Raw genomic sequence first — 56766 nt, 5'->3', positions numbered from 1 at the left:
CGGCCCATGCGGCGGCGGTGGCGAGGGCAGTGAGGGCGTCGCCGATGCCACGGACCGTGAGGGCCTTGCGTGTGGCGGCCAGCTGCTCGTCTTCGAGACGGCCGGAGATGATCCGGTACTGGCTGGTGAGGAAGTCGGCCATGGTGCCGGCACGGACCTCGTCGGCGGTGGCCTGCTCGGTGGTGTAGGAGCGGAAGACGTTGCGCAGGCGGGAGTCGCCGAGGTTGCGGTGGTGCGCATCGTGCTCGATCCGGGCCGCCCGGACGGCACCCCAGGCGCACGGGGCAGCCGCGAGCAGGAGTAGGCCCAGGACGGCTGGGTGCAGGACGGCGACGACAGCAGCGGCGGCGACGATCTGGGCGGCCGCGGAAGTGAGGAGCTGGGTGTCGAGGATGAGGTCGCGGGTCTTATCGGCACCATCGGCGGCGGCCTGGCGGGCGTTCTCGAAGTCGGGGTCCTCGTACGCGGCGAGCTCGGCCGCTGTGGAGGCCGCGATGACGCGGAGGTCTGCTTCCCTTACGACCTTCGGGGCCAGGCGGGCGGCAGCGGCCCGCGCGGCGGCGTCGAAAAGGTAGCGCCCGCTGAGGGCGATGCAGAGGACGGCCAGAGCTCCGGCGCGGCCCTGGAGCCCGCCCAGAACGTCGCCGGTGAATAGACCGGCGAGCACACGCGTGGTGGCGGCGAGCGCGATGGCAGTGAGCAGAGCGGCGGCCCCCTGGCAGGCGGCCAGGGCCAGGACGGCTCGATGGTCGGTGGCCCAGCCCAGCCGAATCGCTTCGCCGAGGGTCCTCGGCAGACGACGGGTGACGCCCCAGGTCGACATGGTCGCGTTGGCGTCCTGGTACCGGTCGGAAGCCATACGCATGACGGGGGGCTGGCCGACGGCGCAGGTCGGCACGATGCTTGCGGTATAACTCACTGGCCTAGGAACGCGCGCATCGATGCTATGCCGCAACGTGATTGTCGGCGGCGCTCGCACATCGCGGCCGGTCAGACAATAGGGACGTCAACTTCGCGTTGCACGATTCACCCGACCGTGGAACCGTGGCCCGGGAGGCAGAGGCATGCTTTCCCGGACCACAACCGTTGGGAGCGCGCCATGCCGACTCCGCGATCCAACCTCCCGAAGAACGACGGCGGCCGTGTACAAGGCCTCCTACAGCTGATCGAGGACGGCATTCACCTCGTCGTCGCGGCGGTCCTCGTGCTGCTCGCGGGGATCCTCACTGTCGGAGTCGTCCAGGACGTCATCAAGTCGATCCAGGGGCCGTACCGTGAGGAGACGGTGGTTCTCTCCGCCTTGGACAGCAGCCTGGTGCTGTTCATCGTGGCCGAGCTGCTCCACACCGTCCGCCTCACCATCAGGAACCGGACCCTCAACGCGGAGCCGTTCCTCGTCGTCGGCCTGATTGCCGGCGTCCGCAAGGTGCTCATCGTGACAGCCGAGGCGGAGAAGTCCTTCCGGTGGCACGTCGAAGGGATCGAACTGCTCATCCTGGCGGGGCTGATCCTCGTCATGGCGACAGCGGTGTATGTGTGGCGGCGCTCGACCAGGCCGGGAGACTACTTCACGCCCCAGGAGGCGCGACACTGACCGCCGCAGGAGCCGTCACCCACCCCGGTGGGCGAGTCCTGACCCGTCACCTTCCGCCGCCGCGGCCGCCCGCACCCTTTGCTCCTCGCGAGCGGAGCCGACGTCCCGTTCCAGGGGTGTACGGCTCACGGCCGTCGCGAGGTCCTCCAAGGCCTGCTTCTGTAGTTCCGCCTCGCGCCGCAGCGCCGGGCTCCCGTCCCCGGCGGCGGAGCCCTCCCACGCGCGGAACGCCTCCTCCACGCGCTCCCACTCCGGATTCCTGTGCTCACGCACGTCGACTGCCGCCTGCGCGGTGTCCGCCTCCAGCGCCTCGGCGAACCGCTTCGCCTCTGGTGCGAGACGGCTGCCGGCCCGCGGGACGTGGCTCTCCATGAGCATCGCCGCCCGGCCGAACCTCTTGAGCGCCTCCTGCGCCTCCTGCGCCTCGCGCGACGTCAGACCCCGGGGGCGGACGGGTTCTTGCCTCGCCTGGTCGTATGTCTCCTGCCAGGCGGCACGTGCCTCCCTGCTCGCCAGTAGCGCCCTGCGCATGTCGGCGTGATGCTCGCGGGTCGGTTCGGTGTAGCTGCGGAGCACCGCGGCCGTGTACCGGCCGTCGGCGGCGAGCCAGTCCGCAAGCCGGCCCGTTAGCCGAGGCGTCTCCCATGCAGGGAAGACCACGTACGCCAGCATCGCTAGGGCCCCGCCAAGCAGGGTGAGCACCACCCGCTCCGGGGCCGTCTGCTCCCATGCCTGACCGCCCATGCCGAGCAGGAAGACGACGTACGCGGCCGTGAAGCACTGGGAGTAGGCATAGCCGGTACGGATCAGGGTGTACGACAGGCCCGCCGAGAACACCGCCAGCACGCCGAACACATGGGCGTCCGGGCCCAGGGCCCGCACCACCCCGGTGGCGAGCCCGACCCCCGCCAGGGTCCCGGCGAGGCGGGCCACCGCGCGCGCGTACGTCCGATGGAAGTCCGGCCGCATCACCATCACCGAGGCGATGGGCGCCCAGTAGCCATGACCCACTGGTAGCCGGGCGGCGATCAGGTAGCCGAGCGTGGCCACCGCCGACAGGCGGACGGCGTGCCGGAACACGGGCGAGTCTCGGCGGAGCTCCCGGCGGACAGCCCGGACTACGACCGGGACCAGCCGGACCAATGTCGGGCGCACCAGGAACTGTGCGCCCGCAGGGCCGGGTGGCGTGGGCGTCTTCCCGCACGCGTCGCCGATCCCGGCGATCTCCAACGCCTCGCCGAGCAGTTCCACGAGCCGCTCGGCGGCCTGCCGCGCGGGGCCCTCCAGCACCTCGTTCTCCTCGTCGACGCGCAGGACGTCTGTGCTTCCGGATGGCACCTCGGCGGGAGTGCCGCGGCGGATCGAACGGGCGGCCGCATCCAGGACCTCTGCGGCCGCGTCGAGCAACTCACGCGCGCGGTCCCGCCCGGGTCCCTCCACCGGGGCGCCGACGTCCGGGTCGGCGAGTGCGGCGACGACCGGCAGAATGCGCTCGGCAAGTCCCCGGGGTCCGTGGAGAACGGAGGGGCGGGTGCGGGCTTGTGATGGCGTCACCGCGGCCGCGTCCCGGGCCGTCATCAACGGCTCCGCGTCGAACGGGGCGGTCGGGTCGTGCCGCAGCCGGCGTGCGTAGTCCGCCACGGCGGCAAGGGCGTCGGCAAGTGCGTCACGATGCGCCCCCCAACGGCGGATCGGGAACAGCAGGATCAGCACAGCCTGCACCACGCCCCCAAGCGCGATGACCCCGGCGTGCTCCAGAGCTCGCCCTACGCTCGTGGGCAGGGTGATGGTCACCAGCATGCTGCCGACCATCGTCGCTGCGACGATCCCGGCGGTCGATCCGACGGCCCACGCCATCCCCGCGACAAAGGCCCATGTAGCCAGCAGCGGGAGGAACGTCACGAGGCGCCCCGCCGCCAGATAGCCTACGAAGGTGCTGAGCGCCAGACCGGCGCCCGCGCCGAGCGCGATCACCTTGCGTGGACGCCAGGTGCGCTGGAAAGTGGTTGCGCCCGCAGAATAGGCACCGAGGGCGGCGGACGCGGCGTACGCCGGGGAGGCCAGCCACAGCGCCGGCCCGATGATGATCGCCACCCCAACAGCTGTACGCAACGCGAGCAGGGGCTCCAGTCGCGCCTCCTCAATGGTGAGCCCGGATCGCACGACTTCCCGGAGGGCCCGCAGCCACGTCACGGGCATGACCCTAGCCGGACCCCCTACCGGGTCGCGCCAGCCGCGCCGCCGCCTCCTGCCCCCGCATCCCTCTCCGCTTGTGTCCGTTCCCGGGTCCGTTCGGATCCAGGACCACCTCGGGCCAGATTCGATCAGGCCGTTGAGCGTGACGCTGGAGTCCTCGTATCCCTCGGCTCGTGTGCCCGATAGCCGACGCATTCGCAGCCTCTGTCGGCCCGTCTCCCGGAAGTTGTGCGACGGAGCCCGTGCCTCCGGCACGGATCTGCGGGCCGTTCAGGCGGGACAGTGGTGCCGCCGCCGGCCCGCTGCAGGGGAGCCCCCCGGCAGGACCGACGGCGCACGCCGTCCGACTCTCACTCTCGGCCCGCGCAGCGATACGGCCACACAACCGATCGACCGGCGATATCTTCGGGCCCGGACGATCACCAACCACCGACGCATCTCCGACTCAGGCCACCAGCTAGTCGCCTTGGAGCAGGTGGCGACGTTCCCTTTCGCGCACGGAGTAGGTGGCTGCGCGGATCGCCTCATCGCTCTCCAAGCCTGATCCCAGCGCGCCGCCCACCGTGGCGACCGAAGCGACGAACCAGGACAACGTCAAGTACTCCGTGGCGTGCAGCGGGGTTTGTGTCATGGAAGCGAACACCCGGTCGTTGAGGATGAACAGCGCCCACACCAAGTTGATGACCATCAAGCCCACGTAGCAGGCGAGCGCCCCGATACCCACAGTCAGGACCGTCGAAGTGTTGTAGAGCCGCGCCCTCTGCCTCGCCTCCGGCGAGGCCTCTGCTGATCGATGCCATAGCTCCCCGTCTACGATCAGCCAGCCGATCATGAGTCCGACGGACCCGACCATGGCGATCACGAGGCGTGGCACGCTCAGGGCTCCAGCGAGGCTCCAGGTGGTGGAGTCCAGGGTGGCAATGGCCCCTGTGGCAAGTGCGGCCGCCAGGGCTTTCGACAAGCCCGGTACCAACCGCCAAGGCCGGTTGGCGCGGACCATACCGACGAGCACCCGCAGGTAGCCGCGCGGCCCGCTGACGACGTATCGAAGATCGGCAGTCTCCTCCTCACCGACCGGGCCCGGATGGATAGGCGTGAGGCGAGCGGCAAAAGGCCCCAGAAGCGGCAGACTCTGTGGAAGCCGCTCAGTCCCAGTGCCTTGCGGACCCGCCAAGCCAAGCACGGCTTCTTCCACGGCCCGCAGAGCCCTCGTCTGCAGCCGCAAGCCCCCCAGGGAAGGAAGAGACAGCAGCGCCAAGCCGTGTTCGTGACTCAGATCCACCACGATCTTGCGTCCGCGTGAGTGCAGCGGAAGGTCGGTGAGAGCCACGACGATGTCCCAGTTCTCCCTACTTCCACGGTCCATGATCCGGCGCATCAAGGTGGGCGGGTCCTCGGTCCCTGAGGTGAATGGCTCACTGACCACCTTGACGTCGAACCGTCGGCCCTGGCCCGCCTTTCCGGCGAGCCGATCAGGAAGTATCCGGGCCATACGCTGCGCGATGTCCGTGGGCGAGTCCGGATCCGCCAGGAGAGCCACGACCGTAACGCCCTGCGCCGACACCCGCACGACCGGACCATCCTCCTCGGCTGCCCCTCCGCGATTGCAAGGGTTCACAGGATGCCCCGGGGTGAAATCGAAGCCGCGATGACACGCTGTTCTTGCGGGTCACGTTCATGGGCTGCTCGTCGACCATGAACGGGCGGGCCGTCCGAGCGAGAAGATCGCTCGGTGGCGCTCCGGAGTCGTTGCGCCCGGCGGGCACCTGCCCGATGTCGGCTGGTGCCTCTCCCCCGCCCTGGTTCACTCCGTCCAGGGGACCCGTCCGCGGTGCGCGGGGCGTCCGCTGGGAGGACGACCGTGGTGGTGGGTTGGGGCACCTGTGGGGTTCGTCATGGGCAGGGTCAGCGCGAGGATACGGACCCGCCCGCAACCGGCTGATGTCCCTCGGAGCCGGCGGCGACCTGGTTTCCCCTTCTTTCCCGGTGCTCGTGCACGAGGCGGATCGCCATGGCGCCTTCACCGGTCGCCGAGGCCACCCGTTTCACCGAGCCGCTTCGGACGTCGCCGGCGGCGAAGACCCCGGGAAGGGTGGTCTCCAGCAGCATCGGATCGCGGCCCAGCGAGGCCCACCGATTCACGTCGGCCACCGCCTGGGCGTCGGCGCCGGTGAGGACGAAGCCCTTCTCGTCCAGGGCCAGCGCGCCCCTGAGCCATTCCGTGTGCGGCCGGGCCCCGATGAAGACGAACAGCGCCGCGGCATGCAGCTCGCGGCGCTCAGTGCTTGCGTTGTCCTCCACCGTCAGGGACTCCAGCTTCTCCTCCCCACCGACGTCCCGTACTTCGGTGTGGAGCAGCACCTCGATCTTGGGGTGCTGCTCCACCTGGTCCACCAGGTAGCGCGACATGTCCGCGTTGAGATCACCGCCCCGGACGAGGAGGTGGACCCTGGACGCGTGGTTGGCGAGGAACAGCGCCGCCTGCCCGGCGGAGTTCCCGCCGCCGACCACGGCGACCGGATCCGCCCGGCAGAGACTGGCCTCGTGGACCGTCGCCGCGTAGTAGATGCTGGTGCCTTCCAGGCGGTCGAGGCCGGGCACTTCGAGCCTCCGGTACCACACGCCCGAGGCGAGCACCACGGCGCCCGCGCGGGCCCGGGACCCGTCTGTGAAGGTGACGGCGTACTCATCGTCCTGCGGGGTGAGCCCGCTGACCTGCGCCGGGACCATGAGGCGGGCACCGAACTTGTGGGCCTGGAGCACCGCGCGTTCGATGAGCTCGCCCCCGGAGATGCCCGACGGGAAGCCGAGGTAGTTTTCGATGCGTGACGAGGTAGCGGCCTGGCCTCCTGTGGCGACCGCGTCGACGGTGACCGTGGTGAGGCCGTCGGAAGCGCCATACACGGAGGCGGCGAGGCCCGCGGGGCCCGCACCGACGACCATCACGTCGCACCGTCCGGCATCGGACGAGGGGGCGGGGGCGGGCAGCCCGATGAGCCGCGCGAGTTCGGCGTTGCTCGGATTGCGCAGCACCCGGTCGCCCTTCCAGAGGACCACCGGTGTCTCCTCGGGGCGGATGGCGAACCGGCGCAGCAGTGCCTCAGCCTCCTTGTCCTTCTCAAGGTCCACCCAGCGGTGGGGCAGCCGGTTGCGTGCGGCGAACTCCCGCAGCCGCAGCGTGTCCGGTGAATAGCACGATCCCAGGATCCGGAAGCCGGCGCCGAGGCCGATGAGCAGGTACCTGCGGCCCAGGTAGGCGCGGAGGATCAGGTCGCCGAGGACGGGGTCGCGGCCGACCAGAGTGCGTTGCCGCTCCACCGGTACGGCCAGGATCTCGCCCGCCCGGCGCATCACAGCGGTGTCGAACGCTGCCTGGCCCTCCAGCAGCCCGAGTTCACCGAGGAACCTGCCGGGGCCGTGCACGGCCACCGTCCGCTCGTCGGGCCCGCCCTGGTCGTGGAGGATCTCGACGGTCCCGCTGAGGATCGCGAGGAACTCGCGGAACGGCTGACCCTCGCGGTACAGCACCTCGCCCTCGGCGGTCCTGCGGCGTTCACCATGCGCGGTCAGGTCCTCGAGCTGCTCCGGCGTGAGACGCGGGAACGCCCCGTACCGGTCAGGTGTCTCGCGGACCGCACCATGCTTGTGCTCGGCCGTGCTCATCAGACCAGGGCCTCGTGAACGAAGCACCAGCGCCAGTCCTCTCCCGGCTCGAAGGACTGCACTATGGGGTGACCGACGCTCCCCGCGTGCCGTCTGGCGTGCTTGAGAAGAGAGGAGTCGCAGCAGCCGACGTGCCCGCAGGTGAGACAGAGGCGCAGGTGCACCCACGGGGAATGCTCCCTGAGGCACTCCTCGCAGCCGTCGGGGGTACGGGGGATCACTGGGCGCACCATCGTCAGGTGGGGGTCGGGAATCGTGGCCATGAGGGCTTCTCCTTCCGTGAATGGGCCTGATCGGCCGCGGCCCGAGGTGGTCTTCCTAAGCACCGCCATGACTTGGAGGCGCTGAGCGAGCGCGGCAACCGGGCGATACCGGGATCGCGGATTTCGGTGGGCTCCCAGCTCACCGCACCGTCGCGTTCACCCTCCTGTAGTGGTTTGCCGGCCCTCCATCGCCTGCTCGACCCACGAGCGCAGAACATGCGCGGGTGCCGCGCCGGCCTGCCGGGCGATCGTCTCGCCCTTGTTCAGGACGAGGAGGGTCGGCACAGCCTGCACTTCGAAGCGCCGGCTGAGCCGTGGGTTCTTGTCGACGTCGACCTTGACGAGCTTGATGCGTCCGGCGAGGTCGCGGGCCACCTGTTCGAGGGCGGGGCTGACCATGCGGCAGGGGCCGCACCAAGTGGCCCAGAGGTCGACGACGACGGGCACGGTGGCCCGCTCGACGACCTCGACGAAGTCGTCGTCGCCCGCGTCCACGAGCCAGGGCAGGGGTTGCTTGCAGTGGCCGCACCGGGGTCGTCCTTCGGCGGCCACGGGGATCCGGTTGACGCGCCCGCAGTTGGGGCAGGTCACCGCCGTCGTCCGGGTGGTCTTCACGCCGCCCTCGCTTCCCGGTTTCCCTGCTGCTGGTCGTAGGTGACCACCAGCTCTCCGTGCTCGGCGTCGACGCGCACCGTCGCGCCGTCCTGGACGTCGCCGCGCAGAAGGGCGCGCCCGACCAGGGTCTCGACCTCGTGCGAGATGTAACGCCGCAGCGGCCGCGCCCCGTACACCGGGTCGTAGCCCTGGTGGGCGATCAGCTCCCTCGCAACGTCGGTGAGTTCGACGGTGATGCGGCGCTCGGCGAGCCGGCGCCGCAGCTCGTCGAACTGCAGCTCCACGATCCGCTCGATCTGCCGCTCACCGAGCGGCTTGAACAGCACGATGTCGTCGACGCGGTTGAGGAACTCCGGGCGGAAGTGCCCGCGTAGCTCGCCCATCACCAGGGCGCGGGCGTCGGGCTTGATCTCGCCCTCGGCGGTGGCGCCGTCGAGGAGGTGCTCGGAGCCGATGTTGGACGTCATGATGATCACGGTGTTGCGGAAGTCGACGGTGCGGCCCTGCGCATCGGTGATGCGGCCGTCATCGAGGACCTGCAGCAGGGTGTTGAAGACATCGGTGTGTGCCTTCTCGATCTCGTCGAACAGCACGACCGAGTACGGCTTGCGGCGTACGGCCTCGGTGAGCTGGCCGCCCTCCTCGTAGCCGACGTATCCGGGGGGTGCGCCCATGAGCCGGCTGACGGTGTGCCGCTCCTGGTACTCACTCATGTCGAGGCGAACCATGTTCTCCTCGGAGTCGAACAGGGCCCGTGCGAGGGTCTTGGCCAGCTCGGTCTTCCCGACGCCGGTGGGGCCGAGGAAGATGAACGATCCGATGGGGCGGCGAGGGTCGCGGATGCCGGAGCGGGCGCGGATGATGGCGTCGGTGACGAGCTTGACGGCCTCGTCCTGGCCGATGACGCGCTCGCGCAGGATCTCGTCGAGGCGCAGCAGCTTCTCGCGTTCGCCCTCCTGGAGGCGAGCGACGGGGACGCCGGTCCAGGCGGCGACGATCTCGGCGATCTCCTCCTCGGTGACGACCTCGCGCAGCAGTCGCTTCTGCCCTTGTTTGGCGGCCAGTTGCTCCTCCTCAGCGGCGAGTCGGCGCTCCAGGTCCTGGAGGCGGCCGTAACGGAGTTCGGCGGCGCGGTTGAGGTCGTAGGCGCGTTCGGCCTCCTCCGCCTCGTGGCGGACCTGCTCCAGTTCCTGGCGCAGTTCCTGCACGCGGCGGATCGCCTGCCTCTCGGCCTCCCATTGGGCGTGTTTGGAGTCGGCCTCGGCTCGCAGGTCGGCCAGTTCCCTGCGCAGCTCTTCGAGACGGGCTTCGCTGGCGGCATCGGTTTCCTTGGAGAGGGCGGCGTCCTCGATCTCCAGGCGGGTGACGCGGCGGGTGATCTCGTCGAGTTCGGCGGGCATGGAGTCGATCTCGGTGCGCAGCCGCGCGCACGCCTCGTCCACGAGGTCGATGGCCTTGTCCGGCAGGAACCGGTCGGTGATGTAGCGGTGGCTGAGGGTGGCCGCGGAGACCAGCGCGGTGTCCTGGATCTTCACACCGTGGAAGACCTCCAGACGTTCGCGCAGTCCTCGCAGGATGGAGATGGTGTCCTCCACGCTCGGCTCGTCGACGAGCACTTGCTGGAAGCGACGTTCGAGGGCGGCGTCCTTCTCGATGTGCTTGCGGTATTCGTCGAGGGTGGTCGCGCCGATCATGTGCAGCTCTCCGCGCGCGAGCATCGGCTTGAGCATGTTGCCTGCGTCCATGGCTCCTTCCGCGGCACCCGCGCCCACGACGGTGTGCAGTTCGTCGACGAAGAGCAAGATGCCCCCCTGGGCCGCCTTGACCTCGCTGAGTACGGCCTTGAGGCGTTCCTCGAACTCACCGCGGTACTTGGCCCCGGCGACCAGGGAGCCCATGTCAAGAGCGAACACGATCTTGTCGCGGAGTCCTTCGGGCACGTCGCCGCGGACGATGCGCTGGGCGAGACCCTCGACGATGGCGGTCTTGCCGACGCCCGGGTCGCCGATGAGGACCGGGTTGTTCTTGGACTTGCGGCTGAGGATCTGGGTGACACGGCGGATCTCGGCGTCCCGGCCGATGACCGGGTCGAGCCTGCCGGCCCTGGCCTCCACGACCAGGTCGCGGCCGTACTTCTCCAGAGCCTCGTAGGCGACTTCAGGGTTGGCGGAGGTGACGCGCTGGTTACCGCGGACCTGGGTGAGCGCACTGAGGAACGAGTCCCTGGTGATGCCAGCCTCCTTGAGCAGACGCCCGGCCGTGGTTGACGAGCCCTCCTCAGCCAGGGCGAGCACGAGGTGCTCCACGGACACGTACTCGTCCTTGAGGCGTTTGGCCTCCCGTTCGGCGGCATCGAGCAGGCGGGCGAGGCGCTGGGTGACAAAGACCTGGCCGGGTGCCGCGCCGGGGCCGGTGACCTTCGGACGGCGAGAGAGTTCCTCGCGCACGGCTGCGCGCAGTTCCTTCGGCTCGGTGCCGGCCTGCTGCAGCAACCGGGGGATCAGGCCGTCCTCCTGGTCGAGAAGGGCGAGCAGCAGGTGTTCCCCGTCGACCTCGGTGTGCCCCATGCCGACGGCCGCGGTCTGGGCCTCCTGGAGGGCTTCCTGGGACTTCTGGGTGAGACGGTTCATGTCCATGGGGGTGTTTCACTCCTCGTGCCGCGGCCGCGCAGGGCGGCTTCGAGCAGGCTGATGCGGTCGAGCAGGTCGAGCACCAGGCCGATGGATGCGTAGTTGAGGCAGAGTCCGGAGCGCAGCCGCTGGATGCGGGCGAGGACCGCCGGGGCCGTGGGGTCGAACACCAGGTGCCCTGCAGCGTCGCGTTCGGCGTCGACCAGGCCGAGGGCGACGAACCGGCGGATCAGATCGGGGTGGAGGCCCGAGCGACGGGCCACGGCGTGCAGGGAGAGTCTGGGGGCGGGCACGAGCGCATACCGGACAGACGTCGAGACGGTGATGTCAGCGCCCGTTCGTACCGGACGGTCGCCCACGCCGGCCCGGCCGGTGCCTGCCGCTCCCGAGGGTCGGTCGTTCATCGCGTCCTCCTGGGGTCGAACGAGGAAGTGGCGGCGAGCTCCTCGAACAGTTCGCGCTCCCGGTCGCCCAGAGTGGGCGGCACCATGACGCGGAGTTCGGCGTACAGGTCGCCGTCGACGCCGCGCGGGTTGGGCATGCCCTCGCCGCGCAGCCGCAGTCGCCGACCGCTGGACGAGCCCGCCGGCACTGTGACCTTGGCCGTGCCACCGCCAGGGGTGGGCACCGGCACGGTCGCGCCCAAGGCCGCCTCCCAGGGAGTGACCGGTACCTGGACGTGGACATCGCGGCCGTCCAGCCGGAACTGTGAGTGGTGCTGGATACGCACCCGCAGGTACAGGTCACCTCCGGGGGCGTCACCACTTCCCTGGCCGCCCTCCCCCGCCAGCCGGATGCGCTGCCCGTCGGTGACGCCCGGCGGCACGTTGACCTCGTACCGCCTCGGCTGACCGGCGGGACCGGCGAGCGTGACGGTGCGACGGCCGCCCTTGAACGCCTCCTCCACGGTGAGCGGCAGCTCGGCCTCCTGGTCGGCTCCCGGTACACCGCCGCGGGCGGCGCCTGCTCCGAAGAGCGAGCCGAGCAGGTCCTCGAAGTCGACACCGTCCGTTGCGAAGTCGTCGCCGAAGCCGGTGGCGTACCGGACGCGGGGGCCTCCCGCGCCTGCGGTCCTCCGGGCGCGGAAGCCGCCGCCCGCGCCGGCCGCGACCCGTTCGTTGAAGTCCTCGGGGATCTTGCGGAAGTCCTCGCCGAAGCGGTCGTAACGGGCCCGTGTCTTCGGGTCCGACAGGACGCTGTATGCCTCGTTGAGGTCCTTGAAGCGTTCCTCCGCCCCCGGATCCTTGTTGACGTCGGGGTGGTATGTGCGGGCGAGCTTGCGATATGCCTGCTGGATCTCGTCCTGGCTCGCGGTTCTCGACACGCCCAGCACCTCGTAGAAGTCCTGTGCCATCACCGGTCACTCCCGCTTCGCGACAGTCACGGCGGCGGGCCTGAGCTGACGTTCGCCGTCCCCGTAGCCCGGGCGCATCACGTCGACGACCGTGCCCGGCGAGGCGTCGGGGTCCTGGACGACGCCGATCACCTCGTGCCGGGCCGGGTCGAACACGACGCCGGTCTCCGCGTGCCGCGGGTAGCCGAGCAGTTCGAGGACGTTCACCGCCTGGTCGCGGACCGCCTGGACGCCCGCCACGATGGCACCGGGATCGGCGCCGGCATGTGTCAGGGCGAGTTCGAGGTTGTCCAGGACGGGCAGGAAGGCGGCGGCCGTCCGGGACCGCTCGGCCGTCCGCTCCCGCTCCAGTTCCCTGGCGTGGCGCTTGCGGAGGTTGTCGAGGTCGGCGAGCGCGCGCCGCCAGCGGTCCTCCAGTTCCATGAGCTCGGCCGTGTACTCGTCCTGGGACGGAGCGGGGCCGCCGCCGGCCGCGCCGGGTCCGGGTTGCTCGTCCGGGGCAGGCCCCCGCCCCGTCGGCGGGCCCGAGCGCGGCGGATCCCCGGGGGAAGGGCCTGCGGCGCCCTCCGGGGCCGGATCGGTGTGGTCGCGCACGGCCGGGTCGGGTTCCTTGGGGTGGATGGGCATGACGGTTCCTCAGTCCTTGTCGAACTCGGCGTCGATGACGTCGTCGTCACCGTCACTGCCACTCGCGGGACCGCCTGCGGTGGGGTCCTGCCCGGGGCCGCCAGTGTCGGCGGCGCCCTGGTGGGCCGCCAGCCCGGCGAGCATCTGCTGGAGTTCGGAGGTCAGGGGCCGTACGCGCTCGACGCCCGCCTCTTCCTTGACCGCCGCCCGGGCATCGGACACGAGCATCTCGGCGCGAGCCTTTTCGTGCGCGGGGGCCGTGTCGCCCAGTTCCGTGAGGCGCTTCTCGACCTGGTAAGCGACGGCGTCGAGCTCATTGCGGGCGTCGACGGCCTCGCGGAGTGCCTGGTCCTGGCCCTGGTTCCGCTCGGCCTCCTGGACCATGCGTTCGACCTCACTGCGGTCCAGGTTGGAGCTCTCGCTGATCGTGATGCCCTGTTCCTTGCCCGTGTCCCGATCGCGGGCCGTGACGTTGAGGATCCCGTTGGCGTCGATGTCGAAGGTGACCTCGACCTGTGGTTCGCCCCGCGGCGCCGGTCGGATGTCTGTGAGCTGGAACCGCCCCAGCACCCGGTTGTCGGCGGCCAGCTCGCGCTCGCCCTGGAGGACGACGATGTCGACGGCTGGCTGGTTGTCCTCGGCGGTGGAGAAGGTCTCGGAGCGGCGCACCGGGATGGTGGTGTTCCGCTCGATGATCTTCGTCATCACGCCGCCGCGTGTCTCGACACCCAGCGACAAGGGGGTGACGTCGAGCAGCAGGACGTCCTTGACCTCGCCCTTGAGCACCCCGGCCTGGATCGCGGCGCCCAAGGCCACGACCTCATCGGGGTTGACGCTCATGTTGGGTTCCTTGCCGCCGGTCAGCCGGCGCACAAGGGCCTGAACGGCGGGGATACGCGTGGAGCCGCCGACGAGGATGACCTCGTCGATGTCGCTCTCGCCGACCTTGGCATCGGTCATGGCCTGCTGAACCGGTCCGAGGCACCGCTCCACCAGGTCGCTGGTGATCTGTTCGAAGGTGGACCGCATGATCGAGTCGGTGAGGTGCTTGGGGCCCGCGGCGTCGGCGGTGATGAACGGCAGGCTGACCTGCGTCTGTGTCACCGAACTCAGCTCGGTCTTGGCCTTCTCCGCCGCCTCGAACAATCGTTGCAGCGCCTGCGGGTCCTTGCGCAGGTCGATGCCGTTCTCCTTCTGGAAGTCGTCCGCGAGGTAGTCCACCAGGCGCCGGTCGAAGTCGTCGCCGCCCAGGTGGCTGTCACCGGCGGTGGAACGCACCTCCACCACGCCGTCGCCGACATCGAGGATGCTCACGTCGAACGTCCCGCCGCCCAGGTCGAAGACGAGGACGGTCTCGTGCTGCTGCTTGTCCATGCCGTATGCGAGGGCTGCGGCTGTCGGCTCGTTGATGATCCGCAGCACCTCCAGTCCGGCTATCCGACCGGCGTCCTTGGTGGCGGTGCGCTGCGCGTCGTTGAAGTACGCGGGCACCGTGATGACCGCCTCCGTGACCCGTTCCCCGAGCTGCTTGGAGGCGTCCTCGGTGAGTTTGCGCAGCACCTGTGCGCTGATCTCTTCAGGCGCGTACAACTTGTCGCGCACCTTGAAGCGGGCCGCCCCGCCGTCGCCCTCGACGACGTCGTACGCGACCGCCCTGGCCTCCTCAGAGATCTCGTCGAAGTGCCGGCCGATGAACCGCTTGGCCGAGTAGATGGTCCCCTTGGGGTTGAGAATCGCCTGGCGCCGGGCCATCTGGCCCACCAGACGCTCGCCGGTGTCGGTGAAGGCCACTACAGATGGTGTCGTGCGGTTGCCCTCGCTGTTGGGCACCACAGACGGCTCGCCGCCCTCCCACACAGCGATCACCGAGTTCGTGGTACCCAGGTCGATACCCACTGCCTTGGCCATGAGAAATCTCCTCCACATGCGGCGGTCCTGCGCCGACTCTCCGGATCAGGTTCATTCAGGTACGAGTGGAATCTCCGCCGGTGGTACGCAGCGCGCCGAGCGGCCGTACAGCCTCGTCGGCGACCGCCTCGTTCGCGACGACTTCGTACCGGCCCGGCTGCAGCGAGCGCAGCGAGGCGAAATCCCGGCGACCACCCGTGCAGCGCGAGCAGCTCGTGCAGCAGCGCCGTCGTCCATCCGGCCGATCACCTGCTCCACCAGGCGCACGTCCTGACCGATGATCGCCACCCCTTCCACGGGAAACCCCTGGTCAGAGAGATGGTCAACAGCGCGTTCGGTTTCCTCGTACGTCTTGAACGAGGAAACCGGCCTGCGAGGTCACTCGGTCATCGCCCGGTCCTTCCTGCCGGCGCCCGCGAGGGCTTCCAGACCCTTCCCAGCGTCACGGGCCGTGTGGCGTCGTGCCTGCCCCTGACGAGTCAGAAGTGCACGGGCGTGGTCGCCCCGCGAGTACGAGAGGGAATAGTCTGGACATCTCAGACAAGTCGCCCTGAGCGGGTAGACGTGAACACGATCGCCTCCTAGGAGCTTCGGGGAGAACGGAGTGATCCCATGGCGGGCAGCCGGGTGCACCACGTGCACGGCCGCTGCTCCGACCGGGAGGGCAGCCTTCCGCCGGGTGGCTCCGGTCGGCACCCCGCAGATGCGCGGAGAGAGCTGCGCCCATCCGCCACGAGCCCGGCCGGCCATGCCCTCCACGACATGATGGAACTCTCCCGCACCCTGTTCGAAGCCCCGAGCGAAGGCGAGATCCTGCGCCTGGCCATGCACCACATAGCCGCCGCCGGGCCATACAGCGCCGAAGCCGGATACCTCGAGGTGGACGGCGACCTGGTCCCCAGTCCGAGGAACGATCACACCCATGCCGCATCCGTGGACCGGAGGGTTCGGGAACTGCAGGGGCAGGACGGGCCTGTGACCGTCCCCGACAGGCCCTGGGGCTGGGCCCTGGGACTGCGCGGGATAGAGAGACTTCACGGCTACCTTGTGGTGACCTCCCGAACCCGGCCCACGTGGGCCCAGCGGTCCCTGCTCGCCACGCTCGTCTGGCACACCGCTGCTGCTCTGTCAGTCGCCTTCGCGCAGCGCCGCCAACGCGAGGACGCGCTGGAGCTCTACCGGGTCAGGGAGGAACGCGCCGCCCTTCAGCAGCAGCTGATCTCCGTGGCAGCCGAGCTGGGGAACCAGCGGGCCGTTCACGCACTCATGGCCGACATCGCCGCCTCGGGCGGCGGTGAGGAGGCCGTCACCCGCGCACTGCATGAGCTCACCGGACTTCCGGCGCTGGTCGAGGACCGCTTCGGCCGGCTGAAGGCCTGGTCAGGTCCCGGCCGCCCCGACCCCTACCCGGAACCGGACCCCGTGCGCCGGAACGACATGCTGCACGCCGTCGCCCGGGAGGTCGGACCCGTACGGATAAAGGACCGGCTGATCGCTCTGGTCCGCCCACATGGCGAGATCTTGGGCGTGCTGGCACTGGTCGACGCCCTGGGTGAGGCCGACGAACACACCGTGTTCGCGCTGGAACACGCCGCCGCGTCGCTCGCCCTGGAGCTGGCGCACCTGCGCAATCTGGCCGAAGTGGAGCTGAGGCTGCACCGCGAGCTGGTCGACGACCTCCTGGCAGGGACGGACGCCGCGAGCGCCTACGCCCGGTCCGAGGCAGTCGGACACGACCTGCACCGCAGCCACTACGTCGTCGTCGTGGAGTGGTCGAACCGGACCGCAGACGATTCGTTCGCCCGGACCGTGGGCCGGGCGGCCTCTGCCGTCGGCATGCACTCGCTGCTGACCCGACGCTCCGACCAGGTAGTCCTGGTCGCTGACGACAGGCCGCACGCTCGCGCGCTGCACGAGGCGCTCGCCCGGGAGACCGGAACACAGTCTGGGACGATCGGGGTGAGCGCCCCCTCCGACTCCGTTCCCGACATCCCCCACCACTACCAGGAGGCGCAGCGCGCCCTCGAAGTGCGCCTCCATTCCCGCGAGCGGTACGGCACGACCTTCTTCGACGAGCTCGGCCTGTACCGCATCCTGGGACCTGGCGCCGATCACCAGGAACTGGAGACGTTCGTCCACGAGTGGCTCGGGCAGCTCATCGACTACGACTCCCGACATCACGCAACCATGGTGGAGACCCTCTCCCGGTACTTCGACTGCGGCGGCAACTACGACGAGGCCGCCGCATCCCTTGCGATCCACCGCAGCACGCTGCGCTATAGGCTGCAGCGCATCCGCGAGATCAGCGGCAACGACCTCGCGAACGTCGAAGACCGGCTCAACCTCCAGGTCGCGACCCGAGTGTGGAAGATCATGCTGGGACGATCCGGCTGATCCCCCACAACAGTTGTGCAAGCGGGGCCGGTACAGGGGTCGTACCGCCGAGCGTGGCTCCGTATCACCTGGCCCGAAACCCGTTTAGGAAAGTCCGCTTCTTCGGCTGTGATCCGTTTGTCCGGACATCGGACGCTGACTCGGCCCGCGTGATCTCCCTAGTCGCCGGTGAAACCGTGTCGTCAGCCCCCGCTCAGCCGCGAACCAGGAGGGCCCGGGTCTCAAGGTTGATCTGCTGGGCCTCTCCAGTGGGAACGACCACGACGGGAACACGTGCGCCCGGCGGGCTGACGATCTCAGGCCGTTCGGCTACCAGCGGTCGCAGACCGCCCCTGAGGCCGAAGACAGACAGCCGGGCGCACACCTCTTCACGTACCTCAGGCTGATCCTCACCGATCTCACCGGTGAAAACGAGAGCGTCCAGACGGCTCAAAGATGCGGCCATCTGGGCGATACCGCGACGGCAATGGTGGGTGAAGACGTCAAGGGCGAGTGCGGCACGCTCGTCGCCCGCCGCCCGGCTGCGGACCAGGTCGCGTGTGTCGTCGGAAGTGCCGGAGAGGGCAAGCAGACCGGACCTGTGGTTCAGAGCGTCCTCAATCTCGTCCGCAGAGATATTCTGACGTTTCAGCAACCAGGTCAGGGCACCAGGGTCGACACTGCCGCTGCGACGACTCATCACCAAGCCCTCCAAGGGAGTGAAGCCCATCGTCGTGTCGACACTGCGCCCCTCGCGCACGGCGCAGGCGGAGCAGCCGCCGCCAAGGTGCACCATCACCACATGCAGCTGCTCCGGGCGCCGGCCGAGGAGTTCAGCGGTGCGGGCCAACGCCCAGGCGTAGGACAGGCCATGGAAGCCGTAGCGGCGCAGCCCATACGCCTCGCGCCAGCTGGCAGGTACCGCGTACTCCCGTGCGGCAGCCGGTAGGCCGGAGTGGAAGACGGTGTCGAAGCAGACCACATGCGGAACTCCAGGCAGGAGATCCCGGGCCGCGTCCAGAACGGTCAAGGCCTGCGGGACGTGCAATGGCGCGAGTTCTGCCACCCGATCCAAGCGCACACGCACATCGTCGTCGAGCAGGGTGTGGCTGCGCAGCTCCGAGCCGCCGTGGACGATGCGGTGACCCACAGCTGTAGGAGCCGGCCCTTCCCCCAGCAATTTCCGCAGCGCACCGAATGCGCTCTCGCCAGGCGGAGATTCGCTGTGGTTTTCGTTGAGAACCTCACCGCCGCCCCCAAAGAGCGTCAGACGCAGACTCGATGACCCCGCGTCTGTCACTAGTACCGGGCTGGTTTGTGTTCGCACGCACCGATCCTCTCCCTCGTTCCACAACACACTCCTGAAAGGGACTTCCTTACCTCCGCAAAGGGCTTCCATGCCCGGCAGTGAGTACCCGATCCGACCGCCCAGGAAACAGAACGGTTTGCTGGACGAGCCCAGCGAACCAGCAAATCCCTTCGGCGCACTGATTGACTGAGATCGCAAGGTTGGTCATATCCAAGATATGGAATTCCGGCGGCGAGCTCCCGTGGAGCGAGCTATCCACCTCTTTGAAGCCACTCCCTATCCATCCGGCTACCGGCGGTACGACCTCTAGCCTGCCCAGTGCCTGTCGACCGGGCGGGCGGCCGAGAGCGGGTCGACGACCTCCTCGGGCGCCACGCCGGGCAGCACCTCGGACGCCCGCCAGCAGGCGAGCATCCTGCGGTTCGTATCGAGAAGGATGTCCCGCTGGCCTTCCTCTGAAGCTCACGGATCGCGGGACCCACTACGGGAAAACCCTTAAGGAACGGACAGGACTCGGGTGTAGGGCCGGTCCGCGCCGTCGCCGACATCGTGGCCGACGGGCCCCTCGGCGGTGTCGACCCAGGCGTGCGCCGCGTCGGGCAGTCGGCGCGCGCCGAGGGCCCAGGAGGCGCGACGGCCGGTGAGGCCGGTCGCGAGGACGGTGGCGAGGCTGATCTCCATGCACGCGATCCGGCCCGGCCACCAGGTGGGGGTGACGTGGCGTACTGCGGTGTCAAGGCAGACGACGCGCCTGCGGCTGGCTGCGGGAAGGCGGCGCAGCGCCAGGACGGTGGCGATGCGGTATCTCAGTGGCAGGCGGCTGAGTGTGAGGGAGAGGGCGAGTCCCACGGCGGCGAGGATCCGCTCGGGCAGGGTGGGGGTGTCCAGCGGTACCGGCACCATCTGCGTCATCGCTCCCACCACCTTCGGCGCGGGGTACGGGTGGGGTCGACGAGGACCCCGTCCTGCCGCCACTGAGCTACGAGATTGTCGATGCCCTGCTTGACGGCGTGCGGGTCGCGGCCGGTGGGGATGGCGAGTTCGTCGGCGAGGCCGGCGGTGGTGCCGTTGGTGGCGATCGCCTGCCAGATTCGGGAGACGTCCGGACCGAGCATGAGCCATGTCGCTCTGCGGATGTCGAGGAGGACGGTCCCGTGCGCGTCGGTGGCGTGATGAACGTGTTTGGCCGGGGTCAGCATGACGCCCCCATGGAGGAGCAGGTGCCGGCGCCAGTAAGCCACCAGGAGACCGTCAGCAGCTGGTGCATGTCTGCCGAGCCGATCGGGGTGCGGCCCTGTCCGAGCTGGGCAAGGGTGTCGGCCACGGCGTCATGGTCGAACAGACCGGACGTGACGAGGGGGCTGACGGCGAGAAGGTCGCCCAGCTGGGTGCGGTGCTGCTGGAACGCCATCACCCGCTGAGGGGTGAAGGAGCCCTTGGAACGGCGCCCGAGCAGCCAGCCAGGGAGGTCCGGCAGGGAGGCCGAGAGCAGCGGCTTGAAGGTGTAGAGGCCACGGCGGGCCTCCGACGGTACGGCGAACGCGGCACGGACCACGGTGTTGTCGAGGTACGGGTAGACGGGGCGGATGCCGAGAGCGTCGGCGTACGGGGTCCAGCCGCGCGCCGAGGCGCCGGTGAAGCGGAGCGCGGCCCACTGATCGAACTCGTCGGCCCTCTCAGGCGGGGAGGTGTCGGCGGCGGCCTGCCGGAGCAGCGTGGCCACCTGAGCGCGGCCGTCGGGGGTCAGCCAGGACGCGGCGGTGCCGAGGCGGCACCAGGACCACCCGCCCACGCCGGGCGCGTGCTGCGGTCGGTTCTTCTCCAGCTGCTCCACGGCCTTCTCCAGTACGCCTGTCCGGCCGAGCGCCGCGGTGTCCTTCAGGCCGTTCCAGAAGGGCCCGGGCGCTACGTTCCGCATCCGGGCGTAGGCGACGATCTGGCGGTGCGCGGCGCGGCGCTTGCCGTCCTGGAGAAGCCGGACCCAGACCGAGGACGTCGCGTCCAGGACGACGTCACCGCCGTGTCCGGTCAGGTGGAGGGGCAAGCTGGCCACCGGCGCAAGGTAGGTCCGGTCCATCTCGAACAGGGCTGCGCCCAAGGCCGGCTCCAGGCCGGTCGGCTGGCCGGTGGGAAAGGAGAAGGGCAGGTCGTCGTCGGTGCCGTGCGCGATGGTGTGCTCGATGTCGGTGTGCTCGGCGATCCGGGCAGCGAAGGAGGCGTCCTCGGCGCTGGTGTAAGGGTCGGTGTAGGTGACTGCGTGCACCTGGCCGACCTGGGAGGCGAGAACGACGGCCGCGGAGGAGTCGAGGCCTCCGGACAGGTCCGCGCCCACCATCGCGCCGGCGGCCCTCACCCGGTACTGAACGGCCTGGGTGAGGGCGGCTCCGAACTGGGCGGCGCCGGATTGCAGGTCCTCGGCGGGCTGGATCGCGGTGACATCGACGAGCTGCGGCGCCTGTCCGACGCGGAGCAGCAGGCCGTGTCCGCCCGGCACCAGGTTGATCCCTTCGTACGGGCTGCGGCCGGGCCAGTGGTCGCTACCCGCGACGACCCGCGCGGCTGCCAGCGCCAGGTCAGGCACGAGCCGCTTCTTGAGGAGGCGAAGGTGAGTGGCCCACGTCCCGTCGGCGGTGTAGTAGACCGGCCGGAGCCCGGCCAGGTCCCCGCAGATGAACCGCTCGCGCTCGTTTGCAGCCATCACCCAGTACGAACCCGGCCAGCCCGTCAGGTCCTCCCATCGTCCCGCTCGTACGGCCACGAGCACGCGGTGCAGTTCCGTCTCCCCCACCGGGCAATCTCCGACCACCGTGACTGTTGCGCTGCCCTCTGTCGCGCTGCGCGCGCGGCTTCCGGGGCCCACGCGGACGTCTCCGAGGTCAGCGACGATCAGACCGCTGCCGTCCGCCGCCGGTCCACCGGCGAGCCACTGCTCTCCCATGCCTCTGTGCCTCCTGCTGAGGTACAGGCCTTTCTGGCCGCCGCAGAGGGCATCGCTGCTGAGGACAGAAGGCTCAGCACAATCCAGCTCGCGAGCGTAGGCGGTACGGAGCTGATCACGGCCGCCCGCGCCGCAATGGATGACCCTGCTGCGGTTGAGGACTTCCTGGACGATGGCTGGGAAGCTCCGATGCGACAGGACCAGCGCATTGAGGTTGCGCGGATCGCCAGCACTGGCCGGCCCGTTGTCCAGGAGGCTGGCCGAGCCGCGCTCAACGGCACGTCCGAGGACGTCAGCGCGTTCCTCCGCAAGGGGCAGCATTTCGCGCGGGAACAGGATGACCGCGTGCAGGTCGTCCAGGTTGTCAGCGTGGGCGGCACCAATGTGAGGGCCGCAGGCCGTCTCGCGTTGAACGGCACGCCCACTGACCGCCGGGAGTTTCTGGAGACGGGGCAGTTCGTCGCCCGCAACAAGGACGCAGAGCACGCCACCGTCGCCCAACTCGCGGTTCAGGCGAAGGAAGCAGGCAGACAGGCCGCGAGGGAGACCGAGGCCGCGAAGGCGCGGTCACAGGACGCTATCAAACTGGCCGAGGCTGCCAAGAAGGACGCTCTGGCTGCAGAGGCTGAGGCTAAGAGAGCCCAAGGCCAGACTGGTAAGGCAGCCGACGCTGCCAAGAAGGCGGCGACCGCCGCTTCGCAGGCTGCCACGGCCGCGCAGAAGGCGATAAACGCTGCCAACGCGGCGAACAACTCGGCACGCATCGCCGCGAACGCCGCCTCACAGGCTGCCGCTGCTGCTGCCGCTGCGTCGCAGGCGGCTGCACGCGCCCAGGCCGCAGCCGCTGACGCCGCTGTGGACGCGAGCAACGCCGCCGCCGCCCGCACGGCTGCCGAGAACGCGCGGAACATTGCCAAGGACGCCAACCTCGCCGCTGATGCCGCGGACCAGGCCTCCAGGGCCGCGACCGCCGCCGGCGACGCTGCGGCGTCCGCCGCCAGTGCCGGTGCCAACGCCAATCTCGCCGCAAACGCAGCGGTCGAGGCGAGCAACTACGCCGGAAGTTCCAGCGCCGCAGCCGCCGAGGCACGTGCCGCCGCCGCCGCGACCAAGCGACACGCCAATGAGGCCAATCGTGCCGCCGCCGCCGCCGAGGAGCTGTCCCGCGATGCCGCCGCCGCTGCAGGCCAAGCCCGGGACGCGGCCCGCTCGGCAGCCGCCCACGCGAACAACGCCGCAGCCGCAGCCGAGGACGCCGCCGACCATGCGGGCGATGCCGCCGTCGCGGCCGCCAAGTCCACGGCCCACGCCAACGCCGCGACCACAGCGGCCAACACCGCGACCGCAGCAGTGGCCCAGGCCCAGAAGATCTTCGAGCTCGCCCGGAAGGTCGAAGCCGAGGAGCTGCTGGGACGCGGCAACGCCGGGATCGAACTCGCGCGCGACCAGCAGGCGGCCCACGTCGCCAGCACTGCCAAGACAGCAGAGGTCGAGCAGGCGATCAAGGATCGCGAGGCCGAGCGTGACCGTCTCGTGGCGAAGATCGCTGAACCCGGAGCCGACCTTGCGGCCGTCGCCACCGACGGCCGCAAGCTGGCCATGCGGGTCATGCAGGCCGGAACGGCCTGGGGCCGCGCCGCGGCCGAGGCCGCCCTGGCTGGCCCCGACGAGGTGGTCGTCGACTACCTGAAGAACGGCTGGAAGACTGCCAAGGAGCAAGACGACCGCTCCTACGTCGAGCGCCTCGCTGAGGAAAGCGAATCCCCGGAGATTCGTGCTGGTGCCGAGGCCGCGCTAGACGGCGACGCTGCCGCCGTCACCGCCTTCGTCAACGACGGCCAGTACCAGGTGGCGACCCAGCCCATGCGCGTCGCCATCACGCAGATCATCTCGGAGGCCGGCCCCGTCCTCGCCGACACTGGCAGGACAGCTTTCAGCAGCGGCGACCCGAAGAAGTACAGCGAATTCCTGACCAAGGCCCAGTTCACCGCCCGCACTCAGGACGAGCGTGTACGGGCCATGCAGCTGGTATCCGCTGGAACTCCCGAGGTAAAGTCCGCGGCACGGGTCGCTTTCGAAGGCTCCCCTCAAACTCTGCACGCCTTTATCGCGTCCGGCCAGTACACGGCGTCGCGCAAGGACCACCTCACCGCTACCCACGTCGCTCAGGTCCGGAAACTGATCGCCGACGCAGCCAAGATCGCGGCCGAAGCTCACAAGAGCGCCGCACTGGCACAAAAGGTCGCCGCAGAAGCACGCAAGGCATCCACAGAGGCCAACAACTGGGCGCTGAAGGCCCAGGAGGCCGCCACGGATGCCGCGGCCCACGCGGTAGAGGCGGATCAGTACGCCACGGACGCCGAAGCATCAGCCACCAGCGCCGCTGCCTCCGCCGCAACAGCGCGCGAGGCAGCGAACGAAGCCAACGTCTCGGCGAAGAACGCAGCCCTGTCCGCGACAGACGCCACCCTCTCCTCCGAGATGGCACAGGCATCCGCATCCATCGCGTGGACCGCTGCCGAACAGGCGCGCCAGTCCTCCATCGCCGCCGGCGAGGACGCCGGAGCCGCACTGCAGGCGGCGACCGACGCATTCAAGATCTCGGTCACGAAGTACCGGGAAGAAGAAGAAGCCCGACGCAAGGCCGCCATCGAGGCCAAGCAGAAGGCCATGCAGGACCCCGGCTACATCGCACGCCAGCAATACCGCTGCGGCCAGGCCATTGTCCCCTGCGACCCCCAAGAATTCGCCCGGTGGTGCCAGCACAACTGGGTATCCTGCGAACTCCTCTCCTACGCAGACGAGGCTGGCGATGCCCTCGCCCAGGGAGGGGAATTTGCGCTCGAGCTCACCGGCATGGGCAATCTTGAGAACTGCCTTGAGAACAAGGATTTCGAAAACTGCTGGGAACTCGGAGCAGATGCACTTGTCGGCAGCAAGCTGAAGATACTCGACAGGACGCTGGACCAACTCCAGCTGCTGCGACGTGGCTGTAAGATCCTCGGCTCGGCCAGCAGCATGGCGCCATCCGGTGCGACCACCAGGATAGTTGCGACGACTGCTTCAGGCTCCACCAAGGGCTGCCTCGATCTCAAGAAGGAGCACATTGTCAAGGACCCTGAGACTGGAAATATCATCACAGACATCGACTTCATCGAGGGTCACACACTGTGGGAGGATAAGCACGTTCTCGGCTACTGGGACTGGTCTGACGATGATTGGTATGAGGAGCACATCTTCGACAAATTCAGCAAGTACCTGAAGGCTCGTAGACAACTTCCCGAGTTTTACCAAGACGCCTCGATTGGCTTCCGGTTCACCCGGCCGAACCAGGACCCCCGGTTCATGGCCGCAGTGGAGGCCCGGTTCCAGAAGCTCCGGGAGCAGTATCCGGACGTGCACATCCAGACCAGGTGGTTCTAATGAGTTACCCGTTTCAAGCAGCCGACAAGAAGACCCTCTGGGATCCCGCGCTCGGGGTGGGCAGGGCCTACGTGGCCCTAGCCCGGGAAGCCGGTGAGCTGAACGGCGTTCCCACGGGCTTGACGGACAACGAACGACTCGGAGGGAGCGACGTAAACCTCTCCGTGTTCCAGCAGTTCACTCAAGCACTCTACGACCGATACTGCTCCACCAATCATTTCATCTTGCACGGTCTCCTGCGTGGTCTCGTGCTGACTTCGGTCGTGATGCTCGAAAGAGGCGGCGGCTCGATCACCCGGACTCCCGAGCATGAGGACGGTCTACTGGAGGACCTAGACGCCTACGCGCGGTCCATGGCGCAATAGAATGCCACCCTCCGCGACAGCCTCGGCCGTAAGCCAGCCGTGGCTGTCGCCTTGAAAGAGGCCATCAGCTTCCTCGGCCGGCGTCTCGACCCGTTCATAGTCATTTGACACAGGAAGGACTCGGCGACGGCCAGAGTTGAGGAAATAGGGATACCAATCACTGGGGTCCCTGTTGCTCGCGGAAACCAAAGACCGTCCCTGCCGCTCGGAGAGGAGCTCGTAGGGGTCGTCGGCCTGAGCATGGACAGCTGCCACAAGGCGAAGGACGGGTGGCCTGCGCCCAGTACGGCGATCGTGGGATGCGAGGGAGCCGACTGGTCGTTGGAACGCACTGTGCCCCGTCCTGAGGGACGGGACACAGTGCGTTCCTGGCTCGGCGTTACGGCGCGGGGGTGTAGTGGACGACGGTGGTCTCACAGGTCTCGGCATACACCTTCAGCGCGTCAGCCTCACCCTGATCGGCCGTGAGGCCCCAGCGGAGCTTGGTAGCGACCCACTCGGAGATGTACCGACAGTGGACGTCAGGCAGTGGCGGCATCCAGTCCTGCGGATCCCTGTCGCTCTTCGACCGGTTCGACCGCCCGGTGACAGCGACAAGGCTCGCGGCCGCGCCCTGGTCGTTCGCGTATGCCTCACGCCGGGCCCCGGTCCAGGCGCTGGCGCCGGAGTCCCATGCCTCAGCCAGGGGCACCATGTGGTCGATGTCCAGCTTCCCCGGCTCGGTCACTTCCTGGCCGTCGTAGTAGGAGAGCCACTTGCCTCCGGTGAGCTTGCAGTTGGCAGAGACCGTGGGGGACTCGACCGCTTCGGCGAGGAGGACTTCGTTGCGGGTGTGGCAGCCGTCAGCCGGGTCCAGGCCCTTGTTCCAGTGCTTGAACTGCGATTCCCGCTCGTAGTTAGTGCGGTCCTCGAGTGCGATCGGGATCTGTTCGACCGCGTCGGCCACTGTCAGGACCTCGGCGGCCGCCGGAGCGGCTGGTGCCGCGGCGGCGGCCATGGGCAGGGCCAGCGGGGTCAGGAGAAGAGAAAGCGCGGCAGCGCCGCGAAGCATGTTCTTGATCACGAACGTTGACTACCGGCAACACGCAGCGGTGACCAGTGGTTTCGCCCTCGGCTCAGCCGCGCGGGTGAAGAGGTTCACCGGAGAAACGCTCCGCTCCCGCCCAGGTGATCAGGGGGCGGCTTCGCCCTCCGCAGGCTCTTCGAAGTGGACGGTGCCGTGCTCGTTCATGGGCGGATGCAGGGCGCTGGGGGCGTGGGTGTTGATGTCGGAGGGGCGGGGGCCTTCCGGCCCGTCTGGGCCCCAGCGCAGCAGGCGGCGGGCGCGGCCGATCCGGGAGACGGTGCCGTGGACCTCGACCTCGTGGAGCCGACCGGATCGGAGCCGGTCCGCGGCGTCGGCGAACACCGCCAGCTCCGCGACGGCTGGGTGGGTGTTCTCGGTGACGACGGTGTGCGCGTCGACGTCTGTCTCGGCGTCGTAGGGGATCAGGCCGCGCGTGCGCGGTTCCATCCAGGCCAGGGCGAAGGCGAGTGTTCGGCGTGCGTCGTGGGCGGTGGCCTGCAGGCCGCTCCCCGGTGTCCAGGGCTCGCTGCCGGACCGCTCGACAATGAGGAACGCCGCTGGCATGAGCAGGACGTCGGGGTGGGTCTCTACAGCCTGCGCGGCGTCGTGCAATACCGCGTCGGGGAACCTGGTGCCGGTGTAGGCCAGGGAACGCAACGACAGCCGCTCCGCTGCCTGGAGTGGGGAAAGGGGTGCGTTCGGGTCCAGGACGAGGCCGTCGTCGACCCGCGGACTGCGGGCGCCGGCACCGGGGCTCCAGCCGGGGGTGAGGGGTTCGGGATCGGTGGGCCGGGGCGTCTCGATGCCGCCGTGCTCGTCGAGGGCCGCGTACTCTTCGGCCCGCGCCACGCGGTAGCGGGTGCTGAGCACGGTGAGCTCGTCGACGCACTCCGTCTCCAGCCGGGCGACCGCCGCCAGCAGCGCACGCCGTTCCGCCAGGTTCTTCGCCTCGTCCTTCGCCCGGAACCAGAGCAGCGAGTTCAGCGCGTCGCGAGCCTGCTGAGGACAGCCGTGGGTGACCTCGACGACCACCCGCCACCGCTGGCCGTCGTCCTGGCCCTGCGAGACGACCCCGAACAGCGGGCCACGTACCGCCAGGGCGCTGTTGCGTACTGCCGCTTCACGGGCATCGGCCTCCACCAGGGCCTCTACCGGCTCCACCGGAACCCTCACCACCACCGGCCACCCGACCGGTCCCGCACCTTCTTCGCGCATGAAGCCATCCTGGCGGCCCCGGTGCGGCCACATCGCTGTTTCGCCGGATTGTCCACGGCCCCGGGCTGGAGACAACGAGCTCGGGAGGCTAGTTCGGGATCCATCTGACGCGGTAGCGAGCCTGGAGTTCGTCCGCCGTCATACCCCGCCGCTGGGCGCGTTCCTGCTCCTCGGCAGCGTGTTGCGCGGCATCCGGCCCGAATCCAGCGGGGGGAGAGGCGTCATCGAGGGCGAGCTCGGGTGGCTCCCATTCAGGTCCACTGTCGTACACCGGACCGAAGGGGGCTGGGCCCAGTCCGGAGACACCGACAAGGTCGGGTGAACCGCTGGTCGCCATGAACGTTCCTGTCCGACCATCTGGCAGAGTCAGTCGGCCTGGCGCGGCGTCCCAGAGGTCGTCGTCGGTGTCTGTATGGATGCTTCCGACCCAGCTGGTGTGCTGGTCGTAGGTGAAGCCCGGCACGACGCTGGGGTCGGCCTTGAGCACCAAGGCGGCGACAACCGGTACTTCACGCCCATCAGCGAGCGTGACCGTGCCCCCACCGACAAACCGGGTCTTCCCGTCTTCCCACGGCATTGAGCCCCCATTGCGTGAGTGTGGACGGGGATCGTTCCGCATTTGAAGGACGCAGGCAACCGTCCCGAGGTACGGCTCCAGCCAACCCATGCCGGTTTTGCGAGCCGGGGAGCGCCCAGAGCAGGCTCGGCGTGCCACCCACCCGAAGCAGGTCGACGGCCTGGTGCCGTACGGCAATCATTCGTGGTGCAGTCTTCGACATCGCGGTGACCGGGAGGTCCAGCAGGGCCACTCAAAAGGTGACCTCTCCCTCGCCGCTCCGCTTCTCCAGCTCCGAGGCGGAGGCCTCTGCGCTGGCCGGTTGGCTCCGGCCGCGCCGAATCCGCAGCGCCGCCGGAGCACCCCGAACGCGCCGCAGCCGGGCTCGGTCAACCCTCGCACTGGCAAGCCCTACCTCAGGGCTGGCTACGCCCCATCGACGACCAATCACTGCCTGACCGTGGTCAGCGGCTTCTACGCCTACCACCGGCACTACAACCGCGGTCCGCTCACCTGCGATCGGGGCCGGGCAGCCGTCCTGCTCTACGTCTCCAGCGGATCGCGGGCCAGCGAACTCCTGCAGGTCACACCGGGAGACATCGACTGGACCAAACAGTTGATCTGGGTGATCACCAACGGCGGGGGCGACCGCGAGGCGGTCCCGGTCAGCCCACAAGCCCTGACGGTGCGTCCGCGAGCTCGTCGTGACTCGCCGAGGCAAAGCCAAGATCGGAACCCCCGAGGACGACCCCTGGCTGTTTCCCGGCGGCCGCCCAGGACACCCCCTCGGGGATGACCGGATCGGCCAGCGTCTCCACAAGATCGGGATCCGGCCACGGCAGGATCGCTCCACCGCACTGTTCACCCTCGCCGCCGAACTACCCGCCGCCATCCTCGCCCGGGTACTCGGCGTCCACATCCAAGTCGCCGTCCCATGGCAGAAGGCATCAGCCGGCGACTGGGCCGCCTACGCCGCCGAAGTCAGCCGGCGCACGACCTCTTGAGCCGTGCAGCCGAGGGAAAATCAGGTACTGGACATCCGAGAGATCAGGAATCGTCGCTCGTCAGGCTAGAGATTGCCAATGGGATGAGTACCCCCGAGACCTACGATGATCATCATGGAACCAGTGCCCGTCCTCGTCCACGTGGATAGCCCCTTCATCAACTTCCGAGACTTCGACCTCGGAGAGGGCTCCCATGGCTACCGCTGGATCGACGCCACACGTTTCCAGCTCTCGTCCGAGGTGCTGGACGACCGAGACGTGCTGGCCGCCTTGATCGCCCACCCTCAGTTTCGGAACACGTATGACGGAGCCGGCGTTCAAGACTGGCCGCGGCACGGTCAGTGGTGGCTTGACCGCATCGCCCCCGGTACCTACGAGACCGTCGACGCCGTGAGGGCCATCGACGTCATCCACTCATGGGCTAACCAACATGGAGACATCCCAGATTCACTCGCCTCATGCCTGCATCAGGAGATCTACATCCCAATCCGCGAGGCGACCAGCCGATACTTGCTAGGGCAGCTTCCCGAGGATGCGTTCCACGACTATGGCCCCATCCACATCGACTACCGCGAACTCGTCCTCATCGACCGCCAAGCAGCGACGCTTACTCTCCTCGTCGCAGCTGATGACTGACGCCGCCACGATCAGCGCCAGGGTCGCCTGAGGGAGGGCATTCGGACAGTTCCAATACCCGACTCCACCATTAGCGGTCTTCGCCGAGGACATCGTCCAGCACTACCAGGAGTTCCTGAACCACCGCCGAGCCGTGCGTCCCGAGGGCGAATACGTCGACGTGACGCCGGAGGACTGGGCGGAGTTCGAAGAGCACTTCGACAAACGCAAGGTCGAACTCGGCAACTGCGCTCGCCCCTACGGATCACCCTGCCACCATGAACACGCCTGCATCCGATGCCCCATGCTGCGGGTCAACCCGAAGATGCTGCCGCGGCTCACAGAGATCGAGAAGGATCTGGTCCTCCGCCGCAAACGCGCCGAGGAAGAGCAGTGGCTCGGCGAGATCGAAGGCATCGACATGACCCTGACGTTCGTCCGCACCAAGCAGGCCGACGCCGCCCGCCTCACACGCCGGACCCCCGTCACCCTCGGTATCCCGACCACCCGCCGGCCCGAATGAGATCCTGAGGCTCACCAACTTGTACGCGAGTTTGGGAGACAGCAAAGGGCGGAGCTGTGAGACGTCTCGGATCGCGGCCGCCTGAACCCGTTCCAGTTGAGCTGGACACGACCGCTGCTTGACTCTGCCTCCCAGGCGGTCGTACTCGGGCTGACCTCTGTGAAGTCCCCGGCTACTGACGCTTGAGGCTACGCGTGACGCCGGCCGCGACGGTCGTGGCGAAGACCCATCCCGCCACGACCAGAAGGTAGGCGAGCCACTGGTGGGCGCCGGTGGGCGCGAAAGCCTTCTCCTGGCCAAAGTCGACGACCGGGAGTAGCAGGTCCGCAGCGTAGGCGAGCGCGTTGAATTGCGGCCCCTTGCCCGGTTCGGCTCGTGGTGGCTCGTGGAGGCCGTAGGTGACGGCGCCGACCAGGAGCAGCGCCAGTAGCCAGGTCACCGCGCGGGCGGGCCGGAAGCCGTAGCCGACGGTCACGTCCTGGATGTGTCCCCACAGCCTCGCGGGCCACAGCAGAGTCCGGCGGTGTCTGCGCTGTGCCGCGAGCAGCACGGTCCGCGCCTCGCCGTCCTCTCCCGTGCCACGGTAGGTGTGGGCGAGCCGTTCGTAGCTGTGCGGTACGAAGCCGTCCTGGTCGCGCTCCAGCAGGGGAAGCCGCCAGGCTGCGGGCAGCCGGGGCGAGAGCGACTCGTAGACCAGCCCCTCCAGCCGGACCACGTCGGGCCACACCTTCGGATCGGCCTCGATCGCCTTGAAGGTGGAGTGGTGCAGTCTGACCTCGCCCACAATGGGCGCCGCGTCCCGGAGGGTGAGCTGGCGGGCCTCGCAGCTGCTCAGGCCCAGCGCGACTCCTCCGGGATTGTGAAGCCGTGCCTCGATGAAGGAGATCCAGCCGCCTGCCCTGGTACCGGTGAGTCGGACCTTGCCCGCGGCCCTGAGGCCACCCGCGTTGAGGACGGTGCCGAGGCTGAGGCTGGGCGCGTTGAGAGCCAGGGCTTGCGGGTTATGCAGCCGGGCATCCTCGAGGTCGAGGGCGCAAGCCACTTGGGCCGCCTCGAGCACGACCTCGCCTTGGGCCATCAAGCGTGGGGCACTGATGTTGCCCTCGACGCGGGCATACCCCAGACGGATCGGGCCGGACACCTGGCAGTCGGCGAGTAGGAGGTCGCCCTCGACGCGCAGGCCTGTCGCGGTGAGCGAGGGCAGCCTGGACGCGCGCAAGTCCAGCCGCCGTACGCGCGCTTCGCTCAGATCGGGTGTCTCCTCGAAGTCGCAGGCCACGAGCCGGATCAGATAAGGGATCTCGGCGTACGCCAGGTCCAGCCGACCGGTGATCGTCACCCCGCGCAGGCGCAGCGCGGGTATCTCGCCGTCCTCGACCGGGCCGGAGAGCAACAGTCCGCGCAGCACCACAGCACGTACGGATGGCCCCGCGACGTCTGGAGAGTCCGGGGCCCCGTGTTCCTGGCGCACGTCCACCGCTTCGCCCCGTGCAAAGGCATACCGGATGCGGGATTCGAGAGGGGTCAGGTCAGCGATATCCACATACGGGACGCTACATCCGCCGACTACCGGGTCTCCCAGCGGGCTCATGACTGCTGTCGCTGCACGTGAACAAAGCCAGACGGTGGTAGCTGTCTTGCAGGCAGCCCGACCACCGTTACCCCGACCTCGTCCTCATCCCCCTGCTGGCTGTCATCCTGCTCGGCTCCGCAGTCAAACTCGCCCGGCACCACTGACTCCCAAGAACCACGCGAGCATCTCGCCTTGACTAGAGCAGAGAAGCCAGGCCCCGTGCCACCGGTACGGGTTCGGCGGCAACCCGTTTTCTCTCTCTCAGAGGCGGTCGCGGCGGTGGCCCAGGTGTCGGCGCGCGGGCGGACTGCACCCAGTTCGAACCGGTGCTGGAGAAGATCCGCGTCCCCCGTATCGGACCGGGCAGGCCCCGCAAGGAGCCAACCAGCCTGGCCGCGGACAAGGCGTACAGCAACGGGCCCTGCCGCGAGTACCTGCGACAACGCGGCATTCGGCACACCATCCCTGAGAAGACCGACAGCCAGGCCGCCCGCCTACGCAAAGGCTCACGCGGCGGACGGCCACCCGGCTTCGACGAAGTGCGGTACAAGAAGCGCAACACCGTCGGACGGGCCATCAACCGGCTCAAGAACGCCCGAGCCGTCGCCACCCGTTACGACAAGCGCGGCTACGTCTACCTCGGAACCGCAACAGCAGCAGCCCTGGTCATCTGGCTCCGAACATGATCGGCCGGGCAGATTCCACGCCCATTAGAGTGGCCCGCATGGGGCAGTGGTACGTACTCGTGGAACATATCCAGTTCGGCGAATGGGAGCTGAAGGCCAAGGTCGCCGTCGACGGCGACCAGGAGGCGGCCCTTGCCCGCGCCGAAGAGATGAGCCGGGGCCACTCGGGGGATCTGCTCGAGCCCGAGCGGTCGGGCCGACTCGTGTTCCGGGCCTCCCCCACCAGCTGGCTGGTGGAGGTGTCCCACTCCTACCGGTGGGACAAGTCCGAAGAGTCCCCCTCCGTATCCACCTGGCACCTCCGCATCAGCGTCGCGGAACTGGAGTACGTGAAGGAGATGCTGCCTCCCGAGCCCGAGCCCCCCAAGCGAGGCTTTCTGCGCAAGCGTTGATTCCCGCTCCCGCCCGGCGACTAACTGATCGTTTCAGAATAAGGTTCGCAGGCGGCGGAAGCATATGAGACTGGAGGCCAGTTCGAGCAGCCCCTGGTGGAGATCGGCGCGTCGTTCTTATACCTACAACACACGTAGGGCCTGGTCGACGTCACGCTCACGCCTGGCGAGCGCATGCAGCACGGCTTGGTCGCCGTGCCGGTCCCGGGCGGCGGCAACGAGCACGTCCACCGCGATGGCGAGCGCAGCATCGGGCACTCGGCATGGCGCGTCGACACTGAGCGCGAGGTCATCGAGGTGAACCGCTAGCTCGACGCAACGGGTCTGCAGGTATCCGTCGAGCAGCATCTCCTCTCCCGGCCGGTGAAGGACAGCCACCCGCCGATCGGCCGACTCCATGCCCAGCCGCTGCGTCAGCCGCATCCACGCTGCCCGGGCCTGCTCAGCCACGACAGCGGACCCGGCTGCGGCAGTTTCCTCGCTGCGGGCACGCACTCCGACGTTCAGCGCAGAGTCCGGCAACGACGTATCTGCGAGCCGCGCGTAGTACCGAACCGGTGACACCGGTTCTGCGCCGACTACCTGACCGTCGAGGAACCACTCGACCTGGAGGACGCTACGCGCGAGGTGGCCGGCCAGCCCACCCACTGACATCCCGGGGAGCACGGATTCGGTCTCCCAGCGTCGGGCTACCTGCTCTGTGGCCAGTAGGTGCACCGCCTGCTCGGCAGCCTGCAGGTAGGTCTTCCGGATCTCAACAGTCATTCGGGCATCGTCGCAATCTCATCATCACAGCCGCTGACAGGTCCACGTTGTGGATTGACCCGCCGTCTTGGCCGCCTGAACAGCTCGCCCATGTGGGGAGTGTGGTGGCACGGGAGCGGGCCGGGCCCAATCGGCTTGCATCGAAGGTCTACGGGGTTCCCCCGGGGAGCACTAATCTGTCTCAGGCCGCGGTCCCTTGGTGGGCTTGGTGGGTCCTGGTGGCGGACAGGGCCGCCGCTAGTCGGACCGAATCAGCGGAGGCGGCTAGCAGCGGCAGCCGGACGGCCGGGCTGGGAATACGGCCCTGGGCGTGCAACACCCCCTTGATCACGGTCGGGTTCGGCTCGGTGAAGAGTGCAGCGGACAGCCGGGCCAGCTCCGTTCCCAGCCTGCGGGCCGGTCCGGTGGCGTCGCGCTGCCACAGCGAGATCAGCTCGGTGAAGTCAGCGGTGCGGACATTGGCGGACGCCAGGATGCCGCCGCGGGCGCCCGCCGCGAGCAGCGGCGAGATGACGGCGTCATCGCCGCCGAGCACCGCGAAGCCCGGTGTCGACGAGCCGAGCAGTTCCATCGCGGCCGCGTCGATCGCACCGGTCGCGTACTTGACCCCGACGACCTCCGGTAGGTGCCGGAGCGCGTTCAGAGTGCCGGTGCTGAGCGACTGACCGGTGCGGTAGGGGATGTCGTAGACGATCAGCGGCAGGCCCCCGTGTTCGGCGAGTGTCGTGAAGTGCGCCAGCGTTCCCGCCTCGCCGGGCCGGGTGTAGGGCGGCGCGGGAACCAGCGCCGCGGCGACGTCACCGCTCTCAGCAAGTTCCCGCAGTGTCGTGATGGCGGCGGCGGTGTCGTTGGTGCCGACGCCGACGATCAGCGGAGCTCCGTGTGCCCGGCAGGCGGCCGAGCAGATGCGGACCACCGCCCGCTTCTCCTCGGTGGTCAGCGTGGCCGCCTCCGCAGTGGTGCCCAGTGCGACGAGTCCCCGAGCGCCGCCGACCGACAGCGCCTCGTCGGCGAGGCAGGCGAGCGCGTCCGGGGCGAGGCGCAGGTCGTCGGTGAACGGAGTCACCAAAGGGACAAACAGGCCGGTGAGATTCGTTTCAGGCTTCATACGCCCAGCCTGACCGACACCAACCCAGTAGATCCAGTTCCTGCTTCTTCGCTAATGCGTAAGCTCACCTTATGCTCGATGTTCGACGACTCCACCTGCTGCGCGAACTGGACCGACGCGGCACCATCGCGGCCGTCGCCGAGGCGCTGACCTTCACCGCCTCGGCCGTCTCCCAGCAGCTGAGCGTGCTTGAGCGCGAGGCGGGCGTACCCCTGCTGGAACGAAGCGGCAGACGGGTGGTGCTCACCCCCGCGGGCCGCACCCTCGTCACCCACGCCGATGCCGTCCTCGAACGCCTCGAACTGGCCGTCTCCGAGCTGGCCGGGGCACGCGAGGGCATCGGCGGGCCGCTGCGGATCGGGACGTTTCCCTCTGGCGGCCCCGCGATCGTGCCCGCCACGCTGGCCGAACTGGCCCAGCGGCATCCCGCGCTGGAACCAATGGTGCAGGAGATCGACTCGGCGCGAGTCTCCGACGGCCTACGCGCCGGCGAACTCGACGTGGCCCTCGTCCACGACTACGACTTCGTGCCCGCGTCACCGGACACCACGGTCGACCAGGTGCCCCTGTTGGAGGAGCCGATGTACCTGGCCACCGGTAGCGCGCCCGCCACCGGTCTCGTCGCCCGCGGCGAAACGCTGGCGGAGCTGCTCGGACCGTGGGCCATGTCCCCATGGATCACGGCCCGGGACGGCACGACCGGTCACGCGATGGCCGTGCGCGCCTGTCAGGCAGCCGGATTCCAGCCGCGCATCCGCCATCAGGTCAACGACTTTCGTACGGTCCTGGCACTAGCGGCCATCGGGCAAGGCGCCGGATTCGTACCGGAGATGGCCACCGCACACGCCCCCGAGGACGTGGTCCTGACCCGGCTGCCCCTCTTCCGCCGCTCGAAGGTCGCCTTCCGCGCGGGCGGCGGCACCCACCCGGCGATCGCAGCATTCGTGGCGGCGGCGCGAACAGCGGTGGGTGCCACGGGCCGTGCCTCCTTACTGATCGCTTCAGTGAGTTGAGTCGCGGGTCTTGTGCTCAGTGATCTTGTCGGCAGGGTGTCAGGAATGCGTGCTGATCTTGTTCCTGACGACCTGTGGCAGCGGGTGGCCCCGCTGCTGCCGCCCGCTCCCGAACGGCGCCGCTGCTACCCCGGTCGGCTGCGTGTTCCCGACCGGGCAGCACTCGCCGGCGTCATGTACGTGCTGCGGACCGGTGTTGCGTGGCGCGATGTCCCCGCAGAGACCGTGGGCTGCTCCGGAGTGACGTCCTGGCGTCGGCTGCGGGACTGGACCGAGGCCGGCGTCTGGCCACGCCTGCACGCTGCCCTGCTGGCCGAGCTTCGGCGCGCCGCCCTGCTGGACCTTGACGACTGTTCCGTGGACGGGTCGCACGTCCGGGCCATCAAAGGGGGGATCACGTCGGTCCCTCGCCCGTCGACCGCGCCCGTTCCGGCTCCAAGCACCACCTGATCGTGGACCGCTACGGAACCCCGCTCACCGTGACGCTGACCGGTGGGAACCGGCATGACGTCACCCAGCTCCTGCCTCTGCTGGACGCCGTTCCGCCGATTCGGGGTCGGCGGGGACGTCCCCGCCGCAAGCCCCGGCGTCTACACGCGGACCGGGGCTACGACTTCGACAAGTACCGCCGCCTACTGCGGAAACGCGGAATCAAGCCGTTGATCGCACGACGCGGCGTCGCCCGCGGATCCGGACTGGGCAAGGTGCGCTGGGTGGTCGAGCGTGCCTTCGCCTGGCTGCACCAGTTCAAACGGCTCCGTATCCGATACGAACGACGCGCCGATCTCCACCAGGGCCTCCTCGATCTGGCCTGCAGCCTCATATGCCTCCGCCGCCTGCGAACCTCATTCTGAAACGATCAGTTAGAGGGTGTGGCGTTCGAGGTACAGGGAGGTAAACACGGTGACCTTAGCGCGCAGGGCCCAGGGGTCGAAGGGCTTGCTTATGTAGTCGACGGCGCCAGCGGAGTAGCCGCGGGCGGTGTGTTCAGAGTCGACGCCCATGGCGGTCAGGAAAATGATGGGGACGTCGCGGGTGCGGGGACGGCGTTTGATGTGTGCGCAGGTCTCGTAGCCGTCCATGTCGGGCATCTGCACGTCCATGATGATGACGGCGAAGTCGTCGTGATCGAGGAGCGCCTTGAGGGCTTCCCGACCGGAGGAGACGGTAACGAGTTCTTGGTCGAGGGTGGAGAGCACCGCAGTCATCGCAAGGAGGTTGTCGACCTGGTCGTCGACGACCAGGACCTTCGGCATTCCCCGCGGACTGGCTGGCAACGCCGCCGCGGTGGTCAGCTCGACCGCGTCCAGCTGACGCTCCAGGAGATCACACCGCCCCTCAGCTGCCGCGCGTTGCGCCTGCGCTTCCCGCAGAGCCGCGCCGAGGCGTTCGACCTCTTGCTGGAGCTCGTTGCGTTCCTGGATCAAGCCGGAGACCTCTGGGTGCGCGGCAGCGAGCTCGTCCGCCCGTTTACGCTCGGCAACCCGGTCGACCTCCAGCTGGTTCAGCCGCGTCTCCAGATCGGCGATCCGCTCCGTCCGGTCAAGCAGGGCATCCCCCAACACGTCCCCGCGAACACCGGAGCGGCGCGAGACACGATCGGCATCGGCTAGCTGCTGTTCCAGGATCTCCACCGCGTGCTTGGGGGAGGAACCCGCGTCCACAGCACAGCCGTACAGGCCGCGTACAAACTCGATAGCCTCCGTGGTGACCGCGGTCCCCCGGTGCTCGGCAACGTCCGCGAACAGATCGCTGATCACCTGCCACGGCGGCAGCCGGGTCCCGTTGAGGTACCGGGAGACGGTCCCCGGATCCAGCCCGCGCCGGGCCGCGTACCGCCGCACCGACACCTGCAGCCCCTCGAACAGCTCCCTCAGCCTCTCCGCCAACGCCCTCGACGTATCGCTCAGATCCTCCCCCAACGGCCGCAGCTCACCCATGACTCTGCCTCTCGTCTGTGAGCGTCGGGATGGCGGAAGGGGGCGCGGTCGCGGGTTCGGCGGCGATGAGGCAGTTGAAGAACGGCACCCCTACCCCCGCCGCGGCCAGGCCCGCGAGCAGACTGCGCGCCAGACTCTCACCGGCCAGCGCCGTCAGCCCGCCTGCGGCCGCGCCGGCGATTAAGGCGAGGAGGAACACCAGCGTCGATCTCAGCGACAGCAGAGGACGGTCCACCGCGCACTCCATTCATCCAACCCCGCGACAGGCGGGAGGTGTTGTCACCCGCCCGGCCGATTGCCGAACGGAGAACCCAGAATGGACGAACGCGAAGGTGTTGCAGTCCCTGATCGGCAACCTGGGCGGCGCAGACGGCCTGTTGCACCGTCGGCACCCGCCCCTCCCGAGACCGTTCCGGCCGGTCACGGCCCTGCCGTGTGGACAGGAGCCGGAGTGTTGCTTCGCAACGCGACCGCGGTCTGGCAACGATGCGTCAGATGCTGCCGCCAGCCGTGCGGTCGTGCCCGGCGCGGCATGTGGTGCGGCCGCGAGACTGCTCCCACTGCCCGGAGGCCGGTGATCGACCAGCCGCCCTCTCCGGATTCGCACACGCCCGAGCCATGGGGTCAGACCTGGAGAAGGTGACCGTGCAGCTCTCTGCCTCGGGTTCGAGTCGCGTGACTTCGCGCTGCGAGCGGCCATCCACGAGCGACTTGCACCCCGCCGGGCTACTGCGCCAGGCAGGTCAGGTAACGCGTCGCAGCTCCTGCGAGGCGAAACTGGCCATCCAGTTTCGCGAGCTGCCCGCCGGGCTTCACGACACGATCTCTGGGCCTCGCTGACAGCTGCATGAGCCTGAACGCGCAAGCACGTGAACGCTACCTCCGTCCGTCGAAGCGGCCATCGCCTGAGCCGGGTGGAAGGGTGTCGAGCTGGTCGGGGTCGGCCAGTTCGGTAAGGCCGTGCACGGCGGCGTCCATGCGGTCCGGGCTGTCCATGCCTTCGACCCAGGTGACCATCTGGTCCTCCAGCTCGGTGTACTCGCCTACGTGGTGGACGAGCTGCTGTTCGTAGAGCTGCGCGACCGGGGCCGCGCGGAGGCGCTTGCCGACCTTGGCTGTGACTTCCAGGATCATCGGCATGAGCAGGCCCTTCGTGACGCCTTCCCGGCGTAGCTGTTCCCACGCTTGGGTGACCACCTGTTTCGCCATGTCGCCGCCGTAATTCTTCTCCACCACGATGGCGTCCGCTTTAAGTTCGAGGGCGAGGCGGCAGGCGGCCAGGCCCCAGTCGTTCGCGCCCATCGAGCCAGACCGGTCGGCAAGGACGTACAGCTGTCGGTCGAAGTCGCGGGCGACTCCGACGATGCCGGTCTCGTCTCCAACGGTGCTCTCTCCGCCGGCGGGGTCGACGGCGACGATGATGCGCGCCATGTCGAGGCCGGAGAACTGCACGGCGTTGATGCGGGCGTTGTCGATCCACTCGCGCTGCCACACGCCTCCCGCGGGCGGGCGCGGCTTCTGCATGTACAAGGCACCCCATACGCGTTCGCCAACGCGCTTGCGGGTCTTGGCGTGGTGGCCGGCGTCGAAGCGGTCGGGCCACAGGGCTTCGCCGGGCGCGCGGCCGAGGGGATCGTCTGGGCTGTCGGCGAGGGCGGGGAGGTCGATGACGCGCCAGGCGTCGCGTTCGGTGGCGAGGATCCGTCCGGCAAGGTCGTCTTCGTGCCAGCGGGTCTGGATCAGGCATATGGCGCCGGCGGGTTCGAGTCGGGTCTGGATGACGGAGGTCCACCAGTCCCAGGCGCGTCTGCGCATGGTCGGGGAGTCGGCGTCCGCCATGTCCTTGACCGGGTCGTCCACGATGGCGATGTGTGCGCCGCGTCCGGTCAGGCCGCCGACGAGGCCGGCCGCGAGGAGTCCGCCTTCGCCTCCGACGATGTCGAAGCGGTTGGCGGCCTGGCTGCCGGGCTTGAGGTGGAGGCCGAGGTCGTCGCCCCAGGTGTGGATGGCGTCTCGGATCCATCGGCCGTGGTCGTCGGCCAGGTCGGCGGAGTAGCTGGCGATCATCATGCGGTGGCCGGGGTTGCGCCGCAGGTACCAGAGGGGAGCCCAGCGTGAGGCGCGGCGGCTCTTGCCGTGCCGCGGGGGCATGGTGAGCATGACGCGGTCGCAGCGTCCCTCAGCCATGTCGATGAACGCCTGGTCGATCAGGTCGAGGTGCCGGGCCTGCATCTCCTGCCCGCCGGTGAGCACGGCGGCGAGCGCGCCCGGGGAGCGGTCCATAGCGAGCTGCCGTTCGGCGCGTATGAGTTCGGCGCGCAGTTCCGGGGTCGCGGCACGGACGATGGAGCGGCGCTGCGCGGGCAGGAGTGTCCTGTAGCGGGCGACGATGCTCGCGTTGTCCCAGGGCCTCACTCGACGTCCGGGTCCGTGAGCGCGATCAGCTTCTCCAGCTCGTCGACCGTGGCGTTCTCGACCTGGACCGGCCCACCGTCCGGGCCGGAGACCTCGGTTCGGACCGGCATGTCGAGGCCGAGGAGCCGGGCTCGGCGCTCCATGATCCGCAGCGTGCGGTCCACGGCCGCGAGGTCCTGGTCGCGGACGGCCTTCTTGTAGGCAACGAAGAACAGCCGGTCCAGACGGTCGGCCTCCAGGGCACGGAGCTCGTCGACGTCGTCGTTCAGCTCGGCCCGCCGGTCGGCGAGGGCCTGGCGGACGTCGCGGCAGGCGGCATGGATCAGGGCCTCGTCGCTCGGCGGGTCCTGCTTCTTCCGGTACCGGTCGATGCCGTACCCCTGCGGGTAGGCGATGCCGTCGCTGTTGACGGCGGGGTCGGCGGCGAGCTTGCGGGCGATCGTCAACCAGTCCACGCCGGCGAGGCGGAGGTCGATGGCGTCCGAGCGGCGGCGCGCGATGGCCGCACGCGCGGCCTTGTCGGGGCGTCCCACGTCGGGGTCCTTCACGGCTCGGGTGCGCCCCCGCGCCCGAGTCCATGATCGCACCGCTCGGAGAGAAGCCGTTCCTGGGACTTTCATGTTCTCCGGACGGCGCCGCCGAGGATCACTATCGTGTCGTGTGGAAGTCTGGGAACGGGCCGCCCGTAGTTCTGGCGCCCGTTACCTCCCCAGGTGTACTGACAAGGCGAGCGGATCCAGCGACCTGCTCGGCCCGCCACGGTGCACGGTTGGCAGCCACTCCATCACACGCTCGAAACCAGCCAGAAAGTCCTGAGTTTCTATCGCTGGTGCGGAACTCAGTTCAGCCACAAAGTGTGGCCGAGCTGAGTAGGCGTGCCCGCATTCAGTTCGGCCCTGAGTAGAAGGGATCGAACGGTGGACTCGTCTGCAGTTCTCTGGATTCTCGCTTGGTCGGGCGTGGCCTCGATCGCAATCTTCGTTTTGACGGGAATCCTGGGACAGCTGCTTCCCTTGATCGAGGCGTGGCGTAGGTTGCTCAGCGCCGTTCGGGGCAGCAACGCGAAAGGCGCGTCGGGCGGCAGTGAGTCGGCACCCGAAGGGGAGAATGTTGCGGCACCGACCGCCGACCCGACGCAGCTTGGGGCTGCTGGATCGGCAATCGGCGTAGAGCAGCGCGACGAGGCGGACTCCGCTGCGCCGGCGTCACATCAGTGACATCTGATCACCTTCGCCGGGCTTCTTGGGCGGGACGAACTCCGGCGGCGCGTCTGGTGCGTCGCGCTGCATACGCAGCCACCAGGCGAACTGGTAGTTACGGCAGGTCCGGAACCGCTGAGAGTTTCGGCGGGGTTCGGTAGCGGGGATGTCGTGCTCGCCCCATCCGGTGATGGGGCGAGCGTTCTCCAGCTGGACATGAAGGCCGGGCACGAGGGCGGGGCCCTCCCAGTTCTCGCCCGGGGCGGCCTCGAAGGCGAGGTGGGCATTGTCGCTCCACCTCCAGGGGTTGGGCAGCGCGCACAGGTACCAGGCGAGCGGCTGGTTGGCCGCCGGCAGTTCGACGAACTGGTGCCGGCGCTTCGGATCCACCCGCGGGCGGTCCGGCTGCCCGAAGGTCTTCAAGCAGTGCCGGTCGAGCGCCACGTGGCGCACCCCTGCGAGCCACATGATGTGGTACCGAGAGCGTGACTCGATCCCGACCCTTATTCGTTCCGACATGAATTCCCCACTAAATTCTCAAATCCCGAGAGAACAATTCCTCTCTTTAACCAATTTTATCAAATTTCCCACCAATTCCAGGTGCCTGTCATGCCGGAACCCATTCGGATAGGGCATGTTGAATTCCTCCTCGAATGCCCTTTCGTATTCCTCCTTCGGGAGGGGAATAGGGCGGCGGCAGGTGGCTTTGATGTTGGAGCCGCTTAGGTCGGTGACCTTCACGTCTTCGAAGTAGCGCCGAAGGAGCGGTTCGAGGGTGTCGGGGGTGTGGAAGCGGAGCTTCTGCCACTTGCCCTTGACGAAGTTCATCTCGACGTTGTCCTCGTCGAGGAAGCTCATCTTCGTGGTGGCGGTCTGCGAGGTGACCCGCTTGGCCTGCTCGTCGCGGAGTTCGCGGGCGAGGTTGCGGGTGCCGAGGCACACGACGCCGTCGGCCGCGCACAGGGCGTTGACGGTGGTCAGTACCCAGTGCTGGTAGTCGAGAGTCGTGGTGGCGTTAATGACGGAGTCGAGGACGACGACGTCGTAGAGGCCGTTGGCCTGGATGTCGGTGTCGATGTCACGGAGCATGCCGACGACGGCCCGGATATCGACGGCGTACGAGCCGTCCCGGCAGCGGTAGGGCTCGTAGTCGTGGATGTTGAAGCCCTTGGCGCGCAGGTGCTTGGCGTAGTCGCCGTACCCGGCGCCGAAGTCCACGACGCGGTGGCTGGGCTTGAGCCAGGGGGTGACGAGCTGGTCCCAGGTCTCCGAGCCGTAGGCGAGCTTGCCGGCCTTGGCCTTGGAGGAGAACTGCCGGAGCCGCTTGGGCTGGACGATGTGCTGGTTCCAGACGGGTGCCTTGCCCTCGATGGCGGTCCAGTCGTAGACGCCGTACTCGCCGGTGAGGTCGGCGTGCAGCTGGGCGGCCTCGGAGGAGGGGACGGTCCAGGCGAGGAGGTCGAAGCGGTTGATGCTCGCGACGACGGCGTATTCGGCGTTGAGGACGATGCGGCCCTGGTCGTCGATGACGACGCTTCCCCACGGGCCGTGGCCGGCGGCCATGTGCCCGATCGCGTTGACGAAGGAGAGGTTCTTGCGTTCGGCGACGCGGATGGACTGCCACGGGATCCAGGACCAGGCGCCGAGTTCACCGGGGTCGGCGTAGACGACGCTGGCTTCGGTCTCGACGCGGTTGTGGAGCAGGTTGAACTGGATCTCGTCCTGCAACCTGACCTTGCTGCCGAGCATGACCGCGGGTGTGTGGGTCAGACCGATCGCCTTGAGCCCCTTGGTTCTCTGGTGGCCGGCGACCAGGGTCCCGTCCGCGTTGAGGATGACGGGCTTGACGACGCCGTGCCGACGCAGGGACGCCTGGAGCCGGATGAACGCGGTATCGCTGAGGCGCCGCGGGTTGTAGTCGGCGGGGCGGAGCTGGTCGAGCGGGTACGACTCGTGAAACGTCGTGGTGGGCACCTTGCTCATGCGGACTCGCCCTCCTGGTGGGCCTGCTGCAGGACGTGCCAGCCGAAGCCCATGTCGCTGTTCGTGTCGTCGACGAACTTCGTGTAGATGGCGTCCAGGGCCTCGACCTCCTCGGCGGTGATGCGGACCCGCTTGGACTGCCACTGGAGGTAGCCCCACTGGAGGTAGTCGACGGTCGCGGCCGCGCCGGTGCCCGCTCCGTCGGAGGTGAGCTCCAGGGTCTCGGGCAGGGAGGTGTCGTCGAGGAGCCGGTCTACGCTCTCGCGGTCGTAGCCGGTTCCCCCGAGGTCGGGGATCTCGGAGAGGACTTCGGCGAGCAGGGCGGTGTCGTAACCGGCAAGATCGTTGGTGCGGTTGTCGACCACGACAATGCGCGCGGCAGCCTCGTCGTCGACGTCGACCCAGGTAGCGGCGATCTGCTCCCAGCCGAGTTGCTGCGCGGCGGCGACGGTGTGGTTCCCCGCCAGGATCTCGTTCGATCGGCCGGTGTGCGTGCCCTTGTTGACGACGACGGCGCGGTACTGGCCGTTCACGGTCAGGGACTCGGCGATGGCCGGAAGGTCGCCGGTGCGGGGGTTGCGGTAGTAGGGCGTCAGCTCGGAGATGGGGACGGCGAGCGGGAGGAGCTGTTCGGGGATGTTGGCGAGCGCGGTCACGGTGCGTCCCTTGTGTAGGCCGTTCCCCGCGCCCTACAGGAAAACCACCCTAGACGGTCGGCGGCGCTGTGCCAGCCTGTACGTCATGAGCGCAGGGGATGAGAAGACCGCGGCGGAACTGACTGCGGCACTTCTGACGATCAAGGAACTGGCCGACGCCTTCGACGAGGTCGCGGCTCGCGAAGTGTCGGTGAGGGCCGAGCATGAGCTCACCTTCCTCGCGGCCTTCGGCTGGTGGGGGAAGATCGCGCGCACCGCGCGCGGAGTGACCCTGCTCGCCGATGCCGGGCTGTCGAGTGAGGCAACTCCCCTTGCGCGGGTGGTAGTCGAGCACACGCTGGCTTTGAAGTGGCTGCTGGACGGTGCCCCCGAGACGGTTCTCGCCTGGGAGGAGGAGGGGCAGGAGAACCAGCTTCAGCTGATCGAGGAAGCCGCGAAGGCGGAGTGGACGCTCCCCGACTGGGTCAGCAAGCCTGAGCTGCCGGCGAAGGGCGACGAGCACCCGCTTCGAAACGAGTACTCCTCGTTCCTGCGCCTGACCCAGCTCTACGGCGAGCAAGACACCTACGTCGCCTACCGGCTGATGTCGGCAGACGTGCATCCCTCGTCGACCGGATCGAGCCGGTTCCGACACGAGGAGGACGACAAGATCAGCCTTCGCATGCCGGATGATGACCACGCGCCACTGACTCATGTGGCGTACTGCCTCATCCAGGCTTCGAAGATGACGGACGAGCTCCTGGCGGGCAGCCCCCTTGCCCCGTCCATCCTCCGTGCCGAGGTCCTCTTCGGCCGTCCGCCGCACATGCCCGAGCGAATCCCGGAGAAGGAGACGCCGGTCCAGAAGGCTCCGACGCGGGTTCAAGTCTCCGCTGACGATCTGGACGAAGCGAAGGCTCTGGCCGCGATCGTGCTCGACTCCTTGCGGCATGCCGGGGCCAAGCTCGGCCAAGAGAGCGTGTCGCAGCGCAAGAGGCGGGTGATGGTCGACGTGTCCTCGATGCCGACGCACTGAGCGAGTCCTGACGAGCTGAGCAAACGAAGCGGGCGCCCGAGGTGGGCGCCCGCTTCGGTGTACGTGGAGATCAGCGGTTGTTGCAGCGGCAGATCCCGGGGGGCAGGCACCAGGCGTCACACGACTCGCACCACACGGCGCCCGGCACGGGCGGGGTGGGCTCGTTCTTCTCGGTCGTCTGCTGCTCGTTCATGCTGCTCTGCTTCCTATGCGCGTATAGAGGGCTGCTTCGAGTTCCGCTCGATGCCGGGCGGCGTCCGGGTCGGGCTCACGGCTCCAGCAGGAGTCGGGTCCGCGGTCGCAGGCGGGCACGGCTGGCCTGCCATCCCGTTCGGCGACGAGGCGGCGGTACAGGTCGTACTCGTCGGCGTGGCCGTGAAAGTCCTGCGAGGTCATGGCGCTCCCGGGTACACGTGGACCCGCCGTCGGCCTGGGCCGGGGCGGGTCCGCTCGCGTGCGTGGTTGTGGCGCGGCAGGTGGCTTCGCGTCGGTGCGGAGCCGGTGCCTGACGGGTAGGGCGCGGGGGATTGGCCACCCGTCAGGCACCGAGGGGATGCCGCATGCCACGGCAGTCGGTGGGCCGGTTCCTCGGCTGTGGCCGTTCCCTCCAACGAGATAGACCGTAGCACTGTTCAGTGTTGGGATCTATATTTCGCTCTGATCTCGATGCCCCTGGGCCGGCTCTCCGTGGCCGTAGCCGTCCAGGGATGCCGTGCCGTGTGAGGTCTCTTCGCCGGTGAAGAACAGGGCCTGCTGGGCGGTTCGGGGCCGCGCGTTGAAGTCCTCGGGCCTTGGGGCGTGCCGGTTGAAGCGGGGCGCGGCGGGGGCTTCGCGCACGGGGATGACGGTGACGACCGTGCGGATCCGGAGTGCCGGGAAGGCGTCGTCCGGTAGCTCGGTGACCGTGCCGCGCGCCTCCCGGACGCGGGCGAGGAAGTCTCGGCTGGTTCGGTCCTGGCGGAAGGTCAGGCTGCCGAACATGACGGCCACGAGCAGGCCACCCGGCTGGAGGAAGCGCAGCGCCCTTTCGACGTGGCGGATGTCCTGGCGGTCGGCGAACGGCGGGTTCATGATGACGCGCTGGTACTGGCGGTTCACCGGCACCGTCAGGAAGTTGGCTGTGGTGACACTGCGGGCGTAGCCGTCGGCGCGGATGTGGTCGGCGCGGCTCGGGTCGAGTTCGACACAGTCGACGACGGCCCCGCGGGCGGCGGCGGGCCCGGCGATCGCGCCGCGTCCGGCCGAGGGCTCCAGGACCTCGTATCCGGGGGTGAGGTCGGCCAGCTCCAGGAGGCGGTCGACGATGGGCGCCGGAGTGGGGTACCAGCCGCGCTCATCGTCGGTGGTCACCTCTCCGGTGTTCAGGAGCAAGGCCACCGCGTCGGCCGCGTCGACGGGGAAGAGGTGGGCCTGCTTGCTGCGGCTCCACTTGCCGCCGACCGCGCCGAGGGCGAGGTTCACGCGCTGGTAGAGCTTGACGTCGAGCTGGCCCGGCAGGTAGAGGGCGGGGCCTTTGGCCGTCGCCGACCCGATGACCTCAAGAACGTCGGGATCTATCCGCATCATAGGTTCCTTCCTAGGCGTATTCGGTGCAGTCGGCGGCGAGCGGGTGGTCCTTGTGGTCGTCGCAGACGGCGTCGCCCGTGGTGGGGTCCGTTCCGCCGTCGCATGCTTCGCAGACCCAGTAGCCGCAGACCACGCAGATGGCGGAGGCGAGTTGCTCGCCGTCGGTATCGCACAGGCGACATATGTGCGGCGGCAGCGTGCCGTCGTCGGGCCAGGTATTGAGACCGTTGATCACCGGGGGCCGCTTCACCAGGGAGATCTCCAAGCAGCAGGAGGGCGCGGCCCGTTGACGGGCCGCCCCCGGGTGGGTGAGTCAGGCGGCGAGGTCGACCGGCTCGCCCTCGGCGCTGGTGTCGGCGTCCTCCTGCTCCGGCTCGACGGCGGGGTCGGCCTCCTGGGTGTTCTCCTGCTGCTGGATGTCGGCCTGCGGGCTAATGTCCGTCTCGGCGACGGCCTCGCCCTGGTCCTCCTCCGGGGCGGCGGGCTCGCCCTGGGCGGGGGCGCCGGCCTGCTCGGAGGCGTCCGCTCCCGCGGGCTCCAGTCGGGCGAGCGCGGCCGCCGCATCGCCGACGAGGTCCGGCGCGGCCGCGTCGGGGCTGACCATCAGCTCGCTGGCGTCGGCGTGGGCCTTGGCCTGCTTGAGCTGCCAGCGGGCCTTCTGAACGTATTCGGCGACCCGGTCCATCTGCTCCAGTCGCTTCCCGACCTGCCCGTCCAGCATGCGGGCCAGCTCCATCGGGTCGGTCTTGGCGATGCCGCCCAGCAGCTCACACATGTGCTCGATCGCGTCCAGGTCGCTCTTGGTCTTGGCCTGCGCGCGGCCGAGCTCGGCCTTCTTCTCCGGCGTCATCTCCTCGACGTCGACCATGGAGTCCTGCTTCGCCGCCTTCTCCTGCTTGCGCATGGCGTAGGCGATGTGGACGAGCTGGTTGTCGGTCTTGTCGCCCTTCTTCCAGTCGTCGAAGACGGCCTTCTGGTTGCCCGGCGAGAGCGCGGCGATCTGGACGGCGGCCTGGGTGCCGATGTGCTTGGCGTCCACGGCGGCCTGGATCTCGGGGCGCAGGTTGAGCAGGGTCAGCCGCTGATTGACGAAGGGGACCGACTTGGAGAAGGTCTCGGCGACGGCGGGCACCTTGTCGGGGTCGCCGTCGTGCTCGTCGTCCAGGACCCGCTTGAAGCCGCGGGCCTCCTCCATGGGGAGCATGTCCTCGCGGTTGAGGTTCTCGGCCATGGCCTTCTTGAAGCTGTCGAGGTCGCTGATCTCGGCGTCGCCGTCGGCGAGGAGGATCTTGGCCTCGATGGTGATGTTCCCCGCGATCGCGTTGGCGCGGAAGCGGCGCTCGCCGGCGACGAGCTCGTAGCCCTGCTCGGCCTTGCGGACGACTATCGGCTGGAGCAGGCCGTGCTGCTTGATCGAGGCGGCCAGCTCGTTCAGCGCCTCCTCGTTGAAGGTCTCGCGCGGCTGGTCCTCATTGCGGGTGATCTGGCGCATCTTCAGGGTCTGGTACTTGTGAGGCATGTCGTCTCCAAGAGGTCAGCGGGTGGGGTCTCCCCCCCCCTTTCTTGCTTTTATTCTATATGCATCCAGGGTGGGAGTCCACAAAATTCTGAAGTTTTCCCAGGTCAGAGACGTGGGGCGCGAACCCCGAGGGTTCGCGCCCCACGTCTTACCCACCGCAGCCCCCCACCCCACCTGAACGCACCTGCCGACCGACTCTCTCGGCGTTCACGATCGCCAGCGCCCCCAGCACCTCGCACGCCAGCCCCTCATCCAGGGCGGCGTTCTCTTCGCCCCCGGACTCCGCCAGTCGAGCCAACACTCGCCCCACTTCGATCCCCACCCGTACCTCTTTGCGTCGTGACGCCGTACCGCCCGAGCATGCCCATCCTTAGATCCCTACACAACAGAGATTGCGGCACACCTCAAGGCCCGAAGAGAAGGCGTCACCCTGACCTCCTCCCCAGAGGGCAGGGGGCGACGCCCACACGCTAGGTAAGCGTTCGTGTTTTAACCGTTATAGATCTTGCTTCGGACCACCCGGTATTGTCAACAAACGAAGACATTGAAAGCCTCCACTCGCCATCACCCTGGCTGGAGTTGACAGACTTAGAGGAGTTACGACCAGATGCCGTCGCTCGGCCCGCAGGTACCTCTCGCCAGCAAGCTGGCTTTGCTGCTCGGCAGGAAGCGCGACAAGGCCGGGAAAACACTCAGCACGCGCGCCATCGCCGCAGCGACAGCCCAGGAGGCCGGCGGGAAACCGGCCATGACCCACCAGGTCGTCAACGAGCTGCTGACCGGGGAGAAGACGGACCCGAAACTGTCCCAGCTCCTCGGGATCGCACGGGCTTTTGAAACTCCGGTAAGTTTCCTGCTCCCCGGATACAACGGCTTGACCTCGCTGACGGTCTACGAGGAATACCCCGAGGTTCGTGAAGCCCTACGCCTGATTCACGACTTGGGGCCGGAAGGGGCAAGTGAGCTGCTGGAGGCCGCGCGTGAGATCCGCTCACGGCACGGCCGCAGCAACCTCACAGTCCCCGAGATTCCCGAACCCCTGCCCTCCGTCCCCGAGGCCCCACGGCCTGGTAGACGGCGCCGGCTCAGTTTCGACGAAGCAGCCCAACGGGCCGCCTCCGACCTGGAAGGACCCTAGAACGACATGGACGGCATAGTCTTCGGCCTGTGCACCCTCTTCGGCTTGACGGGCACCGTGCTCTCCGCCCGTGAAGCCTGGCGCCAGCAGGACCGAGCCGACTACCGCATCGCACGCGTGGCCAGAACCATCGCGTTCGGTGTGTGCACCCTCGGGGTTCTCCTCGCCGTTCCTGCGGTCGAGTCCGCAGTCGAGTCCGCGACCGGCATGAACAACGCGGCCAAGATCGGCGCCCACATCTGCGCGGTCCTGTGGTGTGGCAGCCTCCAGCTCATGCTGGTGGACTGGTCGTACACGCGGGAAGTCCTCAAGGCCAGCCTCTACGCGCGGATCGCCTTCGCAGTCGTCGTACTCGCCGCCATGCTCCCGCTGTTCGTCGCGACCACGGACGAGACCATCGAGTTCACCACCGCGCACGCCGCCGCGCCCGGCGTCACCGTGTACCTCATGGTCTATCTGGCCTACGTGGCGGTGACCTGTGGAGAGATCGTCTTCCTGTGCTCGGGGATGGCTCTGTCCATGCGTCGAGGCGGTCACCTCTGGACTGCGCGAGGGCTCACCATGTCGGCCGTCGCGGCGATGCTGGGCGTCGCATACGCCCTGAGCAAGGGCTCCTACCTGGTCACGCGCTACCTCGGCCACCCGTGGTCGCTGGAGACCGAGGAGATCGTCTCCCCGGTCCTGGCCGGCCTGGCAGTGGTCGCCCTGATCACCGGCCTGACGATGTCGATGGTCGGACGGCGGATCGCTGCGCGGAAGGTGACCGTCTCAGCCGTCTGACGCGCCGCCCATCTTGCGCCAGTGCAGGACGACGCGGCCAGGCTCGATCGTGCGGACACCCCGCGCGCGTGCCGGGTACACGACGATGGCCTCCAAGAGGAGAAGAGTGATCGCCCTCTTGGAGGCCGTCGGCGCAGTGTTCCACCAGCGCACCAGGTCGGTGGCGCTCCCCAGCTTGAAGTTCGCCATCTGCTCCGCGTACCGGAGCCGCTTTCGTGTCTCCTTGAGGGTCTTCGTCAGCTCGCCGTCGGCGATGACGAGGGCCTCGCTGCTGATCTGCCGCTGCCCGTAGAGCGTGGCGGCTTCATTCCGCCGTCCCTCAAGGTCGGCGATGTCAGCCGTCAGCTGCTTGACCTGCTCCTTGACGGCTTCCTGCGCGCGGAGAAGCTGCGCGCGAATGCCGGGCTTGAGGAGTTCGGCCACCACGTACTCGCCGACGTAGTTCTCCAGCAGCTCGGCGTCGATTCGGACCTCTCCGCACCCACCGCGCCCGTTCTTGTCCTTTGGGCGGCAGCGGTACCCCGGGGTACCCGAGTTCGTACGCGCACCCTGGAGAGCCTTCGTGCAGTTGCCGCACGTGCTCGCCTCATCGTTGAGGAGGTAGTCATGCACGTCGCCCGGCGCAGCCGTCTTCCGGGCCTTCTCACGCTCCTCCAAGGCGTGGAACTCCTCGGGGGTGATCGGGCCGGGGTGGCCGGCGTCCACAAGCTCGCCATTCGCCTCACGACGGAGCCCGGCGATGGCCGGGTTTCGGAAGAGACGGCCGACGGAGGCGTCCTTCCACTCCCCACCGAGGGTCCCTCGGTAGCCCTCACCGTTGGCCCAAGCGGCAACGTCGGCGTTCGAAGCGCCAGCCAGGGCCCGGCTAACCATCTGGCGGGTCGGCTCCACCTCGTCGTCGCGAAGCCGTTGACGCGACTGGTCGTCAAAACCGTAGAGCCGAGGCATTCGATGGTCGTCCGTTCTTCTCGTACGCGTGTAGCCGCCCGATCCTAGGCCACAGCCCCGTACGGGGGCTGCGGCCTAGGAGAGTTGTTCGGGTCGGCCCGCGATCATCAGCGCGTCGGCGGCGTCACCTCCAACACGCTCCACAACGCAGCGGTAGGAACCTTCACCGTGCTCCCCAGCGGAAGCGTTCGCACGGGGAAGGTCCCTTCCTTGATCAGGGCGTATGCCTTGTGGACTCCGATCCCGAGCGCCCGTGCAGCCGTGGTGACGTTCACCGTGGGCGGCAGTGCGAGCAGTTCGTCCAAGGTCATCTGACTGGCCCTGGCGCCTACAACTACGGCGTTTTCCGTTGTCATCCCGTTGTCGCGTTCTCCCCCACGCCAACGTGACTTAAGGATACGCCAACACTGGAGTGTTGGGGCAAGATGTCCCCACGGTTCACCGTGGACCGTCATAGAGGGACAAGGAGCGAGGACCCCAGAGTGATGGAGAAGTTCAACCCCTCCTACACGCGCTACTGCGTCTGCCAGGAGCCGGTGATCGGCGAGGACGGCGCCCCGGTCCTGGATGACTCAGGCAAGCCGAAGCAGCGCAACATCGGAGCCACCTGCCCGAAGCTCAAGGAGAAGAAGCACGGAAAGTGGAGCCTCTACTTCGAGCTGGAGGCCGGTGAGAACGGTGACCGGCGCCGTGTCCGCAGGTTCGGGTTCGCCACCAAGGACGCGGCGTTGAAGAAGGCGGCCGAGCTCTACCGGGAGGCCGTCAAGGGCACCGACATCCTCAGCGACGCCACCGTGGCCGAGGACCTGGACGCGTGGATCGGTCGCAAGAAGCGGCTCGCGCGCACGACGACTCACGGGTACGAGGATCACATCCGGTTGTACCTCAGGCCCCACCTCGGGCACATCAAGCGGCGCGACCTCAAGCTCCGGCACATCGAGGCGATGTTCACGGCGATCGAGCGAGAGAACGCCGAGCGGCTTCTGCACCACGCGCGCATAGTCGAACTGACGGAGGCGCGCGACGCGGCACACACGGCGTGGGTCAGGGCCTCCGGGAAGACGGAGGAGCGTCGCTTCAGGCGCGGCGCGTATCTGGATGCGAACGCGGCACTCCGCGAGGGCAGCAAGGGGCGGCGGAAGATCACCTCGGTCAACACGCTGCACCGCATCCTCGCGACTCTGAAGTCCTTCATGTCGGACGTCATCAAGCGCGGCGACTACACCACCAACTGGGCCAAGATGGTGGAGCTTCCGCCGGTGAAGAAGCCCACGGCGCTGGTCTGGACGCCGGAACGCGTCGACGAGTGGAAGCGGACGGGCCAGAGGCCGTCCCCGGTGATGGTGTGGACTCCGGAGCAGACGGCCGACTTCCTCGCCTTCATCGCGTCCGACCGGTTCGTCGGGCTGTGGAACGGGCTCATCTTCAGGGGACCGCGCCGCGGGGAGATGTGCGCACTGCCCCCGTCGGAGGTCAGCCTGTACTCACCGGTGCAGTACTTCCGAATCTCGGCGCAGGTCGTCGAAGTCGCCTACCGGGTCTACGACGAGGCACCGAAGCAGGACAGCGTCCGCACCGTCACCCTCGACACCGGCACCGCCGAGCTCTGGGTGGAGTTCGACACGACGCGCGCGAAGGAGCGCGAGGCATGGAGTGAGGCCCACGCCTACGTCGAGAGCGACCGCTTCTGGGTGCACGAGGACGGCAAGCCCCTCCACCCGGACTGGATGAGCCGGAGGTTCAATCGGCTCGTCGAGCTCTCTGGGCTGCCTCCGATCCGACTGCACGACACCCGGCACCTGTCAGCGGCACTGGCCCTGCTCGGCGGGGCAAAGATGAAGGTCGTCCAGGTGCGACTGGGTCACAAGAGCTTCCAGGTCACATCCGACACCTACACGGCGGTCCTCCCGCAGCTCCTGGACAACGAGGCCGAGACCACCAGCTCGGTCGTCCCCCGGCCGCAGCCTGGCTCGACGCCGGCTTCCGCGAACGGCAGCTCACGCCCTCCGGGGAAATGTGCCGCTGATCACGCGGCTCTGGACCCTGCCGAGGGGCCGCAGGTGACGCGGGACGGGCTCACTGATGCGCCAAACGAGGGGTTCGAGCGCGTCGTGTGACCTGCGTCCAATCTTTGTCCAATCAGGTGTGCTTTCCTGCTTAGGACGGGCTGCCAAGACCCTTCGTACTCACGTCTGACCGGTGAAGTGCCTGGTCACGACGTTTCTGCTCTGTGGGGCGGGTGGGACTCGAACCCACGGCCGACGGATTATGAGTCCGCTGCTCTAACCGGCTGAGCTACCGCCCCGAACGGTGAGGCGCGTACATGTGTGCGCGCCGTCTGCCGCAGCATAGCCGCTCATACGATCTCCTGCTCCGGAAGATCGGCTCTGCTCGACCATGAAGACCGCACCGCGCTCCGCATGGTTCCCCGGGACGCGAAAAAGGACCCCGAAGGGTCCTTTTCCGTTCCGCTCCCCCGACTGGACTCGAACCAGTAACCCTCCGGTTAACAGCCGAATGCTCTGCCAATTGAGCTACAGGGGATCGCGCTCCCCCGACTGGACTCGAACCAGTAACCTGCCGGTTAACAGCCGGCTGCTCTGCCAATTGAGCTACAGGGGATTGCTGCGTTGCACCGAACGTACCCACTCCGGATGCTCCGGGCGGGCGGTTGCTCGCTGCGACACATACATTAGCGCAAGCAGGGGGGTGCTCCGCCAATCGGTATCGCCGTGAGCACCACCTGGGCACCGGCGATGCGTCGTGGATGCATCAGGGAAGCTCTCCAGGGAAGGTGGTGGCCATGCGATACAAGCTGACGTTCGTCGTAGGACTCGCCCTCGGTTACGTGGTCGGCACGCGGGCCGGACGCGAGCGCTACGAGCAGATGAAGAAGTCCGCGAAGGGGTTCGCGCAGAACCCGGCCGTGCGCAACGCCGCCGAGTCCGCCGCCCAGACCGGGCGGCAGGTCGCGGGCAAGGCCGCGCACGTCGTGGGCGACAAGGTGGGCGACAGGCTGCCGTCCTCGGTGACCGACCGGTTCCACGCGCTGTCCGGGCGCGGCGGGGCCAACGGGAAGGTCGAGGACGACGACTGGGGCACCAGCAACACCTGAACCGCCCCGCGTGCGGCAGAATCAAGTGTCATGGGGATAGTCGCAGGACTCGACAGCTCAGCGGAGTTCACACGCATCGTCGTCTGTGACACGGACACGGGTGCCGTACTGCGGCAGGGATACGCCCCTCACCCGGGCGAACCCAAGGCCGTCGACGTCGACCCGCAGACCTGGCTGCTCTCGCTCGGGGAGGCCGCCACCGGCGGGCTCCTGGAGGGCGTGCAGGCCATCGGGGTGTCCGCGCAGCAGCACGGACTCGTACCGCTCGACGCGCAGGGCGGCCTGGTGCGGCCCGCGCTCGTCCGCAACGACAAGCGGGCCCAGATCGCCGCCGCCGACCTCGTCGAGTCGCTCGGCGGCCGCCAGGCCTGGGCCGAGGCCGTCGGCTCCGTGCCCGGCGCCGGGCAGCCGGTGGCCAAGCTGCGCTGGCTCGCCCGTACCGAGCCCGAGCACGCCCGGCGGGTCGCGATGGTCCTCCAGCCGCACGACTGGCTGGTCTGGCAGCTCCTCGGCCGGCCCGCCCGGCGCACCACCGACCGCGGCGCCGCCTCCGGCACCGGCTACTGGTCGGCCCGCACCGGCACGTACCGCCCCGATCTCGTCGAGCTGGCCCTCGGCCACCAGGCGGTGCTGCCCGAGGTCCTCGGCCCGGCCGACGCGGCCGGCACCACGCCCGAGGGGCTCCTCATCTCCGCCGGCACCGGCGAGACGATGGCAGCCGCCCTGGGCCTGGGGCTCGGCCCCGGGGACGCGGTGGTCTCGCTCGGCGCCTCCGGCTCCGTGATGGCCGTCCACCACGAGGCCCTCGCCGACCCCAGCGGCATGATCACCTCCTTCGCCGACGCCACCGGCATGCACCTGCCCGTCGTCCACACCTCCAACGCCGTACGGGCGCTGCGCGGCACCGCCGAGATGCTGGGCGTCGACTCCCTCGAAGAGCTGTCCGCGCTGGCCCTGAAGTCGACACCGGGCGCCTCCGGCCTCGTCCTGCTGCCCTATCTGGAGGGCGAGCGGACCCCGAACCTCCCGCACACCGCGGGCACGCTCAGCGGGCTGCGGCGCGAGTCGATGAAGCCCGAGCACCTGGCGCGGGCGGCGTTCGAGGGCATGCTCTGCGCGCTCACCGACGCCATGGACGTGCTGCGCGGACGCGGTGTCGAGGTGCGCCGGGTGTTCCTGCTCGGTGCCGCGGCCGCACTTCCGGCGGTGCAGGCGCTCGCGCCCGCGCTGTTCGGCGCGCAGGTCGTCGTGCCCCAGCCGGCCGACTACGCGGCGCTCGGCGCGGCCCGGCAGGCCGCCTGGGCCCTCGGGGTGGCGCGGGGCACGCTGTCGCCGTCCACTCCCCCGGCCTGGCAGGGCGCGGCCGCGCAGATCCTGGAGCCGGGCGAGGACCTGCCCTCGGGCCGGGCGGTGCGGCAGCAGTACGTGGCGACGCGGGACCAGCTCCACCCGGGCGCGTTCGGTTCGTGACGCCGCCCGGGGGGCCGGGCCCGGTTCGTAGCGCCGCCGGGAGGCCGGGGCCCACCCGGTTCGTAGCGCCGCCCGGGGCCCGGCCCGCGTACCCGGGCGGGCGTTCGCAAAGTCTTCCCCAGGGCTCGCCCCGCACCCCGAAACGAGTCGTAACGTCCCGGGCGTGCGGGCGATAGTGGAGCCGTGCTCATAAGACTTCTCCGAACCCACCTCGGGCCCTATCGAAAACCCATCGGACTGCTCGTGCTGCTGCAGTTGCTGCAGACCTCCGCGAGCCTCTACCTGCCGACCCTGAACGCGGACATCATCGACAACGGTGTCGTCGAGGGGGACACCGGATACATCCTGCGCTTCGGCGCCCTGATGGTCGGCGTCTCCGTCGTCCAGGTCGTCTGCAACATCGGGGCCGTGTTCTACGGCGCCCGCACCGCGTCCGCCCTGGGCCGGGACGTGCGTGCCGCGGTCTTCGACCGGGTGCAGTCGTTCTCCGCGCGGGAGCTGGGGAACTTCGGCGCGCCCTCGCTGATCACCCGTACCACCAATGACGTGCAGCAGATCCAGATGCTGGTCCTGATGGCGTTCACCCTGATGGTCTCCGCGCCCATCATGTGTGTCGGCGGCATCGTGATGGCCCTCGGCCAGGACGTGCCGCTCTCGGGCGTGCTGCTCGCCGTGGTGCCGGTCCTCGCGGTCTCGGTCTCCCTGATCGTGCGGAAGATGCGGCCGCTCTTCCGGACGATGCAGGAGCGTCTCGACACGGTGAACCGGGTGCTGCGCGAGCAGATCACCGGCAACCGCGTGATCCGGGCGTTCGTGAAGGACGACTACGAGGAGGAGCGGTTCCGCGGCGCCAACGCGGAGCTGACCGACGTCTCGATGGCGACCGGCCGGCTGATGGCGCTGATGTTCCCGGTGGTCATGACCGTCGTGAACATCTCCAGCGTGGCGGTCGTCTGGTTCGGCGCGCACCGCATCGACAGCGGCGGCATGCAGATCGGCGCGCTGACCGCGTTCCTCGCCTATCTGATGCAGATCGTGATGGCGGTCATGATGGCCACCTTCATGTTCATGATGGTGCCGCGGGCCGAGGTCTGTGCCGAGCGCATCGAGGAGGTCCTCGCGACCGAGTCCAGCGTGGTCCCGCCGGTGAAGCCGGTGACCGAGCTCGGCCGCCGGGGGCATCTGGAGGTGCGGAGCGCGGACTTCCGGTACCCGGGTGCGGAGGAGTCGGTCCTCAGGGACGTCGGG

General features: G+C 68.6%; 50 protein-coding genes, 3 tRNA genes and 2 pseudogenes (1 of these 55 only partly in view). 17 read left to right on the top strand and 38 right to left on the bottom strand.

The features are described 5' to 3' along the window. Positions 1–865: the start of an ATP-binding cassette domain-containing protein gene (locus E0F75_RS30830; RefSeq protein ID WP_229314237.1), read on the bottom strand. It extends 968 nt beyond the left edge of the window; 865 of the gene's 1833 nt are visible here — the first part of the coding sequence; the start codon lies at positions 863–865; its stop codon lies off the left edge, out of view. A gap of 234 nt (positions 866–1099) precedes the next feature. Between E0F75_RS30830 and E0F75_RS30825 the strand changes: the two genes are divergently transcribed. Continuing rightward, entirely contained in the window at positions 1100–1594 is a 495-nt protein-coding gene (locus E0F75_RS30825; protein WP_229314236.1) for a phosphate-starvation-inducible PsiE family protein, read from the top strand. Positions 1595–1609: 15 nt separating this feature from the next. Here E0F75_RS30825 and E0F75_RS30820 read toward each other — a convergent pair whose 3' ends face one another. The 11 genes and pseudogenes from E0F75_RS30820 to E0F75_RS30770 form a co-directional block, all read right to left on the bottom strand. Beyond that, positions 1610–3787, bottom strand: coding sequence for an FUSC family protein (locus tag E0F75_RS30820; protein WP_229314353.1), 2178 nt, complete (start codon positions 3785–3787; stop codon positions 1610–1612). A gap of 460 nt (positions 3788–4247) precedes the next feature. Next, positions 4248–5360, bottom strand: a complete 1113-nt coding sequence (locus E0F75_RS30815) for a hypothetical protein (RefSeq protein WP_229314235.1) — start codon at positions 5358–5360, stop codon at positions 4248–4250. Between the two features lie 335 nt (positions 5361–5695). Further along, entirely contained in the window at positions 5696–7453 is a 1758-nt protein-coding gene (locus tag E0F75_RS30810; protein ID WP_229314234.1) for a cyclic nucleotide-binding domain-containing thioredoxin-disulfide reductase, read from the bottom strand. After that, on the bottom strand, positions 7453–7716 hold the full coding sequence (locus E0F75_RS30805) for a UBP-type zinc finger domain-containing protein (protein WP_229314233.1): 264 nt from the start codon (positions 7714–7716) through the stop codon (positions 7453–7455). The genes E0F75_RS30810 and E0F75_RS30805 overlap by 1 nt, the downstream gene beginning before the upstream one ends. 156 nt (positions 7717–7872) lie before the next feature. Next, on the bottom strand, positions 7873–8331 hold the full coding sequence (trxA, locus tag E0F75_RS30800; RefSeq protein ID WP_229314232.1) for a thioredoxin: 459 nt from the start codon (positions 8329–8331) through the stop codon (positions 7873–7875). After that, on the bottom strand, positions 8328–10967 hold the full coding sequence (gene clpB, locus E0F75_RS30795; protein WP_229314231.1) for an ATP-dependent chaperone ClpB: 2640 nt from the start codon (positions 10965–10967) through the stop codon (positions 8328–8330). The genes trxA and clpB overlap by 4 nt, the downstream gene beginning before the upstream one ends. Then, entirely contained in the window at positions 10958–11365 is a 408-nt protein-coding gene (locus E0F75_RS30790) for a chaperone modulator CbpM (RefSeq protein ID WP_229314230.1), read from the bottom strand. Before E0F75_RS30790 ends, clpB begins: the two co-directional genes overlap by 10 nt. Beyond that, positions 11362–12315: a DnaJ C-terminal domain-containing protein gene (locus E0F75_RS30785; RefSeq protein ID WP_229314229.1), complete on the bottom strand. Its 954-nt coding sequence runs from the start codon at positions 12313–12315 to the stop codon at positions 11362–11364. The genes E0F75_RS30790 and E0F75_RS30785 overlap by 4 nt, the downstream gene beginning before the upstream one ends. A 6-nt stretch (positions 12316–12321) precedes the next feature. Continuing rightward, a complete protein-coding gene (locus E0F75_RS30780) occupies positions 12322–12942 on the bottom strand; it encodes a nucleotide exchange factor GrpE (protein ID WP_229314228.1) in 621 nt (206 codons plus the stop codon). A gap of 9 nt (positions 12943–12951) precedes the next feature. Further along, the gene (gene dnaK / locus E0F75_RS30775; protein ID WP_229314227.1) at positions 12952–14850 is read right to left on the bottom strand and encodes a molecular chaperone DnaK; all 1899 of its coding nucleotides are present in this window, start codon (positions 14848–14850) and stop codon (positions 12952–12954) included. Between the two features lie 51 nt (positions 14851–14901). After that, a pseudogene (locus E0F75_RS30770) lies at positions 14902–15156 on the bottom strand (hypothetical protein); the annotation flags it as partial. A gap of 459 nt (positions 15157–15615) precedes the next feature. On the opposite strand from E0F75_RS30770, the gene E0F75_RS30765 reads away from it, so the two are divergent. Continuing rightward, a complete protein-coding gene (locus E0F75_RS30765) occupies positions 15616–17244 on the top strand; it encodes a CdaR family transcriptional regulator (protein WP_229314352.1) in 1629 nt (542 codons plus the stop codon). A gap of 193 nt (positions 17245–17437) precedes the next feature. On the opposite strand, the gene E0F75_RS30760 is transcribed toward E0F75_RS30765, so the two are convergent. The 4 genes from E0F75_RS30760 to E0F75_RS30745 all read right to left on the bottom strand — a co-directional run bounded on the left by E0F75_RS30760 (position 17438) and on the right by E0F75_RS30745 (position 21470). Next, positions 17438–18550, bottom strand: coding sequence for an acetate/propionate family kinase (locus tag E0F75_RS30760; protein WP_229314226.1), 1113 nt, complete (start codon positions 18548–18550; stop codon positions 17438–17440). 477 nt (positions 18551–19027) lie between these two features. Beyond that, positions 19028–19444, bottom strand: coding sequence for a lasso peptide biosynthesis B2 protein (locus E0F75_RS30755; protein ID WP_229314225.1), 417 nt, complete (start codon positions 19442–19444; stop codon positions 19028–19030). Then, on the bottom strand, positions 19441–19731 hold the full coding sequence (locus E0F75_RS30750; protein ID WP_229314224.1) for a PqqD family protein: 291 nt from the start codon (positions 19729–19731) through the stop codon (positions 19441–19443). The genes E0F75_RS30755 and E0F75_RS30750 overlap by 4 nt, the downstream gene beginning before the upstream one ends. After that, the gene (locus tag E0F75_RS30745) at positions 19725–21470 is read right to left on the bottom strand and encodes an asparagine synthase-related protein (protein WP_229314223.1); all 1746 of its coding nucleotides are present in this window, start codon (positions 21468–21470) and stop codon (positions 19725–19727) included. The genes E0F75_RS30750 and E0F75_RS30745 overlap by 7 nt, the downstream gene beginning before the upstream one ends. 6 nt (positions 21471–21476) lie before the next feature. Between E0F75_RS30745 and E0F75_RS30740 the strand changes: the two genes are divergently transcribed. Further along, on the top strand, positions 21477–24893 hold the full coding sequence (locus tag E0F75_RS30740; RefSeq protein ID WP_229314222.1) for an ALF repeat-containing protein: 3417 nt from the start codon (positions 21477–21479) through the stop codon (positions 24891–24893). Further along, the gene (locus E0F75_RS30735; RefSeq protein ID WP_229314221.1) at positions 24893–25258 is read left to right on the top strand and encodes a DUF6086 family protein; all 366 of its coding nucleotides are present in this window, start codon (positions 24893–24895) and stop codon (positions 25256–25258) included. Before E0F75_RS30740 ends, E0F75_RS30735 begins: the two co-directional genes overlap by 1 nt. Before the next feature lie 379 nt (positions 25259–25637). Here E0F75_RS30735 and E0F75_RS30730 read toward each other — a convergent pair whose 3' ends face one another. The 3 genes from E0F75_RS30730 to E0F75_RS30720 form a co-directional block, all read right to left on the bottom strand. Beyond that, a complete protein-coding gene (locus tag E0F75_RS30730) occupies positions 25638–26321 on the bottom strand; it encodes an HNH endonuclease family protein (protein ID WP_229314220.1) in 684 nt (227 codons plus the stop codon). A gap of 108 nt (positions 26322–26429) precedes the next feature. Next, complete coding sequence (locus E0F75_RS30725) at positions 26430–27539, bottom strand: DUF5954 family protein (RefSeq protein WP_229314219.1); 1110 nt, start codon at positions 27537–27539, stop codon at positions 26430–26432. 88 nt (positions 27540–27627) lie between these two features. Continuing rightward, entirely contained in the window at positions 27628–28116 is a 489-nt protein-coding gene (locus E0F75_RS30720; RefSeq protein ID WP_229314218.1) for a hypothetical protein, read from the bottom strand. A 1097-nt stretch (positions 28117–29213) separates the two neighbouring features. Here E0F75_RS30720 and E0F75_RS30715 point away from each other — a divergent pair. Further along, positions 29214–29735, top strand: a complete 522-nt coding sequence (locus E0F75_RS30715) for a hypothetical protein (RefSeq protein WP_229314217.1) — start codon at positions 29214–29216, stop codon at positions 29733–29735. Positions 29736–29868: 133 nt separating this feature from the next. Then, positions 29869–30237 carry a hypothetical protein gene (locus E0F75_RS30710; protein WP_229314216.1) on the top strand — a complete coding sequence of 123 codons (369 nt, stop codon included), beginning with the start codon at positions 29869–29871 and terminating at the stop codon, positions 30235–30237. A gap of 172 nt (positions 30238–30409) precedes the next feature. Here E0F75_RS30710 and E0F75_RS30705 read toward each other — a convergent pair whose 3' ends face one another. Beyond that, positions 30410–31780, bottom strand: coding sequence for a membrane-associated oxidoreductase (locus tag E0F75_RS30705; protein ID WP_229314215.1), 1371 nt, complete (start codon positions 31778–31780; stop codon positions 30410–30412). Positions 31781–32121: 341 nt separating this feature from the next. Between E0F75_RS30705 and E0F75_RS30700 the strand changes: the two are divergent. Further along, positions 32122–32496 (top strand): annotated as a pseudogene (locus tag E0F75_RS30700) (IS5/IS1182 family transposase); the annotation flags it as partial. 38 nt (positions 32497–32534) lie between these two features. Continuing rightward, positions 32535–32888 carry a hypothetical protein gene (locus E0F75_RS30695; protein WP_229314214.1) on the top strand — a complete coding sequence of 118 codons (354 nt, stop codon included), beginning with the start codon at positions 32535–32537 and terminating at the stop codon, positions 32886–32888. Between the two features lie 123 nt (positions 32889–33011). Here the strand turns inward: E0F75_RS30695 and E0F75_RS30690 are convergent, their stop codons facing one another. Then, complete coding sequence (locus E0F75_RS30690) at positions 33012–33653, bottom strand: maleylpyruvate isomerase N-terminal domain-containing protein (RefSeq protein ID WP_229314213.1); 642 nt, start codon at positions 33651–33653, stop codon at positions 33012–33014. 181 nt (positions 33654–33834) lie between these two features. After that, on the bottom strand, positions 33835–34761 hold the full coding sequence (locus E0F75_RS30685; protein ID WP_229314212.1) for a dihydrodipicolinate synthase family protein: 927 nt from the start codon (positions 34759–34761) through the stop codon (positions 33835–33837). Between the two features lie 71 nt (positions 34762–34832). Between E0F75_RS30685 and E0F75_RS30680 the strand changes: the two genes are divergently transcribed. Continuing rightward, a complete protein-coding gene (locus tag E0F75_RS30680; protein ID WP_229314211.1) occupies positions 34833–35774 on the top strand; it encodes a LysR family transcriptional regulator in 942 nt (313 codons plus the stop codon). A gap of 45 nt (positions 35775–35819) precedes the next feature. Beyond that, a protein-coding gene (locus tag E0F75_RS30675) for an IS5 family transposase (RefSeq protein WP_229314210.1) occupies positions 35820–36628 on the top strand; the annotation gives its coding sequence in 2 pieces (ribosomal slippage) (positions 35820–36159 and positions 36159–36628; 810 coding nt in all). 9 nt (positions 36629–36637) lie between these two features. On the opposite strand, the gene E0F75_RS30670 is transcribed toward E0F75_RS30675, so the two are convergent. From E0F75_RS30670 to E0F75_RS30640, 7 genes are all read right to left on the bottom strand, one after another. Further along, positions 36638–37714 (bottom strand): response regulator, encoded by a 1077-nt coding sequence (locus tag E0F75_RS30670; protein WP_229314209.1) that lies wholly within the window; start codon positions 37712–37714, stop codon positions 36638–36640. After that, positions 37707–37949: a hypothetical protein gene (locus E0F75_RS30665; protein WP_229314208.1), complete on the bottom strand. Its 243-nt coding sequence runs from the start codon at positions 37947–37949 to the stop codon at positions 37707–37709. Before E0F75_RS30665 ends, E0F75_RS30670 begins: the two co-directional genes overlap by 8 nt. Positions 37950–38590: 641 nt before the next feature. Further along, a complete protein-coding gene (locus E0F75_RS30660; RefSeq protein ID WP_229314207.1) occupies positions 38591–40129 on the bottom strand; it encodes a terminase large subunit domain-containing protein in 1539 nt (512 codons plus the stop codon). Beyond that, on the bottom strand, positions 40126–40662 hold the full coding sequence (locus tag E0F75_RS30655) for a hypothetical protein (protein WP_229314206.1): 537 nt from the start codon (positions 40660–40662) through the stop codon (positions 40126–40128). Before E0F75_RS30655 ends, E0F75_RS30660 begins: the two co-directional genes overlap by 4 nt. A 672-nt stretch (positions 40663–41334) precedes the next feature. Continuing rightward, positions 41335–41772, bottom strand: coding sequence for a hypothetical protein (locus E0F75_RS30650; protein ID WP_229314205.1), 438 nt, complete (start codon positions 41770–41772; stop codon positions 41335–41337). Positions 41773–41865: 93 nt separating this feature from the next. Continuing rightward, on the bottom strand, positions 41866–43311 hold the full coding sequence (locus E0F75_RS30645; protein WP_229314204.1) for a methyltransferase domain-containing protein: 1446 nt from the start codon (positions 43309–43311) through the stop codon (positions 41866–41868). Further along, complete coding sequence (locus tag E0F75_RS30640; protein ID WP_229314203.1) at positions 43308–43967, bottom strand: ParB N-terminal domain-containing protein; 660 nt, start codon at positions 43965–43967, stop codon at positions 43308–43310. The genes E0F75_RS30645 and E0F75_RS30640 overlap by 4 nt, the downstream gene beginning before the upstream one ends. 85 nt (positions 43968–44052) lie before the next feature. Between E0F75_RS30640 and E0F75_RS30635 the strand changes: the two genes are divergently transcribed. Next, on the top strand, positions 44053–44982 hold the full coding sequence (locus tag E0F75_RS30635) for a DUF5677 domain-containing protein (RefSeq protein WP_229314202.1): 930 nt from the start codon (positions 44053–44055) through the stop codon (positions 44980–44982). A 70-nt stretch (positions 44983–45052) separates the two neighbouring features. Here the strand turns inward: E0F75_RS30635 and E0F75_RS40160 are convergent, their stop codons facing one another. The 4 genes from E0F75_RS40160 to E0F75_RS30620 form a co-directional block, all read right to left on the bottom strand. Next, the gene (locus E0F75_RS40160; RefSeq protein ID WP_267499774.1) at positions 45053–45175 is read right to left on the bottom strand and encodes a hypothetical protein; all 123 of its coding nucleotides are present in this window, start codon (positions 45173–45175) and stop codon (positions 45053–45055) included. A 452-nt stretch (positions 45176–45627) separates the two neighbouring features. Beyond that, positions 45628–46548 (bottom strand): hypothetical protein, encoded by a 921-nt coding sequence (locus tag E0F75_RS30630; RefSeq protein WP_229314201.1) that lies wholly within the window; start codon positions 46546–46548, stop codon positions 45628–45630. Positions 46549–46558: 10 nt separating this feature from the next. Next, complete coding sequence (locus E0F75_RS30625; protein WP_229314200.1) at positions 46559–46813, bottom strand: hypothetical protein; 255 nt, start codon at positions 46811–46813, stop codon at positions 46559–46561. Positions 46814–46861: 48 nt separating this feature from the next. After that, on the bottom strand, positions 46862–48067 hold the full coding sequence (locus tag E0F75_RS30620) for a ParB/RepB/Spo0J family partition protein (RefSeq protein WP_229314199.1): 1206 nt from the start codon (positions 48065–48067) through the stop codon (positions 46862–46864). A gap of 607 nt (positions 48068–48674) precedes the next feature. Between E0F75_RS30620 and E0F75_RS30615 the strand changes: the two genes are divergently transcribed. Together E0F75_RS30615 and E0F75_RS30610 are read left to right on the top strand one after the other, a co-directional pair. Then, positions 48675–49205, top strand: a complete 531-nt coding sequence (locus E0F75_RS30615; RefSeq protein WP_229314198.1) for a hypothetical protein — start codon at positions 48675–48677, stop codon at positions 49203–49205. Positions 49206–49211: 6 nt separating this feature from the next. After that, on the top strand, positions 49212–49985 hold the full coding sequence (locus E0F75_RS30610; RefSeq protein WP_229314197.1) for a hypothetical protein: 774 nt from the start codon (positions 49212–49214) through the stop codon (positions 49983–49985). On the opposite strand, the gene E0F75_RS30605 is transcribed toward E0F75_RS30610, so the two are convergent. Further along, positions 49974–50933, bottom strand: coding sequence for a recombinase family protein (locus E0F75_RS30605; RefSeq protein WP_229314196.1), 960 nt, complete (start codon positions 50931–50933; stop codon positions 49974–49976). The genes E0F75_RS30610 and E0F75_RS30605 overlap by 12 nt on opposite strands. Before the next feature lie 107 nt (positions 50934–51040). Then, complete coding sequence (locus tag E0F75_RS30600; RefSeq protein ID WP_229314351.1) at positions 51041–51244, bottom strand: DNA-binding protein; 204 nt, start codon at positions 51242–51244, stop codon at positions 51041–51043. A 174-nt stretch (positions 51245–51418) separates the two neighbouring features. Here E0F75_RS30600 and E0F75_RS30595 point away from each other — a divergent pair, with 174 nt between their 5' ends. Continuing rightward, the gene (locus tag E0F75_RS30595) at positions 51419–53050 is read left to right on the top strand and encodes a tyrosine-type recombinase/integrase (RefSeq protein ID WP_229314195.1); all 1632 of its coding nucleotides are present in this window, start codon (positions 51419–51421) and stop codon (positions 53048–53050) included. A gap of 114 nt (positions 53051–53164) precedes the next feature. Here E0F75_RS30595 and E0F75_RS30590 read toward each other — a convergent pair. The 3 genes from E0F75_RS30590 to E0F75_RS30580 all read right to left on the bottom strand — a co-directional run bounded on the left by E0F75_RS30590 (position 53165) and on the right by E0F75_RS30580 (position 53555). Continuing rightward, positions 53165–53238 (bottom strand) — tRNA-Ile (locus tag E0F75_RS30590). Positions 53239–53404: 166 nt separating this feature from the next. After that, positions 53405–53477, bottom strand: a tRNA-Asn gene (locus E0F75_RS30585). A gap of 5 nt (positions 53478–53482) precedes the next feature. Beyond that, positions 53483–53555 (bottom strand) — tRNA-Asn (locus E0F75_RS30580). A 181-nt stretch (positions 53556–53736) separates the two neighbouring features. On the opposite strand from E0F75_RS30580, the gene E0F75_RS30575 reads away from it, so the two are divergent. The 3 genes from E0F75_RS30575 to E0F75_RS30565 all read left to right on the top strand — a co-directional run. Continuing rightward, the gene (locus E0F75_RS30575; protein WP_229314194.1) at positions 53737–54048 is read left to right on the top strand and encodes a YtxH domain-containing protein; all 312 of its coding nucleotides are present in this window, start codon (positions 53737–53739) and stop codon (positions 54046–54048) included. Between the two features lie 30 nt (positions 54049–54078). After that, entirely contained in the window at positions 54079–55518 is a 1440-nt protein-coding gene (locus tag E0F75_RS30570; protein ID WP_229314193.1) for an FGGY family carbohydrate kinase, read from the top strand. Positions 55519–55701: 183 nt separating this feature from the next. Next, on the top strand, positions 55702–56766 hold a 1065-nt coding region (locus E0F75_RS30565; protein ID WP_229314192.1), incomplete at its 3' end, for an ABC transporter permease.

Source organism: Streptomyces sp. CB02980, assembly GCF_014451325.2.
Lineage (GTDB): Bacteria > Actinomycetota > Actinomycetes > Streptomycetales > Streptomycetaceae > Streptomyces.
This window is presented reverse-complemented; position numbering and strand designations above follow the sequence as displayed.

Coding starts and splice junctions, on each gene's coding strand:
- E0F75_RS30630 (WP_229314201.1), bottom strand. CDS start 46,548: ATGATGCGGATAGATCCCGACGTTCTTGAGGTCATCGGGTCGGCGACG.
- E0F75_RS30570 (WP_229314193.1), top strand. CDS start 54,079: ATGGGGATAGTCGCAGGACTCGACAGCTCAGCGGAGTTCACACGCATC.
- E0F75_RS30725 (WP_229314219.1), bottom strand. CDS start 27,539: ATGCGCGAAGAAGGTGCGGGACCGGTCGGGTGGCCGGTGGTGGTGAGG.
- E0F75_RS30690 (WP_229314213.1), bottom strand. CDS start 33,653: ATGACTGTTGAGATCCGGAAGACCTACCTGCAGGCTGCCGAGCAGGCG.
- E0F75_RS30750 (WP_229314224.1), bottom strand. CDS start 19,731: ATGCTGACCCCGGCCAAACACGTTCATCACGCCACCGACGCGCACGGG.
- E0F75_RS30790 (WP_229314230.1), bottom strand. CDS start 11,365: ATGAACGACCGACCCTCGGGAGCGGCAGGCACCGGCCGGGCCGGCGTG.
- E0F75_RS30610 (WP_229314197.1), top strand. CDS start 49,212: ATGGACGGCATAGTCTTCGGCCTGTGCACCCTCTTCGGCTTGACGGGC.
- E0F75_RS30745 (WP_229314223.1), bottom strand. CDS start 21,470: ATGGGAGAGCAGTGGCTCGCCGGTGGACCGGCGGCGGACGGCAGCGGT.
- E0F75_RS30680 (WP_229314211.1), top strand. CDS start 34,833: ATGCTCGATGTTCGACGACTCCACCTGCTGCGCGAACTGGACCGACGC.
- clpB (WP_229314231.1), bottom strand. CDS start 10,967: ATGGACATGAACCGTCTCACCCAGAAGTCCCAGGAAGCCCTCCAGGAG.
- E0F75_RS30810 (WP_229314234.1), bottom strand. CDS start 7,453: ATGAGCACGGCCGAGCACAAGCATGGTGCGGTCCGCGAGACACCTGAC.
- E0F75_RS30785 (WP_229314229.1), bottom strand. CDS start 12,315: ATGGCACAGGACTTCTACGAGGTGCTGGGCGTGTCGAGAACCGCGAGC.
- dnaK (WP_229314227.1), bottom strand. CDS start 14,850: ATGGCCAAGGCAGTGGGTATCGACCTGGGTACCACGAACTCGGTGATC.
- E0F75_RS30575 (WP_229314194.1), top strand. CDS start 53,737: ATGCGATACAAGCTGACGTTCGTCGTAGGACTCGCCCTCGGTTACGTG.
- E0F75_RS30645 (WP_229314204.1), bottom strand. CDS start 43,311: ATGAGCAAGGTGCCCACCACGACGTTTCACGAGTCGTACCCGCTCGAC.
- E0F75_RS30695 (WP_229314214.1), top strand. CDS start 32,535: ATGGGGCAGTGGTACGTACTCGTGGAACATATCCAGTTCGGCGAATGG.
- E0F75_RS30635 (WP_229314202.1), top strand. CDS start 44,053: ATGAGCGCAGGGGATGAGAAGACCGCGGCGGAACTGACTGCGGCACTT.
- E0F75_RS30620 (WP_229314199.1), bottom strand. CDS start 48,067: ATGCCTCACAAGTACCAGACCCTGAAGATGCGCCAGATCACCCGCAAT.
- E0F75_RS30605 (WP_229314196.1), bottom strand. CDS start 50,933: ATGCCTCGGCTCTACGGTTTTGACGACCAGTCGCGTCAACGGCTTCGC.
- E0F75_RS30805 (WP_229314233.1), bottom strand. CDS start 7,716: ATGGCCACGATTCCCGACCCCCACCTGACGATGGTGCGCCCAGTGATC.
- E0F75_RS30825 (WP_229314236.1), top strand. CDS start 1,100: ATGCCGACTCCGCGATCCAACCTCCCGAAGAACGACGGCGGCCGTGTA.
- E0F75_RS30715 (WP_229314217.1), top strand. CDS start 29,214: ATGGAACCAGTGCCCGTCCTCGTCCACGTGGATAGCCCCTTCATCAAC.
- E0F75_RS30735 (WP_229314221.1), top strand. CDS start 24,893: ATGAGTTACCCGTTTCAAGCAGCCGACAAGAAGACCCTCTGGGATCCC.
- E0F75_RS40160 (WP_267499774.1), bottom strand. CDS start 45,175: ATGAACGAGCAGCAGACGACCGAGAAGAACGAGCCCACCCCGCCCGTG.
- E0F75_RS30600 (WP_229314351.1), bottom strand. CDS start 51,244: ATGACCTTGGACGAACTGCTCGCACTGCCGCCCACGGTGAACGTCACC.
- E0F75_RS30720 (WP_229314218.1), bottom strand. CDS start 28,116: ATGCCGTGGGAAGACGGGAAGACCCGGTTTGTCGGTGGGGGCACGGTC.
- E0F75_RS30595 (WP_229314195.1), top strand. CDS start 51,419: ATGGAGAAGTTCAACCCCTCCTACACGCGCTACTGCGTCTGCCAGGAG.
- E0F75_RS30780 (WP_229314228.1), bottom strand. CDS start 12,942: ATGCCCATCCACCCCAAGGAACCCGACCCGGCCGTGCGCGACCACACC.
- E0F75_RS30765 (WP_229314352.1), top strand. CDS start 15,616: ATGGAACTCTCCCGCACCCTGTTCGAAGCCCCGAGCGAAGGCGAGATC.
- E0F75_RS30615 (WP_229314198.1), top strand. CDS start 48,675: ATGCCGTCGCTCGGCCCGCAGGTACCTCTCGCCAGCAAGCTGGCTTTG.
- E0F75_RS30685 (WP_229314212.1), bottom strand. CDS start 34,761: ATGAAGCCTGAAACGAATCTCACCGGCCTGTTTGTCCCTTTGGTGACT.
- E0F75_RS30670 (WP_229314209.1), bottom strand. CDS start 37,714: ATGGGTGAGCTGCGGCCGTTGGGGGAGGATCTGAGCGATACGTCGAGG.
- E0F75_RS30755 (WP_229314225.1), bottom strand. CDS start 19,444: ATGACGCAGATGGTGCCGGTACCGCTGGACACCCCCACCCTGCCCGAG.